General features: G+C 70.3%; 43 protein-coding genes (1 of these 43 cut by a window edge). 23 read left to right on the forward strand and 20 right to left on the reverse strand.

Annotated features, from left to right (window positions below):
* On the forward strand, nucleotides 1-144 hold the final stretch of the coding sequence (locus HL658_RS13680) for a glutamate-5-semialdehyde dehydrogenase (protein ID WP_180282512.1). It extends 1,137 nt beyond the left edge of the window; the window shows 144 of its 1,281 coding nt (coding positions 1,138-1,281); its start codon lies off the left edge, out of view; it ends in the stop codon at nucleotides 142-144.
* 9 nt (nucleotides 145-153) lie between these two features.
* Here the strand turns inward: HL658_RS13680 and HL658_RS13685 are convergent, their stop codons facing one another.
* Both HL658_RS13685 and HL658_RS13690 read right to left on the reverse strand, forming a co-directional pair.
* On the reverse strand, nucleotides 154-603 hold the full coding sequence (locus HL658_RS13685; RefSeq protein ID WP_180282513.1) for a PIN domain-containing protein: 450 nt from the start codon (nucleotides 601-603) through the stop codon (nucleotides 154-156).
* A 3-nt stretch (nucleotides 604-606) separates the two neighbouring features.
* Complete coding sequence (locus tag HL658_RS13690) at nucleotides 607-888, reverse strand: FitA-like ribbon-helix-helix domain-containing protein (RefSeq protein WP_211109734.1); 282 nt, start codon at nucleotides 886-888, stop codon at nucleotides 607-609.
* Between the two features lie 149 nt (nucleotides 889-1,037).
* On the opposite strand from HL658_RS13690, the gene HL658_RS13695 reads away from it, so the two are divergent.
* The 8 genes from HL658_RS13695 (at nucleotide 1,038) to HL658_RS13730 (ending at nucleotide 8,803) form a co-directional block, all read left to right on the forward strand.
* Entirely contained in the window at nucleotides 1,038-1,661 is a 624-nt protein-coding gene (locus HL658_RS13695; protein ID WP_180282514.1) for a nicotinate-nucleotide adenylyltransferase, read from the forward strand.
* Nucleotides 1,662-1,693: 32 nt separating this feature from the next.
* Nucleotides 1,694-2,080 carry a ribosome silencing factor gene (gene rsfS / locus HL658_RS13700; protein ID WP_180282515.1) on the forward strand — a complete coding sequence of 129 codons (387 nt, stop codon included), beginning with the start codon at nucleotides 1,694-1,696 and terminating at the stop codon, nucleotides 2,078-2,080.
* 40 nt (nucleotides 2,081-2,120) lie between these two features.
* A complete protein-coding gene (gene rlmH, locus HL658_RS13705; protein ID WP_180282516.1) occupies nucleotides 2,121-2,579 on the forward strand; it encodes a 23S rRNA (pseudouridine(1915)-N(3))-methyltransferase RlmH in 459 nt (152 codons plus the stop codon).
* Nucleotides 2,580-2,727: 148 nt separating this feature from the next.
* The gene (gene gpmI / locus HL658_RS13710; RefSeq protein WP_180282517.1) at nucleotides 2,728-4,296 is read left to right on the forward strand and encodes a 2,3-bisphosphoglycerate-independent phosphoglycerate mutase; all 1,569 of its coding nucleotides are present in this window, start codon (nucleotides 2,728-2,730) and stop codon (nucleotides 4,294-4,296) included.
* A gap of 3 nt (nucleotides 4,297-4,299) precedes the next feature.
* The gene (locus HL658_RS13715) at nucleotides 4,300-5,682 is read left to right on the forward strand and encodes a murein hydrolase activator EnvC family protein (RefSeq protein WP_180282518.1); all 1,383 of its coding nucleotides are present in this window, start codon (nucleotides 4,300-4,302) and stop codon (nucleotides 5,680-5,682) included.
* 1 nt (nucleotide 5,683) lies between these two features.
* Entirely contained in the window at nucleotides 5,684-7,027 is a 1,344-nt protein-coding gene (locus HL658_RS13720) for a S41 family peptidase (protein ID WP_180282519.1), read from the forward strand.
* 31 nt (nucleotides 7,028-7,058) lie between these two features.
* On the forward strand, nucleotides 7,059-8,318 hold the full coding sequence (locus HL658_RS13725; RefSeq protein WP_343055096.1) for a divergent polysaccharide deacetylase family protein: 1,260 nt from the start codon (nucleotides 7,059-7,061) through the stop codon (nucleotides 8,316-8,318).
* Nucleotides 8,315-8,803, forward strand: a complete 489-nt coding sequence (locus tag HL658_RS13730; RefSeq protein ID WP_180282520.1) for an RNA pyrophosphohydrolase — start codon at nucleotides 8,315-8,317, stop codon at nucleotides 8,801-8,803. The genes HL658_RS13725 and HL658_RS13730 overlap by 4 nt, the downstream gene beginning before the upstream one ends.
* 15 nt (nucleotides 8,804-8,818) lie before the next feature.
* On the opposite strand, the gene HL658_RS13735 is transcribed toward HL658_RS13730, so the two are convergent.
* The 6 genes from HL658_RS13735 to HL658_RS13760 all read right to left on the reverse strand — a co-directional run bounded on the left by HL658_RS13735 (nucleotide 8,819) and on the right by HL658_RS13760 (nucleotide 14,853).
* Nucleotides 8,819-9,643, reverse strand: a complete 825-nt coding sequence (locus HL658_RS13735; protein WP_180282521.1) for a ferritin-like domain-containing protein — start codon at nucleotides 9,641-9,643, stop codon at nucleotides 8,819-8,821.
* 148 nt (nucleotides 9,644-9,791) lie between these two features.
* Nucleotides 9,792-10,211, reverse strand: coding sequence for a F0F1 ATP synthase subunit epsilon (locus HL658_RS13740; protein ID WP_180282522.1), 420 nt, complete (start codon nucleotides 10,209-10,211; stop codon nucleotides 9,792-9,794).
* A gap of 74 nt (nucleotides 10,212-10,285) precedes the next feature.
* On the reverse strand, nucleotides 10,286-11,725 hold the full coding sequence (gene atpD, locus HL658_RS13745; protein ID WP_180282523.1) for a F0F1 ATP synthase subunit beta: 1,440 nt from the start codon (nucleotides 11,723-11,725) through the stop codon (nucleotides 10,286-10,288).
* A gap of 60 nt (nucleotides 11,726-11,785) precedes the next feature.
* Nucleotides 11,786-12,673: a F0F1 ATP synthase subunit gamma gene (locus tag HL658_RS13750; protein WP_180282524.1), complete on the reverse strand. Its 888-nt coding sequence runs from the start codon at nucleotides 12,671-12,673 to the stop codon at nucleotides 11,786-11,788.
* 81 nt (nucleotides 12,674-12,754) lie between these two features.
* Nucleotides 12,755-14,284: a F0F1 ATP synthase subunit alpha gene (gene atpA / locus HL658_RS13755; RefSeq protein WP_180282525.1), complete on the reverse strand. Its 1,530-nt coding sequence runs from the start codon at nucleotides 14,282-14,284 to the stop codon at nucleotides 12,755-12,757.
* On the reverse strand, nucleotides 14,284-14,853 hold the full coding sequence (locus HL658_RS13760; protein WP_180282526.1) for a F0F1 ATP synthase subunit delta: 570 nt from the start codon (nucleotides 14,851-14,853) through the stop codon (nucleotides 14,284-14,286). Before HL658_RS13760 ends, atpA begins: the two co-directional genes overlap by 1 nt.
* A 282-nt stretch (nucleotides 14,854-15,135) precedes the next feature.
* Here HL658_RS13760 and HL658_RS13765 point away from each other — a divergent pair, with 282 nt between their 5' ends.
* On the forward strand, nucleotides 15,136-15,453 hold the full coding sequence (locus HL658_RS13765; RefSeq protein ID WP_180282527.1) for a hypothetical protein: 318 nt from the start codon (nucleotides 15,136-15,138) through the stop codon (nucleotides 15,451-15,453).
* Between the two features lie 23 nt (nucleotides 15,454-15,476).
* Here HL658_RS13765 and HL658_RS13770 read toward each other — a convergent pair whose 3' ends face one another.
* Together HL658_RS13770 and HL658_RS13775 are read right to left on the reverse strand one after the other, a co-directional pair.
* Complete coding sequence (locus HL658_RS13770; RefSeq protein WP_180282528.1) at nucleotides 15,477-15,614, reverse strand: hypothetical protein; 138 nt, start codon at nucleotides 15,612-15,614, stop codon at nucleotides 15,477-15,479.
* A gap of 140 nt (nucleotides 15,615-15,754) precedes the next feature.
* Entirely contained in the window at nucleotides 15,755-17,986 is a 2,232-nt protein-coding gene (locus HL658_RS13775) for a primosomal protein N' (RefSeq protein ID WP_425485336.1), read from the reverse strand.
* 94 nt (nucleotides 17,987-18,080) lie between these two features.
* Between HL658_RS13775 and fsa the strand changes: the two genes are divergently transcribed.
* The 5 genes from fsa (at nucleotide 18,081) to HL658_RS13800 (ending at nucleotide 23,026) form a co-directional block, all read left to right on the forward strand.
* A complete protein-coding gene (fsa, locus tag HL658_RS13780) occupies nucleotides 18,081-18,737 on the forward strand; it encodes a fructose-6-phosphate aldolase (RefSeq protein WP_180282529.1) in 657 nt (218 codons plus the stop codon).
* 16 nt (nucleotides 18,738-18,753) lie between these two features.
* The gene (locus tag HL658_RS13785) at nucleotides 18,754-19,467 is read left to right on the forward strand and encodes a DUF484 family protein (RefSeq protein WP_180282530.1); all 714 of its coding nucleotides are present in this window, start codon (nucleotides 18,754-18,756) and stop codon (nucleotides 19,465-19,467) included.
* Between the two features lie 245 nt (nucleotides 19,468-19,712).
* Complete coding sequence (locus HL658_RS13790; protein ID WP_180282531.1) at nucleotides 19,713-21,347, forward strand: EAL domain-containing protein; 1,635 nt, start codon at nucleotides 19,713-19,715, stop codon at nucleotides 21,345-21,347.
* Nucleotides 21,344-22,348 carry a tyrosine recombinase XerC gene (locus HL658_RS13795; protein WP_180282532.1) on the forward strand — a complete coding sequence of 335 codons (1,005 nt, stop codon included), beginning with the start codon at nucleotides 21,344-21,346 and terminating at the stop codon, nucleotides 22,346-22,348. Before HL658_RS13790 ends, HL658_RS13795 begins: the two co-directional genes overlap by 4 nt.
* A gap of 60 nt (nucleotides 22,349-22,408) precedes the next feature.
* Nucleotides 22,409-23,026, forward strand: coding sequence for an MORN repeat-containing protein (locus tag HL658_RS13800; RefSeq protein ID WP_180282533.1), 618 nt, complete (start codon nucleotides 22,409-22,411; stop codon nucleotides 23,024-23,026).
* Nucleotides 23,027-23,144: 118 nt separating this feature from the next.
* Here HL658_RS13800 and HL658_RS37995 read toward each other — a convergent pair whose 3' ends face one another.
* Nucleotides 23,145-24,056 (reverse strand): NAD(P)-dependent oxidoreductase, encoded by a 912-nt coding sequence (locus HL658_RS37995; RefSeq protein ID WP_343055097.1) that lies wholly within the window; start codon nucleotides 24,054-24,056, stop codon nucleotides 23,145-23,147.
* Complete coding sequence (locus tag HL658_RS13810; RefSeq protein WP_180282576.1) at nucleotides 24,053-24,457, reverse strand: tellurite resistance TerB family protein; 405 nt, start codon at nucleotides 24,455-24,457, stop codon at nucleotides 24,053-24,055. The genes HL658_RS37995 and HL658_RS13810 overlap by 4 nt, the downstream gene beginning before the upstream one ends.
* 127 nt (nucleotides 24,458-24,584) lie before the next feature.
* On the opposite strand from HL658_RS13810, the gene HL658_RS13815 reads away from it, so the two are divergent.
* Nucleotides 24,585-25,529 (forward strand): AEC family transporter, encoded by a 945-nt coding sequence (locus HL658_RS13815; protein WP_180282534.1) that lies wholly within the window; start codon nucleotides 24,585-24,587, stop codon nucleotides 25,527-25,529.
* Here the strand turns inward: HL658_RS13815 and HL658_RS13820 are convergent.
* From HL658_RS13820 to HL658_RS13830, 3 genes are all read right to left on the reverse strand, one after another.
* Nucleotides 25,486-26,544, reverse strand: a complete 1,059-nt coding sequence (locus HL658_RS13820) for a sensor domain-containing diguanylate cyclase (protein WP_180282535.1) — start codon at nucleotides 26,542-26,544, stop codon at nucleotides 25,486-25,488. The two genes, HL658_RS13815 and HL658_RS13820, sit on opposite strands and share 44 nt — an antisense overlap.
* 110 nt (nucleotides 26,545-26,654) lie before the next feature.
* Nucleotides 26,655-27,959, reverse strand: a complete 1,305-nt coding sequence (locus HL658_RS13825; RefSeq protein ID WP_246337595.1) for a DUF2336 domain-containing protein — start codon at nucleotides 27,957-27,959, stop codon at nucleotides 26,655-26,657.
* Nucleotides 27,960-27,994: 35 nt separating this feature from the next.
* Nucleotides 27,995-28,897, reverse strand: coding sequence for a hypothetical protein (locus HL658_RS13830; protein ID WP_180282536.1), 903 nt, complete (start codon nucleotides 28,895-28,897; stop codon nucleotides 27,995-27,997).
* 460 nt (nucleotides 28,898-29,357) lie between these two features.
* On the opposite strand from HL658_RS13830, the gene HL658_RS13835 reads away from it, so the two are divergent.
* Nucleotides 29,358-29,636: a helix-turn-helix domain-containing protein gene (locus HL658_RS13835; RefSeq protein ID WP_180282537.1), complete on the forward strand. Its 279-nt coding sequence runs from the start codon at nucleotides 29,358-29,360 to the stop codon at nucleotides 29,634-29,636.
* Entirely contained in the window at nucleotides 29,633-30,922 is a 1,290-nt protein-coding gene (locus tag HL658_RS13840) for a HipA domain-containing protein (protein ID WP_180282538.1), read from the forward strand. Before HL658_RS13835 ends, HL658_RS13840 begins: the two co-directional genes overlap by 4 nt.
* 70 nt (nucleotides 30,923-30,992) lie before the next feature.
* Here HL658_RS13840 and HL658_RS13845 read toward each other — a convergent pair whose 3' ends face one another.
* The gene (locus HL658_RS13845; protein WP_180282539.1) at nucleotides 30,993-32,561 is read right to left on the reverse strand and encodes a lysine--tRNA ligase; all 1,569 of its coding nucleotides are present in this window, start codon (nucleotides 32,559-32,561) and stop codon (nucleotides 30,993-30,995) included.
* Between the two features lie 67 nt (nucleotides 32,562-32,628).
* A complete protein-coding gene (locus HL658_RS13850) occupies nucleotides 32,629-33,822 on the reverse strand; it encodes an HD-GYP domain-containing protein (RefSeq protein WP_246337596.1) in 1,194 nt (397 codons plus the stop codon).
* 219 nt (nucleotides 33,823-34,041) lie between these two features.
* Between HL658_RS13850 and HL658_RS13855 the strand changes: the two genes are divergently transcribed.
* Nucleotides 34,042-34,365, forward strand: a complete 324-nt coding sequence (locus HL658_RS13855; protein WP_180282540.1) for a DMT family transporter — start codon at nucleotides 34,042-34,044, stop codon at nucleotides 34,363-34,365.
* On the opposite strand, the gene mtgA is transcribed toward HL658_RS13855, so the two are convergent.
* Nucleotides 34,362-35,051 (reverse strand): monofunctional biosynthetic peptidoglycan transglycosylase, encoded by a 690-nt coding sequence (mtgA, locus tag HL658_RS13860; protein ID WP_180282541.1) that lies wholly within the window; start codon nucleotides 35,049-35,051, stop codon nucleotides 34,362-34,364. The genes HL658_RS13855 and mtgA overlap by 4 nt on opposite strands.
* Nucleotides 35,052-35,154: 103 nt before the next feature.
* Between mtgA and HL658_RS13865 the strand changes: the two genes are divergently transcribed.
* On the forward strand, nucleotides 35,155-37,920 hold the full coding sequence (locus HL658_RS13865; RefSeq protein WP_180282542.1) for an ATP-dependent DNA helicase: 2,766 nt from the start codon (nucleotides 35,155-35,157) through the stop codon (nucleotides 37,918-37,920).
* A 45-nt stretch (nucleotides 37,921-37,965) separates the two neighbouring features.
* Here HL658_RS13865 and HL658_RS13870 read toward each other — a convergent pair whose 3' ends face one another.
* A complete protein-coding gene (locus tag HL658_RS13870; protein WP_180282543.1) occupies nucleotides 37,966-38,436 on the reverse strand; it encodes a hypothetical protein in 471 nt (156 codons plus the stop codon).
* 221 nt (nucleotides 38,437-38,657) lie between these two features.
* Complete coding sequence (locus HL658_RS13875) at nucleotides 38,658-39,068, reverse strand: hypothetical protein (RefSeq protein ID WP_180282544.1); 411 nt, start codon at nucleotides 39,066-39,068, stop codon at nucleotides 38,658-38,660.
* 223 nt (nucleotides 39,069-39,291) lie between these two features.
* Between HL658_RS13875 and mdh the strand changes: the two genes are divergently transcribed.
* From mdh to HL658_RS13890, 3 genes are all read left to right on the forward strand, one after another.
* A complete protein-coding gene (mdh, locus tag HL658_RS13880; RefSeq protein ID WP_180282545.1) occupies nucleotides 39,292-40,260 on the forward strand; it encodes a malate dehydrogenase in 969 nt (322 codons plus the stop codon).
* 215 nt (nucleotides 40,261-40,475) lie between these two features.
* Nucleotides 40,476-41,672 (forward strand): ADP-forming succinate--CoA ligase subunit beta, encoded by a 1,197-nt coding sequence (sucC, locus tag HL658_RS13885; RefSeq protein WP_180282546.1) that lies wholly within the window; start codon nucleotides 40,476-40,478, stop codon nucleotides 41,670-41,672.
* A gap of 1 nt (nucleotide 41,673) precedes the next feature.
* Nucleotides 41,674-42,141, forward strand: a 468-nt coding sequence (locus HL658_RS13890) for a succinate--CoA ligase subunit alpha (protein ID WP_425485337.1), incomplete at its 3' end; no start/stop codon positions are given.

A 42,141-nucleotide genomic window follows, 5' to 3' on the forward strand; every position in this document is an offset into this window, starting at 1 on the left:
CAGTTCGCCGACGGCGGCGAGTTCGGCATGGGTGCGGAGATCGGCATCTCCACCGACAAGTTCCACGCGCGGGGGCCGGTCGGGGCCGAGCAGCTCACCAGCTACAAGTATGTGGTGCGGGGGACCGGGCAGACGCGGGGGTAAGCACCCCCTCTACCGCGATCGATGCTTGTCCCACTCGTCCAGCGTCCACAGCAGCCCGGCGACGGCCGGCGACGGGTGGGAGCGCTTCGCGCGGACAAAAGCCGCGTCGGCCGCGACCACCCTGTCGGCCCCGACCGCCACGGCGAAGGCGACATACAGACAGTCATACGGTGAGTGGTTCACCGCGAGCCCGAGATCGAGCGCCACGGATTGCAGCCCCATGCCGGTGGTCGGCATCGGAACGACCGCATCCTGAAGCAGCGTCAATCCGGCACGCGCCCGCTCGGCCGACCAGAGCTTCCGGCGAACCTGGCCCCAGACGACGTTCGCGGCTTCGTTGAGCCAGAAATCCGGCAACAGCAAGTCCTCGCTGCTGCGCAACAAAGCCAGCGCCGTGGCGCTGTCCGGCTCCTTCAGGACCCACTTCAGCGCCACCGAGGCGTCCACGACCAGGATCACCGGTCAGAACCCCTCGTCCGAACCCGTCAGTTTCCGGATGCGTTCCCGGCGCGCGGTCGCCAACAGATCGACAGAGCTCTCGGCGAGGGCCCCACCGGTCTCCTCCTGGAACGCCGCAAGGCGGCGGGCGATGTCGGATCGGTCCGGCCTCGCGGCCGTTCCCTCCAGCACCTGCCGCAGGATTTCCCGGTGCTCGGCCTCCGCCGAGCGGCCATGCTCGGCCGCCCGAAGACGCAGCTTGCGGACCAGCCCCTCGTCGAGATCATGAACCGTCAGGCTGGCCATGCCCTTCTCCCGCGTCCTGCCCGCGACCATCGTCGCACCCGCATAGGTAACGCCGCGCGCACCGGCTCACAAGACGGGAGCCATAGGCACTTTCCGCGGCAACGGCGTGCCGTTACCATCCCGGCCCCATCGCAGAGGACGCGCCGCCCTTGCCTTCCCCCCACCGCTACACCGGCCACCACCACGCCGGCCTGACGGTCGGCCTGCTCGGCGGGTCGTTCAACCCGGCGCATGCGGGGCACCGGCATGTCAGCCTGTACGCGCTGAAGGCGCTGGGGCTGGATCGGGTGTGGTGGTTGGTCAGCCCGCAGAACCCGCTGAAGCCGCGGGCGGGCATGGCGACGCTGGCGGAGCGGATGGCGGAGGCGCGGCGGGTGGCGGCGCACCCGCGCATCCAGCCGACCGACATCGAGCGCGATCTCGGCACCACCTACACGGCGGACACGCTGCGGCGGCTGACGGCGTTGTACCCCCGCACACGCTTCGTGTGGCTGATGGGGGCGGACAACCTGCGCCAGATCCCGCTTTGGCAGCACTGGACACGCATATTCCGGATGGTGCCGGTTGCAGTCTTCAGCCGCCCGACCTATTCTATGGGAGCGCTTGGCGGAAAGGCCGCCAAGCGGTTCGGCCGCCGCCGGGTGGACGAGCATAGGGCCAAGGGGCTGGCCGGGCTGGAACCGCCGGCCTGGGTCTTCCTCCGCAACCCCCTGCATCCGGCCTCGGCGACGGCGATCCGCCGGGCACGTGCCCGCGGGTCGCAACCCTTGTGATCGAGGTGGGAACCATCATCACCGATACCTCCATGGCCGCGCACGCTACCCTGCGGCCCGCGCCCGTTCACCTGGAACTGAAGGCGCTCATCGAGGCTTCCCTGGACGCCGATCAGGCCGACCAGATCGTCTCGATCGACCTTTCCGGCAAGACCAGCATCGCGGATTTCATGATCGTGGCGTCGGGCCGCAACACGCGGCACATCGCCGCCATGGCCCAGCACATCCGCGACAAGGTCAAGACCGCCGGCCTCGGCGAGGTCGAGATCGAGGGGATGACCCAGTGCGACTGGGTGCTGATCGACGCGGGCGACGTCATCGTCCATCTCTTCAAGCCCGAGGTCCGCAGCTTCTACAACATCGAGAAGATGTGGGGCCACGAGCTGCCGGCGATGGAACCGCCACGCTTCAGCGCCTGATCCGGGCGGAGGCCACGGGCAGACGGGAGGAGCCGGATCGATGCGGCTATGGCTCGCCGCCGTCGGGCGGGCGCGCAGCGATCCAGCGCGCGCGCTCTACGACGACTACGCCGGCCGCCTCACCTGGCCGCTGACCCTGCGTGAGGTGGAGGTGAAGAAGCGCCTGCCGCCCGACGAGCTGAAGCGGCAGGAGGCCGAGCTTCTGCTCGCCGCCATCCCCGCCGGCAGCACCGTGGTGGCGCTGGACGAGCGCGGCGCGTCGCTGGGCAGCGAGGCCTTCGCCCGCAAGCTGGAAGGGTGGCGCGACGGCGGGGCCGGCGACATCGCCTTCCTGATCGGCGGGGCCGACGGTCATGGCGAGGCGGTGCGCCGCCGCGCCGACCTTCTGCTCTCGCTGGGCGCCCTGACCTGGCCGCACATGCTGGTGCGCGCGCTGATCGCCGAACAGCTCTACCGCGCCCAATGCATCCTGTCCGGGCATCCCTACCATCGGGCGTGACCGGGTCGGGGGGTGAATTGACGGGGAACAGGGCCGGGTCTACCTTCACCGTCAATTCGGCCCGCGGCCGATCCGACGTCGGCACGCCCATGGCCGCCGGCCATGCTCCACCGCGGGACCAACGCCAGCCGCGATCATGAGGATCCCGATGACCGAGACCAAGCGCCCCCGCCCCGTCGTGCTGTGCATCCTGGATGGCTGGGGATGGCGGGAGGACCGGGCCGACAATGCCGTGGCCATCGCCGACACGCCGGTGTTCGACCGGCTGTGGGCGGCCGGGCCGACCGGCTTCCTCAGCGCGTCGGAGGAGGAGGTCGGGCTGCCCAAGGGGCAGATGGGCAACTCCGAGGTCGGGCACATGAATCTCGGCGCCGGGCGGGTGGTCCGCCAGGATCTGGTGATGATCGACCACGCCATCGTCGAGGGCGAGTTCCAGCGCAACAAGGCCATCGCCGATCTGGTTGCGAAGCTGCACGAGACCGGCGGGCGCTGCCACCTGATGGGCTTGCTGTCGCCGGGTGGCGTGCACGCGCACCAGGACCACATCGCCGCCCTTGCCGCCACCCTGGCCCATGAAGGCATCACGGTGGACGTGCACGCCTTCACCGACGGCCGCGACGTGGCGCCGGACAGCGCCAAGGACCAGGTGGCCGAGTTCATGGCCGACGTGCACGGGCTGCCGGGCGTGAACGTCGTCACCGTGTCCGGCCGCTACTACGCCATGGACCGCGACAAGCGCTGGGAGCGGGTGGGCAAGGCCTACGACGCCATGGTGCACGCCAAGGGCGAGCGGGCCGACGACCCGATCCAGGCGGTCGAGAAGAGCTACGCCGCCGGCACCATGGACGAGTTCATCCTGCCGACCGTGGTGGTCGGCGATTACACGGGCATGAAGGACGGCGACGCCATCCTGATGGCGAACTTCCGCGCCGACCGCGCGCGGGAGATCCTGACCGCGCTGCTCGACCCCGGCTTCACCGGCTTCGACCGCGGCACGCCGGTCAACTTCGCCGCCGCGGTCGGCATGGTGGAGTATTCCTCCGCGCTGAACCCGCTGATGACCGCCATCTTTCCGCCGAAAACCCTGACCAGGGTGCTGGGCGAGGTGGTGTCCGAGGCGGGATTGACCCAGTTGCGCATCGCGGAGACCGAGAAGTACCCGCACGTCACCTTCTTCTTCAACGGTGGCGAGGAGCGGCAGTATCCCGGCGAGGACCGCATCCTCGTGCCGTCGCCCAAGGTCGCGACCTACGACCTGCAGCCGCAGATGTCGGCATCCGAGGTGACGGACAAGGTGGTCGAGGCGGTGGACAGCGGCAAATACGACCTCGTCGTCATCAACTACGCCAACCCCGACATGGTCGGCCACACCGGCATCCTGTCCGCCGCCGTCAAGGCGGTGGAAACGGTGGATGGCTGCCTCGGCCGGTTGGAGGCGGCGGTGCGCCGCCAGGGTGGCGCCATGCTGGTCACCGCCGACCACGGCAACTGCGAGATGATGAAGGACCCGGAGACCGGCGGGCCGCACACCGCCCACACGCTGAACAAGGTGCCGATGGTGCTGATCGGTGGGCCGGCGGGGCTGAAGCGGCTGAACGACGGGCGGCTGGCCGACGTCGCCCCCACCCTGCTCCAGCTGCTGGGCCTGCCGCAGCCGGCGGAGATGACCGGTGCCAGCCTGATCGGGCACGCCGCCGACCGCGCCGCGGCGGAATAGGGCATGGCGGCGCCGCCCTTCGCTCCGGCTTCGGCCGATCCGCGGGGCGGCACCCGGCGCCGCGACAACCATGCCCTCATCCTCCCCCTGGCCGCCGCCTTGTGCCTCGGCGCTCTGGGTGCCAGCGCGCAGGAGGCGCCGCGCCAGTCGTTGAAGCGGGTGGAGGAGGAAATGCAGGCCGACCGCGCCCGCCAGCGCGCGCTCGACCGCCAGTCCCAGACCGTCCGCCGCGAGATCGAGGATCTCCGCACCCGGCTGGTCGATCTCGCCGACCGCGCCCGCGCCCAGGAAACGGAGCTCGACCGCATCGAATCCGGTCTGGCCGAGCTGGAGAACCGCGAGCGCGGGCAGGCCGCCCGGCTGGACGCGGAACGCCAGCAGATCGCCGCTCTGCTCGCGGCACTCCAGCGGCTGTCGCGCGTGCCGCCGGAGGCGGTGATCGCCCGGCCGGAGGGGCCGGTGGACACGCTGCGCTCCGCTCTGATGCTGCGGGAGACGGTGCCGGCGCTCCGCGAGCGCGCCGACTCGCTCGCCGCCGGCATCGCCGCGCTGGCAACGACCCGGGAATCGCTGCGTGGGCAGCGCGTGGCCGCGCTGGCCGCCCGCCACGCGCTGGACGAGCGGCAGGCGGAGCTGGCCCGTCTGGTCGAGCGCCGCGAGGAGCTGTCGCGCCAGACCGACGAGGAACGCGGCGCCGTCGGCCAGCGCATGGCGAAGCTGGGCGCCCAGGCCGCCGACCTCCGCCAGCTGATGGAGCGCATCGAACAGGAACGCCGCGCCGCCATGGAGTCCGCCAGCCGCCGCGAGGCGGAACGGCTGGAGGCGGAGCGCCGGCTGACCGAGCAGCGCGAGGCGGAACGCCGCCTCGCCGAGCAGAAGCTGGCCGAACAGAAGGCGGCGGAACAGAAGCTGGCCGAGCAGAAGGCCGCCGAGCGCCGTGCCGAGGTGGCGGTGGTGCAACGCCCGCCCGACGCGCCGGCGGACCCATCCGGCGCGGGTGTGCGCCTGCCGGCCGGCGGCAAGGTCACGCTGCGCTACGGGGAGACGGACCGCTACGGCGCCCTCAGCCGTGGCCTGACCATCGCGTCACGGCCCGGATCGCCCGTGGTTTCGCCATTTTCCGGCTCGATCATGTTCGCCGGGCCGTTCCGTGGCTACGGGCTGATCTTGATCGTGGAACACGCCGGTGGATATCATAGCCTGATTGCCGGATTGGGCCGCATCGACACGACCGTCGGCAAGCATGTTGCCGCCGGCGAACCGATTGGTCTGATGCCCTCCCCCAGCGACGGCAACCCGGATCTGTATTACGAGCTGCGACGACACGGTCAGCCGATCAACCCGCAGCGCGGTTTGGGCGCTCCGGAGGGGAAAGGACAAGGGTAGCATGACGATCATCAGGAAGACGGTCACCGCGGCGGCGCTGGTGTTTCTCGGAGCCGGCGTGGCGACCGTGACCGCGACCACCACCACGAACTCCTCCGACACCTACCGGCAGCTCAACCTGTTCGGCGATGTGTTCGAGCGGGTGCGCGCGGAGTATGTGGAGAAGGTCACCGACGAGCAGCTCATCGAGTCCGCCATCAACGGCATGCTGACATCGCTCGACCCGCATTCCAGCTACCTGAACCGCAAGAGCTTCCAGGACATGCAGGTGCAGACCCGCGGCGAGTTCGGCGGACTCGGCATCGAGGTCACGATGGAGAACGGCGTCATCAAGGTCGTCTCCCCCATCGACGAGACGCCGGCCTACCGCGCCGGGCTGCAGCCGGGCGACCTGATCACCCACCTCAACGGCGAGGCCGTGATGGGCATGTCGCTGAACGAGGCGGTGGAGAAGATGCGCGGCCCAGTGGACACCGAGATCAAGGTGACCATCCGCCGCGGCGAGAGCGGCGAGCCGTTCGAGGTCGCGCTGAAGCGCGCGGTGATCAAGGTGCAGTCCGTCCGCTCCCGCGTCGAGGGCGACCTCGGCTACCTGCGCGTCACCAGCTTCAACGAGCAGACCCAGAGCGGGCTGGAGAAGGCCATCGCCGGCATCCAGCAGCAGCTCGGCGACAAGCTGAAGGGCTTCGTGCTCGACCTGCGCAACAACCCCGGCGGCCTGCTGGACCAGGCGGTGTCGGTCTCCGACACCTTCCTCGACAAGGGCGAGATCGTCTCCACCCGCGGCCGCAAGTCGGAGGACGGCACCCGCTTCAATGCCAAGCCCGGCGACCTCGCCAAGGGGCTGCCCATCGTCGTGCTGATCAACGGCGGCTCGGCCTCGGCGTCGGAGATCGTGGCCGGCGCGCTGCAGGACCACAAGCGGGCGATCATCCTGGGCCAGCAGTCCTTCGGCAAGGGCTCGGTGCAGACCATCATCCCGCTGCCCGGCCACGGCGCCATGCGGCTGACCACCGCCCGCTACTACACCCCCAGCGGGCGCTCGATCCAGCAGCTCGGCATCACGCCGGACATCGAGGTGCAACCGGCGCGGCTGGAGGAGATCGAGCAGGCGAGCCGCCGGCGCGAGGCCGATCTGCGCGGCGCGTTGCGCAACGACACCAACCGGCCGCCGGCCGCCACGCCGGGTCAGCAGCCCGCCGCCCCGCAGGCCCGCCCGCCCGCCGGCGAGGAGGGTGAAGCCGCGGCCCCGCCGCAGCAGCCGGCCTTCGACTACCAGCTCGCGCGTGCGCTCGACCTGCTGCGCGGCGTGGCGCTCTGGCAGGCCCGGGCCTCGGTGAACTGACGGGACGCCGCGCCGGAAGAGGACCCAAGCCGTGAACGCCGCCGCGATGCTCGGGCGCCTGAAGCCCAACCTGAAGGGCCTGCGCCTCCCGCGCCCGCGCATCCGGCTTCCCGGCCTGGGGGCCCTGCGTGGTGCCAAGGGCAGTACGGCGGCGCTGGCCGGGGCGTGGCTGGCACTGGCCGGCGGCCTCGGTGGACTCGGCTGGTGGCTGAACAGCCACGCGGCGGACACCGAGGCGGCACGCCAATCCGCCAGCCCGCAGGTGGTCGTGGCCATTGCCAACGCGCCGGCGGCGGCACGCTCTTCGGCACCGCCACCGGCAACGGCGATGGCGCCGCCCCCCGCGACAGCAGCGGCAGCGGCGCCGGCACCCGCGGTGGCGCCGCCAGCCGCACCACCCGCGACGGCGCCACCCGCAGCACCGGCACCGGCTCCCGCCAGCGCCGGCTTGCCGGTGCCCGGCGCGGACGGCTCCATCACCCTGGCTCCAGCTCCGGTACCGGGATTGTTTGAGGAGTCCAAGAACGGACGGCTGCCGCGCATCGCCGAGGATGGGCGCAAGCCGTGGCAGGTCTACGCCCGGCCCTTCCCGCCGAACGAGCGGCGCCCGCGCATCGCCATCGTCATGGCCGACATGGGGCTGTCGGGCGTGACCACCGGCAACGCGATCCAGCGCCTGCCGCCGACGGTCACCCTGGCCTTCGTGCCGCAGGCCGAACGGCTGGACACCTGGGTGGAGCGGGCGCGCACCAAAGGGCACGAGGTGATGCTGGCGCTGCCGATGGAGCCCATCGACTTCCCGCGCAGCGACCCCGGCCCCAACGCCCTGCTCACCGGCCTGCCGGCCGACCGCAATCTGGAACGCCTCTCCATGGGACTGGGGAAGGTGGCGGGTTATGTGGGCGTGACCAGCACCACCGGCAGCAAGTTCACCGGCAGCGCCGACGCGCTGAAGCCGGTGATGGACGCGCTCAAGGCGCGCGGGTTGCTGTTCGTGGACGCCCGTGTCAACCCGCGCAGCGTCGCCGCCGCCGCCGCCCAGCAGGCCGGCGTGCCCGGCGCCTTCGTGGACCGCGTGATCGACCGCGACCTCTCCCGCGGGGCCATCGACGACCAGCTCCGCGAGCTGGAGTCGGTCGCCAAGCAGCAGGGAGCGGCCGTCGGGCTCGCCCTGCCCTACCCCAGCACCATCGAACGCATCAACCTGTGGGCTCCGGGGCTGGGCGACCGTGGCGTCGTGCTGGCGCCCGTGTCGGCCGTCGTCACTCTGCAGAAGGGCACCGGCGGATGACCATCGATCGCTCGACCCTGCCCTACCGCCCCTGCGTCGGGATCATGCTGCTGAACGGCCGCGGGCAGGTCTTCATCGCCAAGCGCTGTGACATGGCCGCCGCCTGGCAGATGCCGCAGGGCGGCATCGACGACGGCGAAACGGTGGACGAAGCCGCCCTGCGCGAGCTGAAGGAGGAGATCGGCACCGACCGTGCCGAGATCCTGGCCCGCACCACCGAAAAGCTGCGCTACGACCTGCCCGACCACCTGCTCGGCAAGGTGTGGAAGGGCCGCTGGCGGGGACAGGAGCAGGTGTGGGTGGCCGCCCGTTTCACCGGGGTGGACGGTGACATCGACCTGGACACCGAGCACCCGGAGTTCGACGCCTGGAAATGGGTGGACGCCGACGCCCTCCCCTCCCTGATCGTCCCCTTCAAGCGCCCGGTCTACGAGGCGGTGCTGGCCGAGTTCCGGGACGTGATCGCCGGGCTGCGGCGTTCTTGACGTGCGTCCCGCCTCCTAGGCCGCAAGCTTCTCCAGCTTCTTCACCCGCCGGTCCATCAGCCACCACGCCACGCGGCTGGCGGCGTTGAACGCGGTGGATTGGGGCTTCAGGCCACAGGCCTTGAAGACCATGGCGACCGCGCGGTCCAGATGCTCCGGCCGGTAGCGGCCGAAGGCGCGGCGCGCGTATTCACGGTTGTAGGTGTCATGATCGTAGGGGGCGTCGGCCGGGGCGTTGGCGGCGTAATAGGCGTAGGCCAGCTCGTCGTCCTCGGTCTCGTTGATGCGGCCGAGCGCGATCCACACGCGGCGCGGCTTCGACAGACGCTCGCGCTCCAGATAGGTCTTGGCGTACTGGTAGAACAGCTTGTAATGCCGGAGCTCGTCCGCCGCGATCAGACGGCAGATGCGCTTCAGCAGCGGCTCCTCGCAGCTGTCGCCGATGGCGGCGTAGTAGGAGCTGGTCCCCGTCTCCACCATGCAGCGGGCGATCAGCTCGCCGGGGCGGGAGCCGCGGATGGAGGACTGCTGGTCGAGGTCGATGCTGTAGCCGGCGCGGAAACGGGCGACCGCGGCCTCGAAGTTCCAGCCGGGATCGGCGATCTCGGCCCACCGGCCGAGCGCAACCCCGTGCTGCACCTCTTCCACCGCCCAATCCTCGGCGGCCTGCTGGAACTCCGGATCGTCACGGAATATGTTGCAGAGATAGGTCGTGTAGTCATTGGCGTTGAATTCGACCAGAGCCGCCGCCTTGATCAGCGGCACCAGCTCGGGATCGATTTTCGAGCGGTCGATCTGGTCCCAGGGAAGGTCTTCCTGTCTCCAGTGCAGTCGCGCCATATCACCACCACATCCAAATATCCGACAAGCAGCGCGCCTCCGACGGTCAGACCGGGAGGCGCGCGACCCGCGGTATATTTTGGTGCCGGTGTCGCGCAATGCAACAGCCTAGGCCCTTGCGGAAAGGCCCTGGCCCGGTGGGGTAACATCAGTGGGCGGACGCACCCGAGGAGACGGCGTCGACCTTGGCCTGGGCCACGGCCAGCTTGGCCTCGACCTGCTGCCGCTCGGCGTCGGTCTTCGCGTCGGCCAGATCCTCGTTCAGGTCCTTCAGCTCCTGCTCGGCCTTGGCGCGGTCGATCTCGGTCACGGGCACCGCCTGCTCGGCCAGGACCGTGCAGCGGGTTGCCGTCACCTCGGCGAAGCCGCCCGCGACGAACACGCGATTGACCACGCGGTCACCGTCATGCACCTCGATGATGCCCGGCCGGACGGTCGAGATCATCGGCGCATGGCCGGCCAGCACGCCGAAATCACCCTCGGCGCCCGGCACCACCACCATGTCCACCGGCTGCGACGCGAGCAGCTTTTCCGGCGAAACGAGTTCGAATTCGACTTTATCGGCCATGGTCTGGGGCCCCTTCGGCCGGCGCCCCTCCCCGTTTCCGGGGAAGGGTCGCGGCCGTCATCTCAGCTTCGGTGTCAGGCGGCTTCGGCGGCGAGCTTCTTCGCCTTGGCAACCGCCTCGTCGATGGTGCCGACCATGTAGAAGGCGGCCTCCGGCAGGTGGTCGTAGTCGCCGTTCACGATGCCCTTGAAGCCGCGGATCGTCTCTTCCAGCGACACCAGCACGCCCGGCGTGCCGGTGAACACCTCGGCGACGTGGAAGGGCTGGGAGAGGAAGCGCTGGATCTTGCGGGCGCGGGAAACGACCAGCTTGTCCTCTTCCGACAGCTCGTCCATGCCCAGGATCGCGATGATGTCCTGCAGCGACTTGTAGGTCTGCAGCACCTTCTGCACCGAGCGGGCGACCGCGTAGTGCTCGTCACCGACGACGCGCGGGTCGAGGATGCGGCTGGTCGAGTCGAGCGGGTCCACGGCCGGGAAGATGGCCATTTCCGCGATCGAGCGCGACAGCACGGTGGTGGCGTCCAGGTGGGCGAAGGAGGTCGCCGGGGCCGGGTCGGTCAAGTCGTCGGCGGGCACGTAAATGGCCTGCACCGAGGTGATCGAGCCCTTCTTGGTGGAGGTGATGCGCTCCTGCAGGGCGCCCATGTCGGTGGCCAGCGTCGGCTGGTAGCCCACCGCCGAGGGAATGCGGCCGAGCAGCGCCGACACCTCGGAGCCCGCCTGCGTGAAGCGGAAGATGTTGTCCACGAAGAACAGCACGTCCTGGCCTTCCTCGTCGCGGAAATACTCCGCAAGGGTCAGGCCGGTCAGGCCGACGCGGGCGCGGGCACCCGGCGGCTCGTTCATCTGGCCGTACACCAGGGCCACCTTGGAGCCCGGACCGTCGGTCTTGATGACGCCGGATTCCATCATCTCGTGGTAGAGGTCGTTGCCCTCACGGGTGCGCTCGCCGACGCCCGCGAACACCGACACACCGCCGTGCGCCTTCGCGACGTTGTTGATCAGCTCCATGATGGTGACGGTCTTGCCCACGCCCGCACCGCCGAACAGGCCGATCTTGCCGCCCTTGGCGTAGGGGGCGAGAAGGTCGATGACCTTGATGCCCGTGACCAGCACCTGGGCTTCCGTGGACTGGTCCACGAAGTCCGGGGCCGAACGGTGGATCGGGAAGGCGCGCTCGGCGTTCACCGGGCCGCGCTCGTCGATCGGCTCGCCGATGACGTTGATGATACGACCCAGCGTGGCCGGGCCGACGGGCACGGCGATCGGCGCGCCGGTGTCGGTGACCTCCTGGCCGCGGACCAGACCGTCGGTCGAGTCCATAGCGATGGTGCGGACGGTGTTCTCGCCGAGGTGCTGCGCCACCTCCAGAACCAGGGTCTTGCCCTCGTTCGTGGTGTGCACGGCGTTCAGGATCGCGGGCAGGTCACCTTCGAACTGGACGTCGACAACCGCGCCCGTCACCTGCGTGATCCTGCCGACGGCATTCGTCGCCTGGGTCGTAGTAGCCATCGAATAAAGCTCCCTCGGAACTCAAGTTTGTCGTGGTTGCCGTCGTGGCGAACGGGGTGATCAGACCGCCTCGGCGCCGGAGATGATCTCGATCAGCTCCTTCGTGATGTAGGCCTGACGCGTGCGGTTGTAGGTGATCGTGAGCTTGCTGATCATGTCGCCGGCGTTGCGGGTGGCGTTGTCCATGGCGGTCATGCGCGCACCCTGCTCCGACGCGGCGTTCTCGAGCAGCGCTCGGTAGACCTGGATCGCCAGGTTGCGCGGCAGCAGCTCGGCCAGGATCTGCTCCTCGTCCGGCTCGAACTCGTAGACCGGCCCGGCTTCGGCCGACGCGGCCTCACCGGCCGTCTCGGGCACGGCGAACGGAACGATCTGCTGCACGGTCACGATCTGCGAGATCGCCGACTTGAAGCGGTTGAAGACGATGGACGCCACGTCGTACTCGCCGGCGTCGTACATCTCCAGCACCTTGGCGGCGATGGCGTCGGCGTCGGCGAAGGACAGGCGGCGGCGGCCGACCTCCTCGAAGCTGTGCACGAGCAGCGGCGCGTAGTCGCGGCGGAGCTGGTCGCGACCCTTGCGGCCGACGGTCAGCACCTTCACCGTCTTGCCCTCCGCCTGGAGGCGCTGGATCTGGCGCCGCGCCTCACGGACGATGGAGGAGTTGAAGGCACCGCACAGGCCGCGGTCGGCGGTCATCACCACCAGGAGATGCACCTGGTCGGAGCCGGTGCCGGTCATCAGCTTCGGCCCGTCACCGCCACCCTGCTGGTTGGCGGCGAGCGAAGCCAGCATACGCCCCATGCGCTCGGCGAAGGGGCGGGCGGCCTCGGCCTGCTCCTGCGCGCGGCGGAGCTTGGAGGCGGCCACCATCTTCATGGCGGACGTGATCTTCCGCGTCGATTGGACGCTGGCGATCCGGTTCTTGAGATCCTTGAGGCTAGGCATGCCGGCCCTTCAATCCGCTCGTCGTCTTCGGTCGAGGGATCCGGGACCCTGCGGCCCCGGATCGGACGAACACCAATGGCGTCAGACGAACACCTTGGTGAAGCCGTCGAGGAAGGCCTTCAGCCGCTCTTCGGTCGCCGGGGTGATCTGCTTCTCGGTGCGGATCGTCGCCAGGATGTCGGCACCCTTCGCACGGACCTCGTCCAGGAAACGCTTCTCGAAGCGGTTGACGTCCTCGACCTTGATCTTGTCGAGATAGCCGCGCACGCCCGCGAAGATCGACACCACCTGCTCTTCCACCGGCAGCGGCGAGAACTGCGGCTGCTTCAGCAGTTCGGTCAGACGGGCGCCACGGGCCAGCAGGCGCTGGGTGGCGGCGTCGAGGTCCGAGGCGAACTGCGCGAAGGCGGCCATCTCGCGGTACTGGGCCAGCTCCATCTTGATGGTGCCCGCGACCTGCTTCATCGCCTTGATCTGGGCGGCGGAGCCGACGCGCGACACCGACAGGCCGACGTTGATGGCCGGGCGGATGCCGCGGTAGAACAGGCCGGTCTCCAGGAAGATCTGGCCGTCGGTGATGGAGATGACGTTGGTCGGGATGTAGGCCGACACGTCGCCCGCCTGTGTCTCGATGACCGGCAGGGCGGTCAGCGAACCGGCGCCCAGGCTGTCGTTGAGCTTCGCGGCGCGCTCCAGCAGGCGGGAGTGCAGGTAGAACACGTCGCCGGGGTAGGCTTCGCGGCCCGGCGGCCGGCGCAGCAGCAGCGACATCTGGCGGTAGGCGACGGCCTGCTTGGACAGGTCGTCGTACACGATCAGGGCGTGCATGCCGTTGTCGCGGAAGAACTCGCCCATCGTGCAGCCCGTGTAGGGGGCCAGGAACTGCAGCGGGGCCGGCTCCGACGCGGTGGCGGCGACGACGATCGAGTATTCCAGCGCGCCGGCGTCCTCCAGCGTCTTCACGATCTGCGCGACGGTCGAGCGCTTCTGGCCGACCGCGACGTAGATGCAGTAGAGCTTCTTGGACTCGTCGTCGCCCTGGTTGATGGGCTTCTGGTTGATGAAGGCGTCGATCGCCACCGCGCTCTTGCCGGTCTGGCGGTCGCCGATGATCAGCTCGCGCTGGCCGCGCCCGATCGGCACCAGGCTGTCGATGGCCTTCAGGCCGGTCTGCATCGGCTCGTGCACCGACTTGCGCGGGATGATGCCGGGGGCCTTCACCTCGACGCGCTTGCGCTCGACATCGACCAGCGGGCCCTTGCCGTCGATCGGGTTGCCGAGACCATCCACCACGCGGCCCAGCAGGCCGCGCCCGACCGGCACGTCCACGATGGTGCCGGTGCGCTTGACGGTGTCGCCTTCCTTGATCGAGCGGTCGTCGCCGAAGATCACGACACCGACGTTGTCGGTCTCGAGGTTCAGCGCCATGCCCTTCAGGCCACCGGGGAATTCCACCATCTCGCCGGCGCGGACGTTGTCCAGGCCGTGCACGCGGGCGACACCGTCGCCGACCGACAGAACCTGGCCCACCTCGGCGACATCGGCCTCGGTCCCGAAATTCGCGATCTGCTGCTTGAGGATCGCAGAGATTTCTGCGGCTCGGATATCCATCAGACTTGTCCCCCTGAGGCCTTCATGGCGAGTTGCAGTTTGTTCAGCTTGGTGCGCACCGACGCGTCGATCATGCGCGACCCGTAGCGAACGATCATGCCACCGATGAGTTCGGGATCGACGGTGACGTTCACGGCGACCTTGTTGCCGACGACACTGCGCAGGGCCTCGGTCACCGCCTCGATCTGCGCGTCGGTGAGCGGACGCGCCGCGGTCACCTGGGCGGTCGCCTCGCCGCGGCGGCGGGCCAGTTCGGCCAGGAAGCCGTCGATCATGCCGGAGAGCACGAACAGCCGGCGGTTGGCGGCCACCAGGCCGACGAACCGCTTGGTCAGATCGCTCGCCGCGACCTCGTCGAGCAACGCCGCCATCGCGCGACCCTGGTCGGCGCGGCTGATCACCGGGCTGCGCACAAGGCGGCGGAGGTCGGCGCTCTCGGCCAGGAGTTGCTTCAGCGTCGTCAGGTCGCTCGCGACCTGATCAAGCGCCTTGTTCTCGTCGGCCAGATCGAACAGCGCCGTTGAATAGCGCGCCGCCAGCTCGGAAACGCCTGTGCCTTCGGATGCCACCTGATCCCTCGAATTGCGTTCGGTAGACGGTGTGTTTTCAGGGCCTTAGAGGAAGTGTGCGCACGCGTTCGCCGGGGCCCCTGCCGCGAAAGCGAGCGGTCAATATCACAGGAAACGCACCTGCGCAACCGAGTCCGGACAACCGGCATGCGGCGTTTGGGCACCCCCCGCCGGGGTCGGGGGCCGCCTGTGACCTCGGGCGGGCCTTAAACCGGCATTAACCGGCAGGGCTCCAGGGTTTCCCCACCCGCCACAGCCCGACACACGCCGCAGCCGTCCCGCATGACCATCGTCGCCTTCACCGCCGCCCGCTTCACCCCCACCGACCTCGCGGAGTTCCAGCGGGTGGCCGACCCCAAGCTCCGGCTGGGCCATTGGGCCACGGTGACGCGTGAGTCGGGGCGCGATTTCGACCGGCTGGAGGTGCGGCTTCCCGGCGTCGAGCGGCCGGTGTTCCGGTTCGAGCGCGACCGGCAGGGCCGCTACAACCTCGCCTTCAACGACCGCGCCGGCTGGTACGGCATCGGCAGCGGGTCCACCGCCTGTGAATGCCTGGCGATCTGGCGCCCGCGCGCCGGGCGCGGCGTGTCCGTGCTCTGATCCTCCGGCCAGCGCCTGCGGAATCAGCGGGCGAACCCCAGCGGGGCCGCCAGCACGCCGCCCTCCGCCGGTGAGCCCGCGGTGAGCGCGATGACGCCGAGCAGCAGCAGGGCCGGCCCGATCGTGAGCAGGGTACGGATGGTGTGATAGCGGACGGTCATCTCGGCGTTCGTTCAGTGGTGCGGACGGCTGGTCCAGTGGTAGGACCGGTCGCCGTTCCGGGCAACGCACCAAATCGTCACAGGGGCCATGATCTGCCAGCGTGTCTGCTGCGGCGGATGGCCGCACGCCCCCTCGCCCCTTATAGAAAGCTGTAGGGGTCTACATCCACCTGCACACGCACCGACGAGGGAACCTCCACCCGTCCCAGCCAGTCGGCGACAAGCGGCTGCACCGCCACGCCGCGCGGCGCCTTCAGCAGCAGGCGGCGGCGGTGCCGCCCGCGCAGCAGGGCCAGCGGCGCCGGGGCCGGCCCCAGCACCGCCACCGTGTCGCTGCGCGGTGCCGCGCGGCCGAGCGCGTAGGCAACCCGGTCCACCGCCCCCTCGTCCTCGCCCGACACGATCAGCGCGGCCAGCCGGCCGAAGGGGGGCATCGCCGCCTCCAGCCTCTGCTCGGCCTCCAGCGCGTAGAAGCCGTCGCGATCGCCGGCCGCCAGCGCCTGCATCACCGGATGTTCGGGCATGTAGGTCTGCAGATAGACCACACCCGGCCGCTCGCCGCGCCCGGCCCGGCCGGCCACCTGATGCAGCAACTGATAGGTGCGCTCCCCGGCCCTGAGGTCGCCGCCGGCCAGCCCGAGGTCGGCGTCGACCACCCCCACCAGCGTCAGCATGGGGAAATGATGGCCCTTCGCCATCACCTGGGTGCCGATCAGCAGGTCCAATTCATGGTCGGCCACCTTGCGCACCATCTCCTGGATGGCGCGCGGGCCGAACAGCGTGTCGGACGCCATGATCGCCGTGCGGGCGTCCGGGAACAGCTCGGCCACCTCCTCCGCCACCCGCTCCACGCCGGGGCCGCAGGCGGCCATGGTGCCCTCCTCGAAGCAGTTCGGGCATTTGTTCTCCATGGGTGCGGAATAGCCGCAATGGTGGCACTGGAGCTTGCGGGCGAGACGGTGCTCGACCAGCCACGCCGTGCAGTTCGGGCATTGCAGTCGGTGGCCGCAGGCCCGGCACAGGGTCAGCGGCGCGTAGCCGCGGCGGTTCAGGAACAGCATCGCCTGCTCCCCCGCCGCCAGCGTCTCGGCCAGCGCCTTGCGCAGGGTCGGGGCCAGCCAGTGGCGGGCCGGGGGGCGGTCCTGGCGCAGGTCGATCAGCCGCACGTCGGGCAGCTCCGCCCCGCCGTGGCGGCCCGGCAGATGGACGCGCAGGTAGCGGTGGGAGTCGGCGTTGACCTGGGTCTCCAGCGACGGGGTGGCGGAGACCAGCACGATCGGGAAGCCGCCGATGTGGGCGCGCGCCACCGCCATGTCGCGGGCGTGGTAGATGGCGCCCTCCTCCTGCTTGTAGGCGCCGTCGTGCTCCTCATCGACGATGATCAGCCCGAGCTCGCGGTAGGGCAGGAACAGGGCGGAGCGCGCGCCGACCACCACCCGCGCCCGCCCGTCCGCCACCGCGCGCCAGGTGTCGCGACGGGCGGCCCCGGTCAGGTCGGAGTGCCATTCCGCCGGCGGCGCGCCGAAGCGCCGGGCGAAACGCTCCAGCCACTGGGCGGACAGCGCGATCTCCGGCAGCAGCACCAGCACCTGCTTGCCGGCGGCGAGTGCCGCGGCGATCGCCTCGAAATAGACCTCCGTCTTGCCGGAGCCGGTGACCCCGTCCAGCAGCAGGGTGGCGTAGGCGCCGGCCGCCAGCCTCTCCTTCAAGGCGGCGGCGGCGGCGGCCTGGGCGGGGGAGAGGTCGGGGCCCGGCCGGTGCCAGTCGGGCGCGCCGATCGGGGTGGGGGGCAGCAGCACCGGCTCCAGCATCCCGGCCTCGGCCAGAGCGCGCACCACCCCGGTGCCGCAGGCGGCGGCCTCGGCCAGGTCGGCGGCGCCGCGCGGCGGGCCGTCGGCGACGATCTCCAGGATGCGGCGGCGCTGCGGCGTCATCTTGAAGCCCGGCGGCGGCTCGGCGTCCGGCTTGGCGGCGTAGGCCAGCAGCGGGCGCGGCGGCTCCAATGCCGCGGGCACGCTGATCGCCATGCGCAGCACCTGCCCCGGCGGGGTCATGGTGTAGGAGGCGACCCAGTCGATGAAGCGGCGCTGGTCCTCCGTCATCGGCGGCACGTCGAAGCGGTGCGCCACCGGCTTGAGCTTCGCCCCGTCCACCGCGCCGGACCCGTGGCTCCACACCACACCGGCCAGTTGCCGCGGCCCGAGCGGCACCGCCACCACGTCGCCCGGGGCCAGATCCATGCCCGGCGGCACGCGGTAGTCGTAGGGTTCCGGCAGCGGCAGGGGCAGCAGCACGCCGACGCGCCGCTCCGCCCCGAAAAGGGTCGGTTCGGCGGCGCGGCCAGGTGCGGAACTGGCAACCATCCTGGTCATGGGCTAGACTGCCCGCGACAGGGGTGGCATACACCGGGCAATCCAGCCGGACCAAGCGCCCGCGGCCACTCGCAGCAACACCGGAATCGCCCCCATGAAGTTCTTCGTCGACACCGCCGACATCGCCGAGATCCGCGACCTCGCCGACACCGGTCTTCTGGACGGTGTTACCACCAACCCCTCCCTGGTCGCCAAGTCCGGGCGCAGGTTCGTCGAGCTGATCGCCGAAATCTGCGACGTGGTGAATGGCCCGGTGAGCGCCGAGGTGGCGTCGACCGATTACGAGACGATGATGGCCGAGGGCCGGCACCTCGCCAAGATCTCCCACCGCGTCGCCGTGAAGGTGCCCCTCACCCCGGCCGGTCTCAAGGTCTGCAAGGCGTTGTCGTCGGACGGGCACATGGTGAACGTCACGCTGTGCTTCTCGCCGGCGCAGGCGATCCTGGCCGCCAAGGCCGGCGCCACCTTCGTGTCGCCCTTCGTCGGCCGGCTCGACGACGTCGGCCAGGACGGCATGGGCATCATCACCGACATCTGCGAAATCTACCGCAACTACGTGAATTTCCGGACCGAGGTGCTGGTCGCTTCGATCCGCAACCCGATCCACATCGTGAAGGCCGCCCGGCTGGGCGCCCACGTCGTGACCGCCCCCCCCTCGGTGCTGCGCCAGCTCTTCAACCACCCTCTGACGGACAAGGGCCTCGCCCAGTTCGTGGAGGACTGGAAGAAGACCGGCCAGTCCATCCTCTGACCGGAGGCTCCGCCCGATGGCCCGCGAGACCGGGCGGCCGAGCCGCCTTCCCGACGCCGTCACGCCCGAGGAGGTGGCCGCCTATCTCCGCGACCATCCGGACTTCCTGGCCCAGCACGCCGAGCTGGTCCAGCACCTGACGCCGCCGCTGGTGGACCGCGGCCCCGGCGTGGTGGACCTGCAGTCCTTCATGCTGGACCGCCTGCGCGGCGAGGTGCGCCGGTTGAAGGACCAGCAGCGGGAGCTGATCGGCACCACCCGCGCCAACATGAACAGTCAGAACCGCGTGCACGCGGCGGTGCTGTTCCTGCTGGACGCGCAGAGCTTCGAGCAGCTCATCCAGACCATCACCACCGATCTGGCGGTGCTGCTCGACCTCGACGTCGCCGTGCTGGTCGTCGAGTCGAACGGGCGCGACATCCCGCACGTGCACAAAACGGGCGTGCGGGTGGTGGAGTCGGGCACCATCGCCCGCTGGCTCGGCCGGCAGGAGGTGCTGCTGAACGCCGATGTGCAGGGGTCGGAGGAGATATTCGGCCCCGCGGCCGGCCTCGTCCGGTCGGAGGCGCTGATCCGCCTGAACGTGTCGAGCGAGACGCCGGAGGGCATGCTGGCCTTCGGCAGCCGCGAACCCGACATGTTCCACCCCGGCCAGGGAACCGAGCTGATCGGCTTCCTGGCCCGTGTCGTGGAGCGGGTGATCCGCGGCTGGCTCGACCTGCCGGTGTGACCGGCCCCCCCGGACCAATCGGCCGACACGCAACCAGAGCTCGCCGATGACTTGCGGAGATTCCGCTGCAGGACCCTGCGGCTCCTGCAGTGCGTGTTATCCGATACCATCATTGCCAGCCACGCGAAGGACGGTTGCTTGAGCTCGGCAAGAATCGGGAAGATCCCCCTCGAAACAGTTTGCCGGGCACACCCCCGGCCCATAAAATCGATTCGATTGCAGGTTACGTCGATCGGGTCGGGCGCATGTCCGCGGAATTGAGTCGCTTCCTGGGCTTTGCGTTCGCGAACGCCGACGTCCTGATCGAGGTCCGGGCCGGCGGAACCATCAGTTTTGCGACCGGTGCCGTTCAACATCTCCTGGGTGTGCGCGAGGCGGCGCTGATCGGGCAGCCGATCGAAATGGCGATCGCGCCCGGCGACCGTGGGCTCGTCCAGCGGCTGCTGCGGACGCTCGGCCCCAATTGCCGCCTCACCCCACGCACGGTGACGCTGTCGGTGCAGAACCGGGCCGCCGTGCTGTCCGGCTACCGGCTGGGCTCCTCGCAATCGGTGCAGCTCACGCTGACCAAGGTGAACAGCCTCGCCACCAGCTCGCCCACCGCCGACCGCGACCAGCAGACCGGGCTGGTCCAGTCCGATGCCTTCCAGAACCAGCTGGCGGAGCGGTTCGGACTCGACGGCGAGGTCGGCGCGCCCAAGCTGTCGCTGGTGAAGATCGCCGATTTCGGCGAGGTCCGCAGCCGCCTGAGCCAGGAGGCGATGGCGCGGCTGCTGGCCGAGATCGGCGCGCTGCTGCGCGTGCACGCCGCCGACGATTCCCTGGCGGCCCGGCTGGGCGAGGACCGGTTCGGGCTGGTCCACTCGGACGCCGTGGATGTCGGCGCGATCCGCAGCGAGATCCAGGCGACCGGCCGCGCCATCGACCCCGGCGCCCCGCCGCTGACGGTGCAGAACAGCACCATCGACCTGGCCAGCCCCGGCCTGTCGCGCGAGGACGCCGGGCGTGTCCTGCTGTTCACCGTGCGCCGCTTCGCCGAGGAGGAGCACACCAGCGAAATCTCCACCATGACCGACGCCCTGCAGGTGCTGGTGGACCAGACCGTCAACCGCGTCGCCAAGCTGCGCTCCACCATCACCGGCCAGCGGCTCAGCCTGCAGTACCAGCCGATCGTCTCGATCGCCGACCGCAGCCTGCACCATTTCGAGGCGCTGGCCCGGTTCCCGGACGCCGCCGCCGGGCCGACCATCGCCTTTGCCGAAAGCGTGGGGCTGGTCCAGGACGTCGATCTGATGGTGGCGCAGAAAGCGATCGACGAGTTGCTGGCGCCATCCGCGAAGGAGGAGCTGAAGATCGCGGTGAACATGTCCGCCGCGTCGCTCGGCAGCGACATCTTCGTGGCGGCCTACCGCAAGCTGATCAACCGTTTCGCCTTCGTGGCCCCGCGCCTGCTGATCGAGGTGACGGAATCCTCCACCATCACCGACCTGGAGCGTGCCGCGCGCATCCTCAACGATTTCCGCAACGGCGGACAGGTGATCTGCCTGGACGATTTCGGCGCTGGTGCGGCGTCCTTCCCCTATCTCCAGGCGCTGCCGGTGGATTTCGTGAAGATCGACGGCAGCTACATCAAGCGCCTGGGGCAGAGCCGGCGCGACGATGCGATCCTGCGCGGCATGGTCGGGCTGTCCCGCGACATCGGCGTGAAGACCATCGCCGAGATGGTGGAGACGGTGGAGCAGGCCAACCAGATCATGGCGTTCGGCATCGATTTCGGCCAGGGCTACCTGTTCGGGCGGCCCGAGAACACGCCGTCCTACACCCCCGCCGGCCCGATCGGGGTCGGCAAGCGCAAGGGCGCACGGGAGACCTGGGGATGACCGGCGGGCCGGCGGCCAGCCCGGATGATGCTCCCGAGGACATTCCCGAGGATTCCGGCCGCCCGCTCGGCTTCTCCGCCCGCCCTGACCTGCAGGAGGCGGTGGCGCTGTGGCGGCGCTGGCTGGCGACGGAGAAGCGCGTCGCCGACCACACGCTGACCGCCTACACGGCCGACGTGGCGGCCTTCCTGACCTTCCTGACCGGCTATCACGGGCAGCCGCCCTCGATGAACACGCTGGGCGACTTGACGGCGATGGATTTCCGCGCCTGGCTGGCGGCACTGGCGCGCGATGGGCTGATCCCGGCCAGCCGCGCCCGCGCCTTGTCGGCGGTGCGCAACCTGTTCCGCTGGCTCGACCGCAGCGGCCGGCTGCACAACGCCGCCATCGGCACCATCACCACGCCGCGCTCCAAGAAGCCGATGCCCCGCCCGCTGACCGTCGCCGACGCCGCGACCCTGCTGGAGGCGTCGGGGGCGGAGCCGGACGCGCCCTGGATCGGCGCCCGCGACCGCGCGCTCTTCACCCTGCTCTATGGCTGCGGCCTGCGCATCTCCGAGGCGCTGGGGCTGACGCGCGGGGAGGCGCCGCTGGGCGACCTGCTGCGCGTCACCGGCAAGGGGCGCAAGGAACGGCAGGTTCCGGTGCTGCCCGCCGTGAACGAGGCGGTGCGCGCCTATCTCGACGCCTGCCCCTACGCACCGGGGCCGGACGCGCCGCTGTTCGTCGGCGTGCGCGGCGGCCCCCTCAACCCGGCCATCGCCCAACGCCAGATGCAGCACCTGCGCCGGCTGATGGGCCTGCCGGACAGCGCCACGCCGCACGCGCTGCGCCACAGCTTCGCCACCCACCTGCTGGCCGGCGGCGGGGACCTGCGCGCCATCCAGGACCTGCTGGGGCATGCGTCGCTGTCCACCACCCAGCGCTACACCGACGTGGAGACCGAGCATCTGATGGCCATCTACGCCAACGCCCACCCGCGGGCGCGGGCGAAGGAGTGATCTTCGGCACGTCCCCCTGTTGAGCGGAGGTGCAACCACCTTCGGGCAAAGGGGCGCCGGATGCGCATCACGTCAGTCGCGGCCTTCGCCGCCTTCGTCATCCTTCCCGCCGCATCATGGGCCGAGCAGCCGGTCGCCGATCCGGACACCGGTTGCCAGATCCGCGACCACTACCCCGATCCCGGCCGCGCCATCCGCTGGACGGGCGCCTGCAAGGACGGGTTCGCCAACGGCTTCGGCGTTCTGCACTGGACGCAGGACGGACGGCCGGACGGGCATGTGGAAGGCACCTACCTCGACGGACGGCTGGAGGGCCGGGCCCGCGTCGCCTGGACCGACGGCCGGCGCCTCGTCGGGAGCTTCGTCGGCGGCCTGATGAATGGCCAGGGCAGTTTCCGCTGGCCGGACGGACGGCGCTACGACGGCGACTGGAAGGACGACCGCCGCACCGGCCGCGGCACCCTGACCCTGCCCGACGGCAGCCGCTACGTGGGCGGTTTCCGGCGCAACCGACCCACCGGCGACGGGGTGTTCGTCACCGCCGACGGGCACCATGTCACGCCGCGCGTGGACGCGCGCGGGAACGTCAGCGCGGGCGCGCCCCTGCCCCGCCCGCCCGAGTCGGCGGCGCTGGCCACACCGCGGGGTGGCAGCTTCGAGGACTGGCTGCAGGACTGAGGGGTGCGTCGTCGCATCGGGCCCCCACCCCGGCCCTGCCCCATTTCCGACGGGGAGGGAGAGACAACCTGCTCCGGCGGAGTTGGGGAGGTCGCCCGCGAAGCGGTCGGGTGGGGGTTCAACGCGGGGACGTCTCGAACAGCCGGTACAGCGCCGCGTGGTCCAGCCCGCCGTCGCCGCGCCCGACCAGCGATTCGTAGAGTTCGCGGCCAAGCGACACCGCCGGCAGCGTGACGCCCAGTTCGGCGGCGAGCTGTTCGGCCTGACGCATGTCCTTGAGCTGCACCGTGGCCCGGGCGCCGGGCGTGAAGTCGCCGCTGACCATGCGCCCGCCGTGCAGCTCCAGGATGCGCGACTCGGCGAAGCCGCCGCGGATGGCGTCGCGCACCCGCGCCGGGTCGGCCCCGGCCGCGCGGGCGAGCGCCAGCGCCTCGGCGACCGCACCGATGGTCAGCCCGACGATCACCTGGTTGGCGGCCTTCGCCACCTGTCCGGTGCCGGTTCCGCCGACATGGGTGATCCGGGCGCCGAGCGCGCGGAACAGCGGCATGGCGCGCTCCACGTCGGCGTCCGCCCCGCCGGCCATGACGGTGAGAGTCCCGGCCTCCGCCGCCACGGTGCCGCCGGAGACGGGGGCGTCCACCCAGGCGCACCCGGCCTCCGCCACGCGGACGGCGAGGCGGCGGGTGGCGGGAACCGCCGTGGTTCCCATGTCGATGACCAGAGCACCGGGGCGCAGCCCCTCCAGCAGCCCGCGCGGCCCCTCCACCACCGCCTCGACGGCGGCGGAGTCGGTCAGCATCAGGATGACGGTGTCGGTGCCGGCGGCGACGCCGGCCGGATCGGCGGCCGGCTCCATGCCCTCGTGCGCCAGCTCCTCCACCGGGCCGGGGCTGCGGCTGTGGACGACCAGCCCCGCCCCGGCGCGCGCGAGGTTGCGCGCCATCGGCCGGCCCATGAGGCCCAGACCGATGACGCCGACACGCCAGCCGGACAGATCCGGGCGGGCGTCCTCCGCCCCCGCGGTCACAGCCGCATGTGGCGCGCCCGCGCGCCGCGCTCGATGGCGGCGGCGCACAGCCGGTCCACCCCCAGCTTGTGGCGGATCATCTCCAGCAGACGCAATTCCTCCTGCGAGGCGGTGGCGTCGGCCGCCGCGATGTCGCAGGCGACGGCGTAGGCGGTCTCGTACAGCTTCTCCGGCAGGGCGTCGCGGATGGCGTCGAGGATGCGGTCGAGACCGTCGGCGTCGCCAAGCGCGCGATTGCAGTCGCGGGTGACGTCGGTCAGCGTCTCCACGTCGAATCCGTCGAAGATCGGCAGGTAGCGGACATTCTCGCCGATCGTCTCCAGTTCCTTGTCGGTCATGTCGGCGTCGGCGGCCGAGACCAGGACCATCAGGTAGATCAGCGCGCTGTGGTGGTCGAGCATCATTCTTCCTCGCTCTGCGGGCGACGGGCAATCTCGGACGGCGGGCGGGGCGCGTCAAGGGTGCCATGCCCCGCATGCGGGATCCGCCCCCTCGACAGTGAACACGCGCTGACGTATTCCCGTCGCCATGTCCACAGTCCTCAACGTCGCCCTGCCGGTCTTCGCCATCATCGCCGCCGGCATCCTCATGGGCCGGCTGAAGGTGCTGGGCCCCGCCTCGTCGGAGGCGCTGAACAAGTTCGTCTATTTCGTCGCACTGCCCGCCGTGCTGTTCCTCAGCACCGCGCGCACGCCGCTGGGCGAGATCCTGAACGGCCCCTTCCTGGGCGCCTTCCTGGGCGCGATGCTGCTGGTCTATTTCGGCGGCGCGCTGCTGGGCGGGCTGATCCACCGGGAGCGGGCGGCGGTGCGCTGCATGCAGGGGCTGACCGCCTCCTTCTCCAACACCGGTTACATGGGGATCCCGCTGTTCCTGGCCGCCTTCGGCGCCGACCGGCTGGCCCCGGCCATCCTCGCCACCATCGTGATGAGCGTGATCATGGTCGGCATCGCCGTGATCTGGCTGGAGTTCGCGCAGAGCAGCGGCGGGCTGGGCAAGGCGCTGGGCGATGTCGGCCGCGCGCTGATGCGCAACCCGCTGATCGTGGCGTCGGCGGCCGGCGTGCTGTGGTCGTTCACGCTGGGCGTGGGCACGGTGCCGCGGCCGGTGGTCACCTTCTGCGAACTGGTGGGCGGCTCGGCCGGTCCCTGCGCGCTGTTCGCCATCGGGCTGTTCATCGGCACCCGCCCCTTCCGCGCCGATGTGGGGGAGATCGGCTGGGTGGTGGCGCTGAAGCTGCTGGCGCAGCCGCTGCTGACCTGGGCGCTGATCGCCCATGTCTTCCCGCTCGACCCTTATTGGGCGGCGTCGGCGATCATCCTGGCGGCGCTGCCGACGGGTGGCCTGACCTTCGTGGTGGCCAGCCAGTACGGCGTCTATGTGGAGCGCACGTCCGCCGCGATCCTGGTGTCGACCATCCTCAGCACCGTCACCCTGTCGGCTCTTCTGGCGGTGTACGCGCCGGCGGTGTGACCCGTCCCATCGCATACCGCTTGCGCTTCACGTGGTACATCGCGCGGTCGGCGACCTCGATCAGTGCGTCCATCTCGACGCCGTCCTCGGGGAACAGGGCGCCACCGACGCTGACGTGCAGGTCGAGGGGCTGGTCCTCGAACCGGAAGGGCTGGCGCACCTCCTCCACGATTCGCTCGGCGCTTCGGTGCACCGCCTGCCGGTCGGCGACGTCGGACAGCACCACGCCGAACTCGTCCCCGCCAAGCCGGGCGGCGGTATCCGCCTTGCGCAGAACGCGGCGGATGCGTCCGGCGGTCTCGCGGATGGCGGCGTCGCCGGCCCGGTGGCCGTGACGGTCGTTGATCGGCTTGAGCCCGTCCATGTCGAGGATGAGCACGCCGTGGCTGCCGCGGCGCCGCTCGGCGGAGGCGATGCTCTGGCGCAACCGGTCGCAGAACAGCGCGCGGTTGGCCAGCCCGGTCAGCGGGTCGTGGGTGGCGCGGTGGTAGAGCTCGTCCTTCTCCACACGGGCGGCCTGGTACATGGAGGCGGCGATCAGCTCGGACATCAGTTCGAGGATCCCCACATCCTGGTCGGTGAAGGCACCTTCGGCCGCCCACGCCACCTTCAGGACCCCGACCGGCGAGTCGTGGTGGCGCAGCGGGACCACGAGCATCGACCGCAGTCCGACCCGGCGGCAGGCATCACGGTCCACCCGCGGATCGGTCTCGGAATCCTCGCAGTGCAGGATGCGCCCGGTGTCGACGCACAGGCCGGACAGGCTCCCCTGCCGCGGCAGGCGCAGCCCGAGCTGCGCTTGCGCGATGCCCGAGGCGGCGCGGTAGACCATCTCGTCCCCCTCCGCCAGCTCGACGATGGCGCCGCCCGCCCCGGTGAGGTCCTTCACCCGGCCGGCCACCAGCGCCATCACCGCGCCCAGGTCCGGCCCGAGCTTGGCGATCTCCGTCTGGGCCTCGATCACGTCGATGAGACGGTCGGGAGGGAGACCCCGATCCCTGAGTGTGGATGGCATGGCGCGCCCCTCGCGCAACTTACGAGAACAATACCCGTCATAACACGAGCGACAGCCGGAGTTGTCTCGGTGATTTCTAAAAATAGGACATAGCCGATTGGTGATAAACGTCATCCCTCCACGCCATAAAGGGCCAGCGTGCGCATCATGTCCGGCGGGGTCAGCGGGTAATCGGTTCCCTGGCGCGCGTTCAGCATGGAGCGCGGCGGTATGTTGGCGGCGCGGGCCTGGATCTGCATGGCCGCGCGCATCGACAGTCCGGCGCGCCAGGCGAGCGATGTCACCGCGCGGGCGTTGCGCGAGGCGATGATGCCGTCCACCGCCACCGGCGCCACCCCGGCGCGCAGCGCCAGCGCGGCGCGCACGAAGCCCATTTCCTCCCAGCTCAGCGCGTCGCCGATGGCGATCTCGTCGAGCAGGCCCATGCGGTGCAGGCGGACGGCACGGTGTTCCGGCCGCTCGTTGGGGTCGCGCTCCTCCACCCAATCGACACGGCGGCGGGTGGCGGTGACGATGTCCTCCACCGTCTCGTCGTCGAAATCGGGGCGGGAGCGCAGCGTCTCCAGCAGCGAGCGGTCGACGAAGCAGGCGAGCCGCAGCGCCAGCCGGCGCGGCAGGCCGGGGCGGCGGGCCAGCTTGCCCTGCCACTCCCGCCGCTCCACCGCGTGCTCCACCAGCCGCTCCAGCGTGGCGTCGGGGATGGCGGCCCCGCTGTTGTCCAGCAGGATGCCGGTGGCCTCGGGGTCGCCGGTGTCGGCGATGGCCGCCGACACCGCGCCCGACACCCGGTGCCGGCGGGCGATGGCGGACAGCGCCCAGCTCTCCCCGCGGGCGGCGATGACCGACAGCAGGTCGTTGTCGGTCAGGGTGGCGCAGTAGTGCAGCACCGGCTCCGCCACGCTGCGCTCCACGTCGCGGGCCAGGGTGTTCACCACCTCCGGCGGGGCGCAGGCGATGTCCTTGATGGCGCTGGCAAGGGCGGCGCGCACCTTGGTCACATGGTCGCGGGCGAGCTGCTCCAGCGCGCGGAGCGCCAGCGCCGTCACCTTGTCGCGGCCGGACGGCGGCAGCTCCGGCAGCAGGCGGCAGAGCCGGTCGGCCAGCAGCTCGCGCACCGCGTCGTCGTCCATCCCCGCCTTCTCGGAGGAGGACAGGATCTCCACCACCGGGTGGGTGCCGATGCCGCCGGGCTTCGGCCGGGGCGCCGGGCCGGGGGTCGGTTCCGGTGCCGGGCGGTCGTCGGCGAAGAGATAGTCCATCTGCTCCGCGGCGACCCCGTCCCCCTTGCGCGGGATGCGGCCGGGGCGCGGTGCCGGCTCGCGCCCGACGGCGGCGCGGCGCATGCCCGCGTCCGGCGCCAGGGCGCCGGGGGTGACCGGGGACCGCGGGGTTCGGGGCTGGGACCAGAGGCTCATGCGGCAGCCTTTCGGGCGGCGGGCGGGACGGCGGTTCAGTGCGGCGATACGCGCCGCGTCGGCACGAGGCGGGCGGACACGCCGGGCACCCGCGGCACGCCGCCGGCAGGCCGGCGCGACCCGCCAAGGCCCCGGACGGGGGTGGCGATCTCCTCGCGGTGACGGTCGAACTGGTCAAAGACGCGCATCAGGTTGCCCGACGTCTCGTCGCCGTAGCGGGTGTCCATGCGGGCGCGCCCGATGCCGGTGCGCAGATCGTCGCGCAGATGGCCGAACAGCGATTCGAACACGGTGACGAAATGATCGTCGGTGAAGGCGAAGCGGCGCTCCCGCAGCGTCTCCACCATGCGGCGCATGAAGCTCTGGCGCTGGAAGGAGAACTGCTTGAAGCGCAGCATGACGCGCACGAACACCGCGTCCACCACCATGGGCAGCGCCTCGTCGCGATCGATGCCGGCCCACACCTCCTCGTCGCCGACGTCGCCCAGCTTCTGGAAGACGGTGGCGGCGTCGGCGTTCATCGCCTCCCACTCGCGGTCGTAGAAGAGGGCGGACAGGTTGGCCTGGAGCCCCGGTGCCACGACCCGTGGAAAGGTCGCCCCGGTCAGCGGATCGGTGCTTTCCGGCACACCGCGGACGACGCTGGAGAACAGCAGGCGGGTGACGAAATCCTTGCGGCGCCCGTCCGGCTGGAACATCGCCATGCGCACCCTGGGAGTGATGGGATCCTCCAGGCAGGCGCGGCAGTTGCCGGCGAACAGCGGCATCACCGTGGACCCATGCTCCACGATCAGCCCGACGGCACGGTCCAGATCCTCGCGCCCGATGGTTCCCCTCGTCTCGAACTGCGGCGCCAGCGCCTGTTGGAGCGTTCGCAGCAGCATTTCCGCGGTGCGGTGGTGCCGCGCGAAGGGTGCCATCGTTTCCTGCTCGTCCATCCGCCGTCCCCTTCTGGAACTTCTTGCCCAGCCGCCCGGCAGGAAATTCCCGCCGGACGTCCCGTCAACCGGCGAAAGCGCCTGTCGCGGGAGCCGTCGTTGGTGGACGTTGCAAGCCGGGGGCCAGCGACGGCCCGCATGGACAAAAAAAAGCCGCCACCCGGGCGGGCGGCGGCCTGAAGTCTAGGGAGGAAACGCACGGCAAGATGCCGTAACCGTTTGAAAGGTAGGGTGAGCTTGGCCGGTCTGGTAGTACCATTTGCGAATGTGTGCAGTGCAGCAAGCGCATGGCGCGGTGCGGAGCCGGATTCACCGAATCCACCACAGGAATCTTCCCGAACGGTAAGGTTTTGACCCGCATTCATTGACGCCCAGAGCCTTCTTACCGCTCGGGAAGATTCCTGCTTGACCAGTGCAAGCGGTGGCACAATCATCCCGAGCGGTAAGAGTGAGGCGCACCATGGTGGTCATCGACACACCGAAGTCCTTCGGCGATCTTGTCCGCTCGCGACGGCACGCCCTAGGCATGACCCAGCGCGACCTTGCGCTGGCGGTCAATGTCGGCGAGCGGTTCATTGTCGATCTGGAAGGCGGCAAGTCGACCTGCCAGCTTGGCAAGGCTCTCGCTGTCGCCAGGGCAGTCGGTGTCCGGTTGACCGACGGAGCCTCCGCTCCCCTCGCCAGCACGCCGCCCGGCGACGCCTATCCCGATCTTCCCGACTTCGGGAGCGGTGCGTGAACACGCTTCCTGTCCAATACGGGCCGCTCGTCGTTGGCGAGATCACGCTTTCCGAAGACGGACCAACCTTCGCCTACGATCGCCGCTGGCCGAACACGCGGGGGGCGTTCCCGGTGTCGCTGGGAATGCCACTCGGCGCGGGTCCCTTCCGCCCGGAAATCCTGGTGCCGTGGCTGGCCAACCTGCTGCCGGAGGAGGCCAACCTGCTCGCCGTCGGGCGCAACCTCGGCGTCTCGCCACAGGACGTGATCGGCGTGCTGGAGCGGATCGGCCGCGACACGGCGGGTGCCCTGACCATCGGACGGCCCCCCGCCGGGGAGACACCCGGCTACCGCCCGATCGACGGCGAGGCCGAGCTCGAGCGGATCATCGAGGAGCTGCCGGCGAAGCCTTTCCTGGCGGGCGAGGACGGCGTGTCGATGTCGCTGGCCGGCGCCCAGGAGAAGCTGCCGGTCGCCCGGCTGCCGGACGGGCGCCTGGGGGTTCCGGTCAACGGCGCTCCATCCACCCACATCCTGAAGCCCGACACCCGCCGGCGGCTGTGGGGCAGCGTGCAGAACGAGGCGCTGTGCATGACGCTCGCCGCCCGCTGTGGTCTGAAGACCGCGCCGGTGACGACCGGCACGGCGGGCGGGCGGAGCTTCCTGCTGGTGAGCCGCTACGACCGGGTGCAGCGGGACGGGCGCTGGCTGCGCATCCACCAGGAGGATTTCTGTCAGGCGCTGGGCCGCCCGCCGGGAGCGAAGTACGAACGCAACCGATCGGGCGTGCGGGGACCGCGTCTGGTGGACATGTTCCGGGTGGTGGACGACCATCTGACAGCGGCCGACCGCATGCGGCTGCTCGACGCGGTCGTCTTCAACGTGCTGATCGGCAACACCGACGCCCACGCCAAGAACTACAGCATCCTCCTGACCGGCCGGGGCGCCTTGCTGGCCCCGCTCTACGACCTCATGTGCGCGGCCGTGTGGGAGCACGTCACGAGGAACCTGTCGCAAACGATCGCCGGAAAGGACCGCGGCGACCACATCAAGGGGCGCCACTGGCAGCGCATGGCCGGCGAGTGCGGCTTCAACCGCACACTGATCCTGCGGCGGATCGAAACGGCGGCGGATCGGGTCCGGCGGGAGTTGCCGGGAGCGGTCGAGGCGGTCCGGGCGATGCCGGCCGGGGACCACCCGCTGCTGGCCGAGGTCGCCACGGCGATCGAGGCCCGCTGCCGGACCGTCGTCCGCAACCTTGCCCAGGTCGATGATGGGCCGGAGGACACCGGCAGCGCCCCATGACCAGGGTCCAGGGGCCCCCGCCCCTGGCCGGAGAGCGCGAGAGGCCGGGGCCTCTCGCACGCGCCTTCGTTCAAGCCCCCAGCTTCTCGCGGATCAGCGCCTTGGTTTCGCCGATCCCGTACAGCTCGATGAAGGAGCCCATGCGCGGGCCGGTGCTCTGGCCCAGCAGGACCTCGTAGAGGGCCTGGAACCACGCCCGCAGCTCCGGGAAGGAGTGGGCCTTGCCGACGGCGTAGACCTCGTCCTGGATGGCGTCGGCCTTGGCGCCCGGCGGCAGCGCCTCCAGCCGGGCCAGCAGGTCCTCCAGCGCCGCGCGCTCGGCGTCGGTGGGCGCGCGGTAGGTCTTCGCCGGCTTCACGAAGTCCTGGTAATAGGCGACGGCGTAGCCGACGAGACGGTCGAGGAAGGGGCTGTTCGCCGGCGTGGCGTCGGGGGCGTAGCGGCTGATGAAGCCCCACATCACGTCCTTGTTCTCGGCGTTCGCCACGCCGGCCAGGTTCAGCAGGATGTTGTAGCTGAGCGGCGAGCGGGCGGCCGGGGGCTGGCCGCGGTGGATGTGCCAGGTGGGATTCTCCAGCCGGCGGGCCGGCTCCTCCGCGTCGAACTTCTCCACGAAGGTGAGATACTCGTCCACCGCCCGCGGGATCACATCGAAGTAGAGGCGCTTGGCCGCCCGCGGCTTCTGGAACATGTACAGCGCCAGGCTCTCCTCCGGGGCGTAGCGCAGCCATTCCTCCATGGTCAGGCCGTTGCCCTTGGACTTGCTGATCTTCTGGCCCTTGTCGTCGAGGAACAGTTCGTAATTGAAGCCCTCGGGCGCCTGGGTGCCGAGGATGCGGCAGATCCTGCCGGCGAGGTCGGCGGACGGGATCAGGTCCTTGCCGTACATCTCGTAATCGACGGCCAGCGCGTGCCAGCGCATGCCCCAGTCCGGCTTCCACTGGAGCTTGACGTTGCCGCCGGTGACGGGCAGTTCGACCTTCCTGCCGTCCTCGTCCTCGAACACGATGGTGCCGGCGTCGGCGTCGCGCTCCAGGATCGGCACCTGGAGCACGCGGCCGGTGGCGGGGGACACCGGCAGGAAGGGGCTGTAGGTCTGCTGCCGCTCCTCGCCCAGCGTCGGCAGCATCAGCCCCATGATCTGGTCGTAGTTGCGCAGCACCGCCAGCAACGCCTCGTCGAAACGGCCGGACGTGTACCAGTCGGTCGAGGACTGGAACTCGTACTCGAAGCCGAAGCCGTCGAGGAAGGCGCGCAGCCGCGCGTTGTTGTGGGCGCCGAAGCTGTCGTGCGTGCCGAACGGGTCGGGCACGCGGGTCAGCGGCTTGCCGAGATGCTGGGCCACCATCTCCCGATTGGGGATGTTGTCGGGCACCTTGCGCAGCCCGTCCATGTCGTCGGAGAAGCAGAACAGGCGGGTGGGGATGTCGCTCATCGCCTCGAAGGCGCGGCGGACCATGGTGGTGCGCGCCACCTCCCCGAAGGTGCCGAGATGGGGCAGGCCGGACGGGCCGTAGCCGGTCTCGAACAGGACGTAGCCTTTGGCGGGCGGGGCTTTCGCGAAGCGCGCGACGAGCTTGCGCGCCTCCTCGAACGGCCACGCCTTCGCCTGCAACGCCAAATCCCGCACGCCCGTCATCGTCCGCGTCCTTCGCATCCGTGTCTGGATATGATCGGGGCGACCGTAGGGCGGTTGCGCGGGCGCGTCAATCCGCGGCGGCACCGTCGGCGAAGCGGCGCTGCACCTCCTCCACCGCGTCGAACTGATCGACCAGGGCGGCCACGCAATCGGGGTCGAAGCGGTTGCCGGCGTTGTCCTTGATGAAAGCCAGCGCGTCGGCGTTGCTCCAGGCCGCCTTGTAAGGGCGCGTGCTGGTCAGCGCGTCGAACACGTCGGCCACGGTGGTGATGCGCCCCTCCAGCGGGATGGCGTCGCCTTTCAGCCCGAAGGGATAGCCGCTGCCGTCCCTCGCCTCGTGATGGCAGCCGACCACGTTGCGCAGCAGGTCGCCGTGCGGCAGCCGGGCGAAGCCCAGATCGCGCTGGATGGTGGCGACGATCTCCAGCCCCTTCACCACATGGGTCTGCATCACCGCGAACTCCTCCGCCGTCAGGCGGCCGGGCTTGCGCAGGATGCTGTCCGGCACCGCCACCTTGCCGACGTCGTGCAGGGGCGCGTAGTGGAACAGATACTCGACGAACTCGTCGGACCGGCCATGCATCGGCGCAACGCGCCGGGCGATGATCTGGGCGTAGCGCGACATGCGGTCCAGATGGCCGCCGGTCTCCTCGTCGCGGTGGACGCTGATGTTGCGCACCGTGCGGACGGCCGCCAGCACCGTGCGCAGCAGGCTCAGCTCATGCACGATCATCAACGCCGCGACGCGGTTGTGTGGCCGCAGCGCTGCCAGAGCCGCCCGCGAGAAGGCGCCGGCCTGGAAGGAGTTGTAGAAGAGGAAGCCGAACAGGGTGCCGTTGTTCAGCACCGGCATGACGCAGCGCGCGCGGTAGCCGCGTTGCGCCAGCCCCAGCGTGACCGCCGCCCCGCCGCCACCCACGGTCAGGTCATCGACGACCAGCGGCAGGCCGGTGCGCGCCGCCTCCACCATCCCCGGAAAGGCGGACAGCCGCATCGACAGGCTGCCGACGGGGTCGGGGCCGTCGCTGGCGTGGACGAAGGTCTTGACGAGATCGGTCGCCGGCTCGTACAGGGCCGCGGCGATGCGGTTGACGCGGGACAGCCGGGGATCGGCCTGCATGTCCGCCAGCAGATGGCGCAGACGCTCGCCGAAGGTCGCCGCGCCGAGCAGCGGGTCCAGCCCCTCGCCGGCGCCCACATCGGCTGCGGCGGATGCGAAGGCCGCGTCGCGGCGAGTGCGTAGGAGAGGCATGACGGCCATGCGGATGACGTCTCACGAGGTTGCGGACGATCGCGGCCGCAACACATTACTATCCTGTAATTGTTACAATTCGGCTGCGCATTGTGACGCAGTTGCAATCAAGTCCACAGGGCCGGGGGTTGCCGATGCGATCCGGCACGCCACCTCTTGCTCCCGCCCTTCCACCACCCCGCCACCGTCCACAACTCGACCCCGTTCCACAACTCCGACCGAGGCCCCATGGGCTGGCTCTATCTGTCCGTCGCCATCCTGTTCGAGATCGTCGGCACCACCGCCCTGAAGCTGTCCGACGGCATGACCCGGCTCGTCCCCGCAGCGACCGTGGTGGTCTGCTACGGCGTCGCCTTCGTCATGCTGGCCTGGACGCTGAAGACCATCGAGGTGGGAATCGCCTACGCCATCTGGGCGGGTCTCGGCACCGCCATCATCGCGGTGGTCGGCATCCTGATGTTCGGCGAATCCGTCAGCCCGCTGAAGGTCGCCGGGCTGGCGCTGATCATCGCCGGCGTGGTCAGCCTGCACATGGCGGAGGGGCGGATCTAGGACCCGGCGCAGCCGTCCAGCCCGTCGCCCGCCACCACCGCCATGCGCCGCTCGATCACCGCGGCGCGGCGCGCGATGTAAGCGGTGGGGGCGGCCGGCGACCAGCGCCGCGGGTTGGGCAGGACGACGGCCATCAGGGCGGCCTCGCGCCGGGTAAGGTCGGCCGCCGCCTTGCCGAAGAAGCGGCGGGACGCGGCCTCCGCCCCGTAAAGGCCGTCGCCCCACTCGATGACGTTCAGGTAGACCTCCAGGATCCGGCGCTTCGGCCACAGCCCTTCGACCAGCAGGGTGAAATACGCTTCCACCCCCTTGCGCAGCCAGCTCCGGTCGGGCCAGAGGAAGGCGTTCTTGGCGGTCTGGTTGCTGATGGTGCTGCCGCCGATCAGCCGCTCGCCCTCCGCGTTCTCCTCCAAGGCACCGGCGATGGCGTTCCAGTCGAAGCCGTAATGGGCGCAGAAGCCGCTGTCCTCCGAGGCGATCACCGCGCGCACGAGGTTGGGGGAGATGGCGGCCAGCGGCACCCAGTCCTTCCCGATCCCGGCCCCGTCGGCGACGGCCCGGATGAGCATCAGCGGCGTGCCCGGCGGCGGCACGACCCGGTAGAGCAGGACCCAGCCGACCGACAGCGCGGCGAACCCCAAGGCCAGCGCCAGCATCACCCGCAACAGCCGCCGCACGCCGCCCATGCCCCCTCCCCGTTCCGATGAACCGCAACATCCGGTCCGGCGCGATGCCGGTCAACCCTCGGAACGCTCGCCACCCGCCGACCGGCCCGACTATAGTGCGGGCATGACGACGACCCCGCTCCCGGCCCGATTCTCGCTCGCGGACGCGCCGGCCCTGGTGGCCGGGGCGCGTCAGGTGGCGGTGCTCAGCCCCGACGGGGAGGTGGAGACGATTCCGCCGGGTGCGGCGGCGTCGCGCCTGCGCGACCGGCCGCACGTCGTCTGCCACGCCCGCGCTCTCGGGCGGCGGCTGGGGATGGAGCCCTTCCCCGCCTTCGACGTGCTGGAGCTGTTCGCCTTCGTGCTGCCGGCGCGCTTCTGCGTGCCGACGCCGCGCGGGCTGGCCGAGGCGCTGGACCTCCCGATCCCCGACGGGCTGGAGGCCGACGCGCTGGCGCTCGCCCGCGCGGTGCGGCGCCTGCTGGGGCTGCTGGGCGAGCCGGGCCGGACGGAGGCGTCGGATCCGGTGGCGGTGGCGTGGGAGATGGGCAAGGCCGGCTGGCCCTGGGCGCCGGCGGTGCTGGCGGCACTGGCCAGGCCGGACGGCCCCGACCGCGCCTCGGCCCGCATCGGCATGCGCGTCTGGATGCGCCTGCCGGAGTGGGAGCAGGAACCACCGGAGCCGCCGCCCACCCACAACCCGGTGGACCCGGCGGAGGCGCGGCGCCGGCTGGCCGACCTGCTGTCCGCCGCCGTGCCCGGCAAGGCCGCCGAGCCGCGCCCGCAGCAGGCCGACTACGCCAGCGCCGTCTCCGCCGCCTTCGCCCCGCGCTCCGCCCCGGAGACGCCGAACGTGGTGCTGGCGGAGGCCGGGACGGGCGTCGGCAAGACGCTGGGCTACCTCGCCCCCGCCACCCTGTGGGCGGAGAAGAACGGCGGGCCGGTGTGGATCTCCACCTACACCCGCAACCTGCAGCACCAGATCGACGCGGAGCTGGGCCGCCTCTACCCCGACCCCGCCCAGCGCGCCCGCAAGGTGGTGCTGCGCAAGGGGCGCGAGAACTACCTGTGCCTGCTGAACCTGGAGGACGCCGTGCGCATCCTGCCCAGCGCGCCGCAGCACGCGGTGGCGGTCGGGCTGATGGCGCGCTGGGCGGCGGCGACCCGCGACGGCGACCTGACCGGCGGCGACTTCCCCGGCTGGCTGGTCGACCTGCTCGGGCGCGGGCGCACCATGGCGCTGGCCGACCGGCGGGGGGAGTGCGTCTATTCCGCCTGCGACCATTACAGCAAATGCTTCATCGAGAAGAGCGTGCGCCGCGCCCGCAAGGCGGACGTGGTGATCGCCAACCACGCGCTGGTGATGATCCAGGCGGCGCTCGGCGGCGGCGACGACGGCACGCTGCCCACCCGCTACGTCTTCGACGAGGGGCACCACGTTTTCGACGCCGCCGACAGTGCCTTCGCCGGCCATCTGACGGGGCGCGAGACGCAGGAGCTGCGGCGCTGGCTGCTGGGTGTGGAGGAGGGCGGGCGCGGCCGGGCGCGCGGGCTGAAGCGCCGGCTGGAGGATCTGGTCGCCGACGACGAGGAGGGGCTGGCACGGCTCGACGACGTGCTGCTGGCCGCCCGCGCCCTGCCGTCGGAGGGCTGGGCGGCGCGGCTGTCCTCCGACAACCCGCAGGGCCCGACCGAGCGATTCCTGCTGCTGGCCCGCACCCAGGTCTACGCCCGCGCCAGCGGCCAGAACGGCCCCTACAGCCTGGAGGCCGACAAGACCCACCCGGTGGACGGGCTGCTGGAGGCGGCCGAGGCGTTGCGCGACGCGCTCGCCCGGCTGGCGCAGCCGCTGGAAGCCCTGTCGCGCCGCCTCGCCCAGCGGCTGGATGACGAGGCGGCGCAGCTCGACGGCGACCAGCGTCGGCGCATCGACGCTCTGGCCCGCTCGATCGCCCGGCGCGGCACGCTGACGGTGGAGGCGTGGCGCTCCATGCTGGCCGCCCTGCCCGCCGAGACGCCGGCGCAGTTCGTTGACTGGTTCGCGGTGGAGCGGCTGGACGGGCGCGACGTGGATGTCGGGCTCTACCGCCACTGGGTGGACCCGACCGTGCCCTTCGCCGCGGCGCTGGCCGGGCCGGCGCACGGCATGGTCGTCACCTCGGCGACGCTGACCGACGGCACCGGCGACGTGGCGCTGGACTGGCAGGCGGCGGAGGTGCGCAGCGGTGCCGCCCACCTGCCCGCCCCCGCCATCCGCGCGCAGGTCCCCTCGCCCTTCGACTACGCCGGCCAGACGCGGGTGATGGTGGTGACCGACGTGCGCAAGGACGATCTGGCGCAGGTGGCATCCGCCTACCGCGAGCTGTTCCTGGCGTCGGGTGGCGGGGCGCTGGGGCTGTTCACCGCCATCAGCCGGCTGCGCGCGGTGCACGAGCGGATCGTCGGCCCGCTCGACTCAGCGGGGCTCGCCCTGCACGCCCAGCATGTGGACCCGCTGGATGTGGCGACGCTGATCGACATCTTCCGGGGGGAGGAGCATGCCTGCCTGCTCGGGACCGACGCGGTGCGCGACGGGGTGGACGTGCCCGGCCGCTCGCTGCGGCTGATCGTCTTCGACCGCGTGCCCTGGCCGCGGCCGGACATCCTGCACCGCGCCCGGCGCGACGCCTTCGGACGGCGCCGCTACGAGGACATGATCGCCCGGCTGCGGCTGAAGCAGGCCTTCGGCCGGCTGGTGCGGCGGGCCGACGACACCGGCGTCTTCGTGCTGCTCGACCCGATGATGCCGTCCCGCCTGTTCGGCGCCTTCCCTGAGGGCGTGGAGGTGCGCCGGGTGGGCTTGAGGGAGGCGGTGGAGGTCACCCGCGGCTTCCTGCTGGCCGACGGCTGACCTCCGCCACGCCGCCTCACGGCGATCATGTTTTCGGCCGAAGCGTTACTTGCCCGGTGCGGGCGCCACCGTTGGCGCCGCGATGGGTATGACCGCGGGCGCCGTCCCGGGTGCGGCCGCCGGGACGGTTCCGGGTACGGCGGGGGCGGGCGGCGCAGGCAGGACGCAAGACTTCTGGTTCGCGGATTGCTGAAGCGCGTCATGCTCGCCCTTCAGCCGCGCATACTCCTGCGCTTCCGGACCATTGCCCTTGATGAAGAAGAGAGCTGGCCAGAACAACACCATGCCGACACCCATGGCGAACGCATCCCCGCTCGCCCGATCATCGACACTGGCGGTCAACTGCCCGACTCGCGCCGTGATCCGCGCGTCCTCAGCGAGGATCTGTTCGCAGGTCCAGTTCTGATAGAGGGTCGGCGAGACGTACGAGCTCGCGATGTCCTTCGAACCCGATGCGCATCCGGCAACCGGCAGCAGCACCGTCATGATCATTAATGCCGCGCGAACCTTCATCATTCATCCTCCGAAATTTCGCATAAATTTGTATGAATGCAATTCCGGAGTGTCAATAATATCGTTATCACTCGGATTCTGATTCGACTCTTACGGATCTGCAAGCCCTGGGACGCGCTCCACCTGATCGAGCCGCGCAGCAAAACACCGTGCACCGCATCGCGGCGCACGGTGTCTGCCGTCAAGCGCTCTCGATAACTCTACGAAGGATCCGGGGACGCGCCTCACAGCGGCGGCAGCGGCCGCGGGTCGGGGTTGTTGTAGGCGCGGTCGGGGTCTTCCATGCCGGGCGGGGTGACGATCTCCTGGCCCGATCCGTCGTTGAACTGGATCACCGCCTGCTGGCGGTACTTCAGGCAGGTGTCGCGCTTGGCGGCGACCTCGGGATCGGGCGAGCCCTCGATCGGGAAGATGCCGAGCAGCCAGGGCTTCTTCAGCGTCCATTCCGGCATCGACACCGCGACGAAATTCTCCAGCGGGCGGCAATGGGCTTCGGCCGTCGGCTGCGGCGCCTCGAGGATCGGAGCCGTGCGGATGGCACTTTGGTAGTCTGCGACGGTTTGTCCCAGCGCCGGTCCCCCGGTGGACAACGCCACGAGCACGGCGGGAACGGTGGCGAACGGCAGACGGATCATGACTGGCTTCCCTGTTGGCGAAGGCGTTGGCGATGGCCGGAACGTCGGCGGCGCGCCGGACCCCCGTCCGGTGCGCCTGCGGCCCGTCGCGCTTGCCCTCGGACGGGATTCGCGCTACGAAGCCGCGCTGAATTCTAAGGGCGCTGGACCCCGACGAAAAGCCCAAACCAATCGGTTCGGTTCCCCGATGAAGGGGGAACGCCTCATGCGTAGGGAACGCTCCATGGCACGCAAGAAGATCGCGCTCGTCGGTGCCGGACAGATCGGCGGTACGCTGGCTCTCCTCGCCGGACAGAAGGAAATGGGCGACGTCGTCCTGTTCGACATCGCCGAAGGCATGCCGGAGGGCAAGGCGCTCGACCTCGCCCAGGCGTCGCCGGTCGAGGGCTTCAACGCGAAGCTCGGGGGCGGCAACGACTACTCGGTGATCGCGGGTGCGGACGTCGTCATCGTCACCGCCGGCGTGCCGCGCAAGCCGGGCATGAGCCGTGACGACCTGATCGGCATCAACACCGGCGTCGTCAAGACCGTCGGCGAGGCGATCAAGACGTACGCGCCCAACGCCTTCGTCATCGTCATCACCAACCCGCTCGACGTGATGGTGTGGGTGATGCAGCAGGCCAGCGGCCTGCCACCGGAGCGCGTGGTCGGCATGGCCGGCGTGCTCGACAGCGCCCGCTTCCGCTACTTCCTGGCCGAGGAGTTCGGCGTGTCGGTGGAGGACGTGACGGCCTTCGTGCTGGGCGGCCACGGCGACACCATGGTCCCGCTGGTCCGTTACTCCACCGTCGCCGGCATCCCGCTGCCCGATCTGGTGAAGATGGGCTGGACCACGCAGGAGAAGCTGGACGCCATCGTGCAGCGCACCCGCGACGGCGGTGCGGAGATCGTGAAGCTGCTGAAGACGGGCTCGGCCTTCTACGCCCCGGCGGCGTCGGCCATCGTCATGGCGGAAAGCTACCTGAAGGACCAGAAGCGCGTGCTGCCCTGCGCCGCGTATCTGACCGGTCAGTATGGCGTGAGCGACATGTATGTGGGCGTTCCGGTCGTGCTCGGCGCCGGCGGCGTGGAGAAGATCATCGAGATCGAGCTGTCGGCCGAGGAAAAGGCCATGTTCGACCATTCGGTCGATGCCGTGAAGACGCTCGTCGATGTCGTGAAGAAGCAGGAAGCCGGGAAGGCCGCCTCCTAAGGCGGCCTTTTTGTTGCCGGTACCGACGGTTCGTGGCTCCACCCGCGACAGGACGCACGGTTGAACGTCCGGTCGCGGGTGCTACACTCCGGCCCGCCCGTCCGGGGAACCGATCCCCGGTCGGGTCCGCGGGGCGCCGGGTGCCGCGGTCCCGTCGCTCTCGGGCAGCACTCCGCTCTATCGTCAGCCGACCAAAAAAGACAGATGGACGTCCGATGAACATCCACGAGTACCAGGCCAAGGGCCTGCTGAAGAAGTACGGCGTCGCGGTGCCGCGCGGCGGCGTCGCCTACACCCCCCAGGAAGCCGAGACGGTGGCGCGCGAGCTGGGCGGCCCGGTGTGGGTCGTCAAGTCGCAGATCCACGCCGGTGGCCGTGGTGCCGGGCGGTTCAAGGACAACCCCGAGGGCAAGGGCGGCGTCCGCGTCGTCAAGTCCATCGAGGAGGTCGGCAAGAACGCGGGCGAGATGCTGGGCCACGTGCTGGTCACCAAGCAGACCGGGCCCGACGGCAAGGAAGTCAAGCGCGTCTATGTCGAGGAAGGCGCGGACATCAAGCGCGAGCTCTACCTCGGGCTGCTGACCGACCGCGCGACCGGCCGCGTCACCATCATCGCCTCCACCGAAGGCGGCATGGAGATCGAGGAGGTCGCCCACAACACGCCCGAGCGGATCATCAAGGTCGCCATCGACCCGATCACCGGCGTGCAGGGCTACCACACCCGCAAGGTCGCCTTCGGCCTGGGCCTGGAAGGCAAACAGATCGGCGCCGCGGCGAAGTTCATCACCGCCGCCTATCAGGCCTTCATCGACCTGGACTGCTCGATCGTCGAGATCAACCCGCTGATCGTCACCGGTTCGGGCGACGTGCTGGCGCTCGACGCCAAGATCAGCTTCGACGACAACGCCCTGTTCCGCCACAAGGACGTGGAAGAGCTGCGCGACGAGTCGGAGGAGGATCCGGCGGAGATCGAGGCGGCCAAGCACAGCCTCAACTACGTGAAGCTGGACGGCAACATCGGCTGCATGGTGAACGGCGCGGGCCTCGCCATGGCGACGATGGACATCATCAAGCTGTATGGTGGCGAGCCGGCCAACTTCCTGGACGTCGGCGGCGGTGCGACGAAGGAGCGGGTGACCGCGGCCTTCAAGCTGATCCTGTCCGATCCGAACGTCGAGGGCATCCTGGTCAACATCTTCGGCGGCATCATGCGCTGCGACGTGATCGCCGAGGGCGTCGTCGCCGCCGCGCGCGAGGTCAGCCTGCACGTGCCGCTGGTGGTCCGGCTGGAGGGCACCAACGTCGAGCTGGGCAAGAAGATCCTCAGCGAATCCGGTCTGCCGATCCTGTCGGCCGACAATCTGGCCGACGCCGCCGAGAAGGTGGTGAAGGCCGTGAAGGAGGCCGCGTAAGATGGCTGTTCTCGTCAATTCCGAAACGAAGGTCATCTGCCAGGGCTTCACCGGCGCGCAGGGCACCTTCCACTCCGAACAGGCGATCGCCTACGGCACCAAGATGGTCGGCGGCGTCACCCCTGGTAAGGGCGGCACCACCCACCTCGACCTGCCGGTGTTCGACACCGTCGCCGACGCGGTCGCCAAGACCGGCGCCAACGCGTCGGTGATCTACGTGCCGCCGCCGTTCGCGGCGGACGCGATCCTGGAGGCCATCGACGCCGAGATCCCGCTGGTGGTGTGCATCACCGAGGGCATCCCGGTGCTCGACATGGTGCGGGTGAAGCGCGCGCTGGGGTCGTCGGGCACGCGGCTGATCGGGCCGAACTGCCCCGGCATCATCACACCGGACGAGTGCAAGATCGGCATCATGCCGGGCCACATCCACAAGCGCGGCAAGATCGGCATCGTGTCGCGCTCGGGCACG

Origin of the sequence: Azospirillum oleiclasticum (genome assembly GCF_013423485.1) — a bacterium.
Taxonomy (GTDB): domain Bacteria; phylum Pseudomonadota; class Alphaproteobacteria; order Azospirillales; family Azospirillaceae; genus Azospirillum; species Azospirillum oleiclasticum.

Coding starts and splice junctions, on each gene's coding strand:
- atpA (WP_180282525.1), bottom strand. CDS start 14,284: ATGGATATCCGAGCCGCAGAAATCTCTGCGATCCTCAAGCAGCAGATC.
- HL658_RS13875 (WP_180282544.1), bottom strand. CDS start 39,068: ATGATCCGTCTGCCGTTCGCCACCGTTCCCGCCGTGCTCGTGGCGTTG.
- HL658_RS13830 (WP_180282536.1), bottom strand. CDS start 28,897: ATGGACGAGCAGGAAACGATGGCACCCTTCGCGCGGCACCACCGCACC.
- HL658_RS13855 (WP_180282540.1), top strand. CDS start 34,042: ATGGGCTGGCTCTATCTGTCCGTCGCCATCCTGTTCGAGATCGTCGGC.
- HL658_RS13850 (WP_246337596.1), bottom strand. CDS start 33,822: ATGGCCGTCATGCCTCTCCTACGCACTCGCCGCGACGCGGCCTTCGCA.
- HL658_RS13740 (WP_180282522.1), bottom strand. CDS start 10,211: ATGGCCGATAAAGTCGAATTCGAACTCGTTTCGCCGGAAAAGCTGCTC.
- HL658_RS13765 (WP_180282527.1), top strand. CDS start 15,136: ATGACCATCGTCGCCTTCACCGCCGCCCGCTTCACCCCCACCGACCTC.
- HL658_RS13785 (WP_180282530.1), top strand. CDS start 18,754: ATGGCCCGCGAGACCGGGCGGCCGAGCCGCCTTCCCGACGCCGTCACG.
- mdh (WP_180282545.1), top strand. CDS start 39,292: ATGGCACGCAAGAAGATCGCGCTCGTCGGTGCCGGACAGATCGGCGGT.
- HL658_RS13690 (WP_211109734.1), bottom strand. CDS start 888: ATGGCCAGCCTGACGGTTCATGATCTCGACGAGGGGCTGGTCCGCAAG.
- HL658_RS13795 (WP_180282532.1), top strand. CDS start 21,344: ATGACCGGCGGGCCGGCGGCCAGCCCGGATGATGCTCCCGAGGACATT.
- sucC (WP_180282546.1), top strand. CDS start 40,476: ATGAACATCCACGAGTACCAGGCCAAGGGCCTGCTGAAGAAGTACGGC.
- HL658_RS13870 (WP_180282543.1), bottom strand. CDS start 38,436: ATGATGAAGGTTCGCGCGGCATTAATGATCATGACGGTGCTGCTGCCG.
- gpmI (WP_180282517.1), top strand. CDS start 2,728: ATGACCGAGACCAAGCGCCCCCGCCCCGTCGTGCTGTGCATCCTGGAT.
- HL658_RS13810 (WP_180282576.1), bottom strand. CDS start 24,457: ATGCTCGACCACCACAGCGCGCTGATCTACCTGATGGTCCTGGTCTCG.
- rsfS (WP_180282515.1), top strand. CDS start 1,694: ATGGCCGCGCACGCTACCCTGCGGCCCGCGCCCGTTCACCTGGAACTG.
- mtgA (WP_180282541.1), bottom strand. CDS start 35,051: ATGGGCGGCGTGCGGCGGCTGTTGCGGGTGATGCTGGCGCTGGCCTTG.
- HL658_RS13815 (WP_180282534.1), top strand. CDS start 24,585: ATGTCCACAGTCCTCAACGTCGCCCTGCCGGTCTTCGCCATCATCGCC.
- HL658_RS13845 (WP_180282539.1), bottom strand. CDS start 32,561: ATGACGGGCGTGCGGGATTTGGCGTTGCAGGCGAAGGCGTGGCCGTTC.
- HL658_RS13825 (WP_246337595.1), bottom strand. CDS start 27,959: ATGAGCCTCTGGTCCCAGCCCCGAACCCCGCGGTCCCCGGTCACCCCC.
- HL658_RS13800 (WP_180282533.1), top strand. CDS start 22,409: ATGCGCATCACGTCAGTCGCGGCCTTCGCCGCCTTCGTCATCCTTCCC.
- HL658_RS13720 (WP_180282519.1), top strand. CDS start 5,684: ATGACGATCATCAGGAAGACGGTCACCGCGGCGGCGCTGGTGTTTCTC.
- HL658_RS13865 (WP_180282542.1), top strand. CDS start 35,155: ATGACGACGACCCCGCTCCCGGCCCGATTCTCGCTCGCGGACGCGCCG.
- HL658_RS13775 (WP_425485336.1), bottom strand. CDS start 17,986: ATGACCAGGATGGTTGCCAGTTCCGCACCTGGCCGCGCCGCCGAACCG.
- HL658_RS13790 (WP_180282531.1), top strand. CDS start 19,713: ATGTCCGCGGAATTGAGTCGCTTCCTGGGCTTTGCGTTCGCGAACGCC.
- HL658_RS13750 (WP_180282524.1), bottom strand. CDS start 12,673: ATGCCTAGCCTCAAGGATCTCAAGAACCGGATCGCCAGCGTCCAATCG.
- HL658_RS13770 (WP_180282528.1), bottom strand. CDS start 15,614: ATGACCGTCCGCTATCACACCATCCGTACCCTGCTCACGATCGGGCCG.
- HL658_RS13735 (WP_180282521.1), bottom strand. CDS start 9,643: ATGGCGCGACTGCACTGGAGACAGGAAGACCTTCCCTGGGACCAGATC.
- fsa (WP_180282529.1), top strand. CDS start 18,081: ATGAAGTTCTTCGTCGACACCGCCGACATCGCCGAGATCCGCGACCTC.
- HL658_RS13835 (WP_180282537.1), top strand. CDS start 29,358: ATGGTGGTCATCGACACACCGAAGTCCTTCGGCGATCTTGTCCGCTCG.
- HL658_RS13730 (WP_180282520.1), top strand. CDS start 8,315: ATGACCATCGATCGCTCGACCCTGCCCTACCGCCCCTGCGTCGGGATC.
- HL658_RS13715 (WP_180282518.1), top strand. CDS start 4,300: ATGGCGGCGCCGCCCTTCGCTCCGGCTTCGGCCGATCCGCGGGGCGGC.
- atpD (WP_180282523.1), bottom strand. CDS start 11,725: ATGGCTACTACGACCCAGGCGACGAATGCCGTCGGCAGGATCACGCAG.
- HL658_RS13820 (WP_180282535.1), bottom strand. CDS start 26,544: ATGCCATCCACACTCAGGGATCGGGGTCTCCCTCCCGACCGTCTCATC.
- rlmH (WP_180282516.1), top strand. CDS start 2,121: ATGCGGCTATGGCTCGCCGCCGTCGGGCGGGCGCGCAGCGATCCAGCG.